Below are 42,670 nucleotides of genomic sequence, written 5' to 3'. Positions count from 1 at the left end.
TCTATAAACGTATGGTCAGTTCGAGTGAATTTCGAGGCACGAGAAATTAGTATCGAGAACTATTTCGTGTACCAAAGTTCTCGATACAACTTTCTAGTTTCCGCTATGCTTCAACTCCAAAGCCACTCGAAATGACAGCGGTTTTAATCTGCAATACCAATCTATAAACGTATGGTCAGTTCGAGTGAATTTCGAGGCACGAGAAATTAGTATCGAGAACTATTTCGTGTACCAAAGGTTCTCGATACCTGCCCGCCGGCAGGCAGGCACCTTTCTAGTTTCCACTATGCTTTAACTAAAAAGCCACTCGAACTGACAATAGTACTTTATTGATAATCCGTTGCATTCATTCAACAGATTGCCACGTCGCGAAAAGCTCCTCGCAATGACGTAATAAACTTGCCAACCAACAACCATTTCCCGTACTTTGTACTTAATACTTCGGACTTTGTACGTACAAAAACATCCCAAAACCCTTCTCGTAATCGCATTGGTATGGCCAGAACCTGCTTCTACTGCGGCCGGCGTTCGTATGATGCAACTGCTACAGGTTTTTAAAAACCAAGGGTACCGAATTACGATTGCTTCTGCGGCTTCAAAATCAGCGTATTCAGCGGATATGGCAGCGCTTGGATATGAAACTGCAGAGATCAAGATGAACGATAGTTCTTTTGATGTTTTTATAAAAGAGTTAAATCCTGATGTAGTGCTGTTTGATCGTTTTTTGACCGAAGAGCAATTTGGGTGGCGTGTTGCTGAAAACTGTCCGCAAGCACTTCGTATTTTGGATACCGAAGATTTGCATTCGCTACGTCATGTACGGGAGCATTGTTTTAAAAAAGAAATTCCATTTACTACAGAAGCTTGGTTAGCCGATGATAAGACCAAACGGGAAATTGCCAGTATATATCGATGCGATTTGTCCCTGATCATTTCTAGTTATGAAATGGATCTATTGACGGAAGTACTCAAAATAGATAAAAATCTATTGTTGTTACTTCCTTTTATGGTCGATGAAATTGGTAATGATAACGCTTGGAAAACATTTGAACAGCGACAAGATTTTATATTTATAGGCGGAGGCAAACATGCCCCTAATATAGATGCCGTAAAATGTCTAAAATCTATGATCTGGCCATTGGTGCACAAACAATTGCCCGAGGCAACTATGCATATTTACGGTGCTTATTTGCCTCAGCAGCTAATGGAAATGCACAACCCAAAACAGAAGTTTCTGGTACATGGTAGAGCGGATAATGTAGATGCTATCATGCAAAATGCCAGAGTATGCTTGGCTCCGCTACGTTTTGGTGCGGGTATTAAGGGGAAATTACTCTCGGCCATGCAAAACGGCACACCCAGCGTAACCACCACTTTGGGCGCAGAAGGTATGCATGGTATTCTGGATTGGAACGGTTATATAGAAAATGACCACAGTGCTTTTGTAGCAGCTGCAGTTCGCTTATACACTAAAAAAGAAGCATGGCAAACCGCACAAGATCAAGCCAAAACTTTGATCAATACCTTATACAATAAAACAAGTCTAGAAAACATACTTGCAAACAGCATAGCACAGCTTCAACAGCATATAACTACACACCGCAAACAGAACTTTATAGGTGCCTTACTACAGCATCAAACCATGAGTGCCACCAAGTTTATGAGCAAATGGATTGAGGAGAAGAATAGGGCGTAAATTGATTAATTACCATATTGTTTTATATATGTAAAATAGTCTTAAAAAGAACAAACATCTTTTCTGATAAAACATATGCTATATTTTTGAGTTTTTCCAATTACTTATTTTCTCGAATCTGTTATTTTAAAATTTTGCGACTTTCTGAAAATCCATAGTTTAACATGTTAATAAAGACTTAGGCTATTTTACATATAAATGGTTTTGGTAATTTTTATTTCAGGCTATCTTCAATACTTTTTTTGTTATTAGCACTTTTCAAAATTCCATCAATTTGTATTTCAATTTGTTCTTTTAGTTTTGGAATGAACCTCATTTCAGAATCACCAAGGTTTAGATCTTCAAATTCTTGATTTTCACTTCCTTCTAAGTAATCGATAAATTCCCTTGTTCTATCTATTCTTTTTTTAATTCTCGCCATATACTTATGACTGTAATATAACTTCAATTCACTATTGGCACTTTCTACCATTGAATTGTTTAAAGACTCATCAAACAAGCCACAATCCAAGGAAATAAGGTCCAAATATGCAAAATTAAACGCTAGATAATCGTAGATGTAATTACCAAATGCAGTAAGCTTAATTTGGTCAACATTATCTGTAAATGTTTCAAGCCTATTATTTGATTCGATTAAACCCTTTTCTAAGTAGAGAGATAGGTGTTTGATGCAATCCATTTTTGAATCATATTTTATATCAAATTGGTGAATTAAATATTTTATATCAATAAACCCTTTCGAACCTTTATCTCCATTTTTATTATGAAGGTAATGTAGAATTCTTAAACCAGTGAAATGAGAACTCAATGTGTCATTTCTTAATTGATAAATATTTGGAATTTTACTATTACTCTCATTATAAAAAATTCTTTCAGGTATCATCATCGGTTTGATAACTTGATGTACTTGAAATTTCCAATTAGAATGAGGTGCCATCTCATTAATATTGGTATAGCCAGACGTCAAAAAACCTTTAAAAAACTCTAATGATTTTCTAACATCTCCGTGCGTTGCTATTCTTAAGAAATAGCTTAATGGTGATGTTTTTCTACATAGTTCTTTTCTACAAATCTCTAAAAAAGAAACAATTGTATTTAAATCAGTTGTATTCTTTATTCCAAATTCAGACTCTATATCAACTGTGAATTTTAAATTTTCAAGGATATAATCAATTCTTTTTATGATTACCTCAGGTATTACAGGTGAACTCAAATGAAAGCCAGAGTTTTGATATGCATCTAATACACCACGCGAGTTTGCATCAAAATATCTTTCCTCTCGCATAGATACTATTACTAGGCAATCTAATTTTTCAGAGATTTCTGAAGCAGTTAAAAAACAAGTGTCTTGTAGTTCATTTGGCAACTGATCCATATTGTCGATAAAAACTACAAGCTTTTTCTTTTTGCTCATCCAATATGCAGCAATTTTTTCTGAGAAAACCTTTATATTTTTAAGTTTATTACTAATAAATTCTGTTGTTAATTTTTTATATTCACTGGATTCAACTTTATAATCAGATAAAATTTGTCTTTTAAATATCTCAAATTCTTCTTTAAATATTTCTAGTAGTGTTTCTTTTGATTCAAACCTAAGATTTTCTGTATCAATACTTTCAAAAGTATTTTGCCATATTTCATTTGTTAATTGTTCTTTAGTTTGAGATGAAAATAATAGTGGAACAAGTGCAACTTTGGAATGCATGGCGATTTCTATTGGTTGCTCGTGAAACAGAAAACGTTTAATAAATGTTGATTTTCCTGCACCACGACCACCAAACAATATCATTACCTTGTTAATATGCTCATTTTTGACAATATTAGAAATGCGAGTACCAAATGCACCACCTTCTTTATTGTCTGTAAAATCTCTAAAACCAAGATTCTTAAAGTATGGGGTTATTGAATCGTGAAGAAAACCTTGGACATCTTTTTGAAGTGAATCATTTTTACCTTTATTATGTACATAACAAGCTTTCATAAATGAAGAATCTTTTTCTGGTATTGGTCCAAGAAACTCTCTTGATAAAGTTTTTAGTGAGCCAGCATAATGATTGTTATTTACAGGTGTATCATAAGTTGTTATATTATTTTTAGGATAAAAAATTTCCTTATATGTTTTCTTACTAACTCCAATATTTAAAGTTAGTGATGAATCTTTGATGACTGAATGATAACCTAAAATATTAATAGACTTCGTTAAATCTTTTAAGAAGAAATCTATATTCTTAATTACAAATGCGGGTAGTTTTTTCCAAGGTTTTGTATTAGAACTAATTTTAAAGATTATCCAACTTTTGCCATTACAAATACATGCATAATTACACACTAAATCTTCTGCATATTCTTTTACTTGAAACATTGCTGTTTTTATATTATCATCAGTCAATAATTTCTCTACAGAAATTTTTTCAAAAGTTTTATCTGAATTAGCAGTTTGAGGAAGCTCGAAAAATACGTTTTCTCTTTTGCTCTCAACAATTAAAATTGGAGCTTCCAATTCATTTTTTAAAACATAATCAGCTCTGTTTCCGTTGATGTATTTCTCTGTAGTAATTGTAGATTTGGGCCACTTTAAAACATCTACCAAAATAGTATCGATAATTTTTAATCTTGTATCTGATTCATTTAAACTATCGTCCGTATAATTTCTCTTTATTTCCTCTAAATGTTCTATTTCTGTCATATAAATTATAATAGGTCTAATGTTTTGCCAAATGAAGATTTAATATCTTTAGCATGTTTATATCATGTTTTCGGGGAGAGAAAGCTAAGTTCTAACTTTCAATAGACGTACGCAAGTACTTACAAAATGAGTTATGCAGAGTTATCAACGAACATGTGGAGCTATAACTGCATACTGATACTGCCAACTGAACACCAAACACTACCAATTATTACGTAATTTCGAGCTTTAAATAAATTGCTAAGAATGGAAGTGAATAAAATGCTAGCATATATTACAAAGGTCATTGAACATATGCCACAAGATTGGTTGAACTTAACCACGCATCGGTTGGATATCTACAATGAAGAACTGGCTAAAGTCCAGTTTTTAGACCAGTTTATTCACCTAGCAAAAGAGGAGAATTCCAGTACTGAGGCATTGAGTAATTTACCTACGGCGTATGACTACATTCGTCTCGGTCATCCATTGTCCTGTGTTTTAGAATGGGCCATTGGGAATATCAACGGGTTGCCGGCCGAACAGGTAATCAGTTTTCAGTCCAAGACGGCACCTATTTTAGCCATTTTAAGAACAAACCTTTTAGCGCACAGAAATACGCTTATCACATACACCAAAGAGCTCCCAAGTGCATTTGATATTGATGTGCTAAAAAACATCTACGGTTTTTCTTTTGAGCTGAAAAAAGTAGCTAGTCCCGCTGATGTGGAATCGTTCAATGGCAGTACCATTTTCATCTCACAGCAACATGAAAATTCAGCAATAAGCGTATCATCACATATTGATTTTTACGTTAATATGTATGAAGAATTGGTAAGTGTTTTGCTTATCAACGGTGCAGACAACATACATTATGTTTCAGATATTCAGCATTTTAGACGTAGGGAAACCGTTGCCATGACACCTCATAATTGTTTGAACGCTTTACGATCTTTGGTGCAACTACCGGATGAAAATTCGGTAACCACCAACACAACGGAGCAAAAAGCTGCCGTGTTGGATCTGATACAAGAGGTGAGTGGCAGCCAGACCACACCATTGGTAGCATCGAGCGGATTATCCGTTCAATATGCGATTCTAATGGGCTTGATGCATGACGCTTTGGAAAACCATAAGGGCAAAGCCATTAAAATTGTGGTTCCACCAAATTGCTACGGTGGTACCAATGATCAAGCAAGGCGCGTTGCCGCTTGTAGCGATGCCATAGAAATTGTGGATTTACTGGTAGATGGTAATAATGATATGGTGCAAAGCATTGATCATGTTTTGGAACAAATAGCTGCCCAAGATGCCATTCCTTATATTATTGCGGAAATACCAACGAATCCGAGAGTTGAAGTTCCCGACCTTCAAAAACTAAGGGCTGTATTAAGTGCGAAACGAAAAACCGATACTGGGAGCGAGGCTATTGATCCCGTGTTTATTTTGGACCAAACGTTTTGCCCAAATGTCCATTTTTTAGGTAATGATAATATTTTGTCAACCGTTAGAACCATTTCCTTTGCCAGTGGTTCTAAATTTCCAAGTGGTGGTAAGTGTACCGCCGGATATTGTATAGCGAATAAAAAAGCGGAGGCTTTGATCGAAAAAATACACTTGCACTTAGCCCTTTGTGATAATGAGGCTACGGATTTGCAATATGAAATTTTAGCAAAACAAATGCCGTCTATGATGCAGCGAATTCATGATGCCTATATCAATACACGAGACTTTGTTTCCTTTATAGAAAAAACATTGCCTACGGCGAAAATCAATTTTGTTTCAGAGGCATTGGCAAAGGAAGGTTTTACGCCATCGGTCTTTTCTTTGGACCTACCTACAAAAGGGAATACTCCAGAAGAAAAGGAGGCGTACAAAAGAAAGATGAACGCCCTGTTGATCGATTTAATGATTACCGAAATACCTGATGAAAGTAAGTATTGCGTAAGCTACGGACAATTGAAAGGGTGTTATTGGACCATACCGGCAACGTCAACACAGGGTACCACCAAAGAGGACGATAAGGATTATATCGCCCGTGTGTCGCTTTCCCCCAATATGGACTTAGAACGCCATAAAGAGGTCTTCTTGAAGTTCGTGGAACAAATGTAAAAATGGCTAGGGTAGGGCTATTCTATGTAGCCCTGCTTGCGCATCCAATCATCATTGAACATTTTGCCAACATATCTGCTACCGTGGTCATGAAATAAAACCACCACGACATCATCTTTGGTAAAGTGTTCCTTTAACTGCAAAACGCCTTTAATGGCAGAACCTGCAGAATTGCCCAAGAACATACCTTCTTCCTTTGCCAAACGCTGGGTGTATACCGCACCGTCTTTATCGCTTACTTTGGTAAATCCGTCAATAATATCAAAGTTTACGTTTTTGGGTAGAATATCTTCGCCAATACCTTCGGTTACGTAAGGGTAGATTTCTTTCTCATCAAAAATTCCCGTTTCGTGGTATTTTTTAAAAACGCTACCATAGGTATCTATACCCCAAACTTTTATATTGGGATTCTGTTCTTTTAAATACTTGCCCACACCGGAAATTGTGCCTCCGGTACCCACACCAACTACAAAATGGGTAATCTTACCATCGGTCTGTTTCCAAATTTCAGGTCCGGTGCTTTCGTAGTGGGCTTTTGCATTACTTGGGTTGTCATACTGATTTACATACCAACTATTAGGCGTCTCTTTCGCCAATCTTTTGGAAACCGAATAATAGGAACGTGGGTCATCTGGCTCAACAGCAGTAGGGCACACGACCACTTCTGCACCTACGGCACGTAAAATGTCGCACTTTTCTTTGGACTGTTTATCCGCCAATACAAAAATACATTTGTAGCCTTTTACAATGGCAGCCAATGCCAAACCCATACCTGTATTGCCAGATGTACCTTCAATAATGGTGCCTCCAGGTTGCAATCTTCCATCTGCTTCAGCATCTTCGATCATCTTTAAGGCCATACGATCCTTAACCGAGTTACCAGGGTTAAAGGTCTCATATTTTGCCAATACTAGGCAAGGCAATTCTGCCGTAAGCTTATTCATCTTTACAAGAGGGGTATTACCAATTGTTCCCAATATATTTTCTGCGTATTCCATAGCTGCTATTAAAGTCAATCAAAAGTATAAAACGAGAATGACGAAAGCAATTTAGTTGCAGATACATCAAAAATTAAATGAAGCTTTTGTTTTGGTTTGATAACGATAATTACCGCACCACAGTAACCTCTAACTCAACTTTTAAGGTTTCAAATAGGCTTTTAACTTCCAAAACGGTACTGGTCTGTTTTATCCCATGCTTTTTTATCCAGTCTTGAAAAATATCGAAAGAGGCAAAAAAATCATCTGATGACGTGGTGTAGATATTTAATCGCACAATATTCTTACATGCATACCCAGCTTCATCAATGACCTTTTCTAAATTGCTTATGGTGTCCGTAAGTTGGCTTCTCATATTGCCAGTACTTGATATACCGGCATCATTAATGGCTGTTTGACCGGAGATGTACAACGTTGCTTCGGGCTTTACGACTTCAACCGCTTGAACATAACTTCTTTCATTCTGCCATTCCCAGGGATTAATTATTCTTCGTTCCATGCTATTTTATATTTGGTGTTCATTTTTACACTACAAATATTTGAATTAAAGCACCGTTCAAGTGTGACATACATCACAATTATAAAAACTAGGAAAGGCTAAGAGGATAATCTGCTAAGTGTTTCTCGTGATACACCCAAATAAGAAGCTAACAAGGTTTTTGGTACGCGTTGAAATAACGCCGGATGTGTTTTGAGCAATTGTTCATACCTACCTTTGGCGTCTGATGTTAGAAAAGATACAATCCTATTTTGCGAGGCGATATGACCTAAATTTGATTTCATTAAAAAGAAACACTGCATTTTTGGAAATGCCGATGACAAGGCATGATAATTTTCAAGGGGTAAAGCGTATACACTGGTGGGTTCAATTGTCTGTAATGCCATGGAAGCATTGGTTTGCATGAAATAGGCGGAAAAATCACTTTCCCACCAATCTTCCATAGCAAATGAAATAATATGTTCTTTACCATCTTGGTCTACCAACACCAATTTTAGGAGTCCGGAGACAATAAAATAACAGTGATTTACTTTTTCTCCCTGCCGGATAAGAAAATCCTTTTTACCATAATTTTCGAATGAGAAGTATGAAAGCACCTTTACAAATTCATGATCTGTAAGAGGCACTAATTTTTGAATATGTTGTTTTAACTTCTCTTCCATAGATTAAGAACTACATATTTCATTCAAAATTGCTTTCCAAATAGTCGTTTTAAACTTGTCCCTAAAGACACCAAAATGACCAATTTTATTTGCCTGATAGTCGCTTGGTCTTAAATGGTATGATTTGCTCTTTGCGTTCTTGTATTGTGCTGTCATCCATTGAACGGCCTCTTTTGGCGCAAAGGCGTCATCAGCTATACTATACGCAGCAATATTGGCAGTTATTGTATGGTAATGGGTTTCATTGATGGATGGATCACTAAAAATATAATTGCTATGCTTGCCCCAGTTCCGCCATTGATCGGCAACATTTTTTGGCAAATTCTCCATACCGCTTAGTTTCTTGGCGTTTAGATAACCAAAAGTGGTGATAAGAAATGGAAAAAGAACATACCAGTTTAACCACATTTTTACCTTTCCCATGCCTTTCCAGTATTTCCAATATCCTGATTGTGCAGCAACTAAAATTATTTTGTCCAATGTGTTGGAAGATTTGGCCAGCCCTATCAGTTGACCGCCAATACTATGTCCAAGAATTACTTTTCTAGAATTTGGGTAGTGATTTATAACGTATTGTAGTATACTTTCTATGTCATTTCCTCCCCAATCCGCAGCATTGGTTTTAATGGTTTTTATAGGTTTATTCAATGAACTACCTATGCCTATATAATCAAATGTGATTACCGTAACGCCATTGTTTTGGGCATATGTAGCAAACTTGCTGTAATACTGCCGTTTTACTCCGGTAGCCGAGGCAATGATCAACACAGTATCTTCCTTAGTATTATCATACAAGGAAGCGGATAGTATTCCTAAAGAAGATGGTATCTCAATTACTTTCATTTATTAAAGTACCTGCCTGTGCTAAATCAATGGAAATTTAAATTCCATGTAGCGATTAAGAACTAAAGGTCGATATAATTAAAAAACAAAGCAATTACATGTCACCGTACTTATAATCAAGTTATTCACGGTGTTTTTGATGTTGGACTATTCCTCTGTCCAATAATCCATTACCAAAACATCGGCAATGATAGGTCCTACTTTGGCTACCAAATCTAAGTGAGCTTTATGAAAAAGGTATATTTCCCTACCGTGTTCATCGTTAAATGTCAGCGTGAAGGTATGTGTAAAACCTTTGCTGGCGCCTTCTTCACTATCATTTATACCCCATTCCAATGCCGTAATCTGTGGAATTTGGTCTTTAAGGGCTACAAAAGCTTGTTCCGCTTCTTTTATCTGCGTATTGGTGGCATCAGATTTATATTTTAAATGAACCACGTGCCTCAATTTTTTATGATCTCTATTTATTTTAGGCAGTACATTGTAGGTCACTAATTTATGTAAATCGAACCGAAACGAACCTGCAATGAGAAAATTCTTTTCGCCAATGGAGTGCGACCTTAAACCGTAATAAATGGAATACCCCGTTTCCAAATAGTTCATAGGGCTAAGAATCCCTTCCTTATTCAACTTTAGCAATTGTACAGCCTCATCATCTCTAGTGCCTACCGCCAATACCGCTTCATCAGTATTGACCGAAGTGACTTCTATTCTTGTTTGTCCGGATAGTTTGGTGCTCTCGTCATCCTTCAGAACAAAATGTGGTACTAATGCACCCTTCTTATCGACCTTGAAAACACTTACACCATCTCCATGGTACACAAAATCTTTTCTTTTTATAAAATTGCCCCTTTTGTAGTACTTATGATGTCTGTGACCTACAATTACATAATGCTGATCTTCTAAGGTAACACCGGTAACGGGGTAAGTGCCCGTAAGGTAACGATCTGTTTTGTTGTCACTTATATTATTTATATTCTTGAACGTTCCATCTTCATACACCCTAAAGCTGCTAACGCCATTGTCCTGAAAACCACCGGTATATAAATAGGTTTTACCTTTTATTTGATGCACATACATGCCAATAATACCATCTGTATGTACCGTTTCATCATCTTTCATTGACTGTACGTGGGTAAGCGCTCCATTTTCCTGAATTTGAAAACAGCTTAGACCGGGGTTTTCCTCTAGTCCGCCAACAAACAAATAAGAAGCATTTTTCATATGTACTACCTGTAAGGTAATGGCGGTGCCCAAATAGGTATCTTCCGTATCTTCGGTCAATGCCGTACGTTCTAATGATCCAGAATCCAATATTTTAAAGCTTTCAATTACATTACCATGCTTGTTAGCTACAAATAAAAAGTCATTGTTTTTAATACGGGTGGCTACCATACCCCGTGCCGGACCTTTTTTCATATGCAGTTCATGGTCGCTTATGGGAGAAAGAATTCCGTCTTCATTTAATCCATACACATCTATATTGCCCACACCGCCAGCAAATACATAATGTTTACCGCCTTTTTCATAACTGGTAACAGAAACAGTGTTTTCACCAGTAATGGCTTTAAAATCCTTTCTGTACAGCATTAAATCATCCGTAGACTGTGCATTGCCTATCTGCGCTATCGCGAAAATTGCAGCAAGCAGATATTTAAATGTATTCATGATTTTTTTGTTGTTCATCGTCATTATGTATGCTTAATTTAAAACGTATTTGGCACCTGCAATGGCAATTTCCCTGTCTTGATCTATAGTACCGCCACTAACACCAATTGCCCCAATGATTTCTCCTTGCTTGTTTTTAATGGGATAGCCACCGGGAAAAGTCATGAGTCCGTCATTAGAATGTTCAATATTATAAATAATACCGCCAGGTTGTGTCAGTTCGCCCAGTTCACCGGTATCCATATTAAAATACCTCGCCGTTTTTGCCTTTTTGATCGCTACATCAATACTTCCTAAAAAAGATTGGTCCATTCTTATAAACGCTTTTAGGCTAGCACCGGCATCTACCACGGCTATATTTACAAGTACGCCATCGGCTTCCGCTTTTGATTTTGCTCCAAGTAACACTTCTAAAGCTTCATCATGGGTAATGTTGTAGGTTACTTGCGCATAAGCGTCATCCATTAATATTAAAAATAATAATGTAAGTATCAGTCGGTTTACTTTTAGTAATTGTTTCATACCTCTCTATGCTGTTTTGCTTTACAAAAATTGAAAACAGTACCGAGAATAAAGTTGAACTTGTTCAACTATGGTTAATTTAATGAAATTTAAAGCTGTTTTTTTATTTTACTTAGAAATTCATGTGTGATGCCGAGATAGCTAGAAGTTTGCCGATCCGTTAATTTAGAAGCAATTTCCGGGTAGGTAGATGTGAAGAGAAGATATCTTTCTTTTGCCGTTAAGCTATGGTTTTGCACCAACCTGCGCTGCCATGCCACGACGGACTTCTGAAACATGATGCGAAATAATTTTTCTGCAGACGGTATTGCCGCGTATAGTTGCTCCTTGTTCTTTCTGTTAATAATTAGCACTTGACTATCCTCTAAAGCCTGAATGTTCAATTCTGAGGGGTTGTTGTTCATGAAACTGTCTATGTCCATAAGCCACCAATCTTTTGCGGCGAAGAACAAGGTGTTTTCATTCCCTTTTTTGTCCAGGGTAAAGGTTCTAAAGCAACCCTCTAGCACAAAACCTTCAAACTTGCAGATTTCACCTTGTTGTAAAATAAAATCTTTTTTATCAATAGTCTTTAGATGAAAATAGCTGCAAAATTCTTCTTCTTCATCTTTTGATAAATGAACAATTTTATTGACGTGCGCTATTAAAGGATCAAAAATCATTGCTGTTCTTATAGCTATATTATATCCCAAAGTGATTAATAGGACCATTGCCATGACCCAAGATTTTATCTTTACCCGCTGCAATAGCTTGGTTTACGTAATTACACCCTTTTGTAATTGCTTCATCCATAGAAAACCCTAAACTTAAATAAGCTGCAATGCTTGAAGAAAGACTACAACCGGTACCATGTATATTAGTAGTATTTACCCTTGGGTTGGTGATGATTTTTACTGTTTTGGTCTCATGAACATAAAAAACATCGGTCATAATAAAAGAATCATTATCCACATGACCACCTTTCAACAAAACGGAGACTTGAAACTGTTCACCAATTTTTTGTGCCATAGCCTTCATGTTATCCACATTGATTTTTTCATTGATCAATAATTCCGCTTCGGGTATGTTAGGCGTAATCAAGCTTACCTTTGGCAGAAAATCCTTTAAACATTCAATAGCATCGTCCGTAATTAATTTATGACCGGATGTACTTACCATAACAGGGTCCAATACAATATTAGTTGCTTTATACTCGGTCAACTTAGCCGCTACCATATTGATTACCTCGCAAGAATGGAGCATACCAATTTTAATGGCGCCAAAATAAATATCACTCAATACGGCATCCAGTTGTTTTTCCAAATGTGCAATGGGTATAGCGTGTATATCTGTTACACCTTGCGTATTCTGAGCCGTGGTGGCCGTTATTACCGTTGCCGCAAATGCTCCGCAGGCGCTAATACTTTTAATATCCGCTTGTATACCGGCACAACCGCCAGAATCACTCCCAGCAATACTTAACACACTATTATAGGTTCTATTTAAATCTTCCATGCTTCTTTATTATAGGCGCTATCCCAAAACATCCATTCCAATTTAGATGCTTTTATAAAAGCTGTTTTCATTTTTTGTAAAACTTCTTCCGGAGCATTTTCCGCATACTTATTAGTAATGGCTACCGCATTATTGACCGAAGCAGCAAATTCTTCCCCACCATAGGTATCTATCCAATCTTGATATGGATTATCTGCTTTATTGGTTTGGTTTTCTTGAATGTAATCCCCAATTTCTTTGTAAATGGTAAAGCAGGGGAGCACGGCTGCCAATGATTCTTCTAATGAATGGTTTGCTACCATTCGTGTTAAATAACTAGTGTACAGTTCACAAGTAGGCGAGGGCTCGTGTGTTAAGCGATGATCTTTCAAGAAAATTTGATGTAGCGCATTTTCAACATGAATAATGCCGGTTGCCGAATCCAGAAAAAACTGTGTGTCGTTTTCATGCTGACACTTAACACCCACTGTAGCAAGTACTTTTTTATACTCCGCCAAATACATGGCATCTTGATTGATATAAAATTGAAATACATCTGATGATAGCGTGCCGTTCATCAGTTCTTTGATAAAGGGCTGTTGTTTTATTGCTTCTAGAATAAAATCTGTTTCTTGTCTTACTAGTGTGTACCAGTCTTGCATACTATTTGTTTTAATTCTTTTGTTGCCGTTAGAGGTTCAACTGCTTTTGAAATTGCGGAAACTACGGCAATACCGTCGGCTCCATTGCTTATAATTTCTTCCGTATTATTTTTGTTGATACCACCAATACAGACCATAGGTTTGTTATATACTTTTCGTATTGATCTAAGACCCGAAATCCCTAAAGGTTTTGCTAAATCTGTAGTCTTCGTATCCGTTGAAAAAATAGGGGAGATGCCAATATAATCTGCGGCTTGGGCATTATCCTTTATAGCTTGTTCCAAAGTACTTACCGATAGTCCGATAATGGAACTTTTTCCTAGTAGACGTCTGGCAACGATAAATGGCATATCGGTTTGTCCAATGTGAACTCCGTCTGCATTCACTGCTAGTGCAATGTCTATACGGTCATTAATGATCAATGGAATGTTATAAACAACACACAACTCTTTTGCATGAACGGCACGTTTGTAAAATGTAGCCGTGTCACAGGTCTTCTCACGTAATTGTACAAATGTTACACCGCCCTTTAAAGCAGCTTCTAGAATAGTAAAAAAGGTATTATCGTCCCTAATACTATCATCGGTAACATACATTAAAGTATAATCTGTTTTAGGCATTCGTCTTAACTTTTACCGCTAAGACTTCAGGGGAAAGCTCGTGTAGACTATCATAAAAATTCATTTGAAAACTGCCCGGACCGGCACTCTTATCATTTGCCATATCACCTGCAACACCCATTATGGCCATTGCCGCAACTGCAGCTAAATGTGTATTTTCCTCAACACCCAAACAAGCACCTACCATAGCGGTTGCCGTACAGCCCATACCGGTAATTTTTGCCATAAGCGGGCTTCCATTTCCTATTTTATTAACAGTATCTGCAGTGATGATGTAATCTATAGCACCACTGATCACTACGGTGTTTTTGAGTTGTTTGGCAAGTAGGGTAGCACCTTCAATGGCATCTTGGGTATCCATAGTACTATCAACACCCTTAGTGGAATTGGTCAATTTAGCCAAGGCCATTATCTCCGAGGCATTTCCACGAATTACATTGGGTATTGCTGTCTCTATGATCTTCTGTGCCACTTCCGTTCTGTATGCAGATGCACCAACGCCAACCGGATCGAAAACAAAAGGGGTATTGGTCGCCTTGGCTTGTGCTGCTGCCATTAGCATACTTTCTACCCATTTTTTGCTCAGTGTTCCCATATTGATAACCAGTGAAGAAGAAATAGCAACAATATCTTTGACTTCTTCTTTAGCATGTGCCATTACAGGAGATGCACCGACAGCCAATAAAGCATTGGCGGTATTGTTCATGACTACATAATTGGTAATGTTATGAACTAAAGGACTTTTACTTCTTATTTCTTGTAATATCTCGGAAATACTGCTCATGGAATAATTGTAAACCGTTGGTGAGCAACTAAGTTCGCTAAATTCAAAAAAATAGAAAACAATAATGTATTAGTATTGTGTAAAGTTATTAACGACATCTTTAAGTGCCTTGAAATAATTACAATTTTACTTCGTTAAAAAATAGTTATTGTTAACCGCGAACAATTTTTATCATTTATAAATGAAGTAACTATGAATAAGATTATTAAAAGTACCTTTTTGCTTTTGACATTTTTGATATTTTCCTGTTCTTCCGATACAGAAGACGATGTTCTAATTTTAGATGAAACTAAGGAAGAAAAAGAAGTTGTTGAGGGTATTGATTTTGTAGGAGCAACATTGGTAGATGATACGTTTGGTAAAAGTATTGGTGATTGTTTTGTGCATGGGGACAAAATGTATACCACCGTGGAAGACGAAACGTATATGTTTGATTTTGCAACGAATTCATGGATTTTAATTGCAACGGATGATGACACACCGGATGCTGATTATGAATTAGGAATTAATTTTATTCGTAATGATAAATGGTATAGGCTTGTTAGAAAAGGATTATATACTTACGATTTTGAGATGGCAAACTGGGATAGAGTACAAGTACTTACCAATACTTTAGGCATCTTTTCCAAGGAAGGTTTTTATGTTGAAGAGGATAATGCGGTTTATTTCGTAGATCAAACAAACGGTAAAGAAAATATCTTTGTTTATGATTTATTGACCAATGAGCTGAACATACATAGCACCTATTCTAATGATGGTGGTTGGTATCCTATTTCATCCAACGCTTTTACAAAGAACAATACCAATTATATAGTTAGTCTAAGTGGTTGGGAAAGTATGAAAATTTCTAATTTCAATGAAGATTTTACAGCTTTTGAAACAATAAATAGTTTAGAAACCGAAAATTTTTTAGATGATGGTGTTGCTTGTCAATTTGGAGATTATTTCATTTTTGGATTAGGTGGTGTTCCTACGGTTGATAGTGAAGGAAATATCATCTCTGATCCGTCTACTTTAAATTTTTATTACTATAACGTTCTTACCGATACTTTTGGCACTATGGATACTCCTTTTTATGAAAGTCGTAGAAGTGCTAAATTAGTTAACTACAACAATGAACATTATCTAGTAGGTGGTTTTACCATAAAAAATGGTAGATCAGAAATTTCCACAAAAGTTGAAAAACTTGAATTTAAAATTGTAACGAAATAAGTATTAAAGGTTTACTTTGATTTGTAATCATCGTTTTTAGAGAAATACCCTTCATTTGATACTGCAGCATCGCTAACTTCTATACTAGCGGTTTTGAACCAAACTTCTGCATAATTGCCATCGGCATATTGCTTTTGAATATCGCCACCATGGGTTTCTGCACCTGAACACCAGTTCATGTTTTCATCTGGAGATTTTCCATTGGTTTGATTATAAGCGCCCAATTTAAAAAAGCAGCCTTCACCAGCGTATGCCTCTTTGCGTTCCATACCATCTTGACCAATAGGGAAAAACAATTTCTTGGTTTGCTCAGGTATATCCGCCTGCGTTGGGTATTCCGATTCCAGTAAATTTTTGGTAAACGTTTTGGTTTCATGTCCGTCACTCATAAACTTTAAGCTCATAATGCCGTCTTTTACAACAACTTCATAGCTGAATTCTTCACCTAGCGCTATGCCATCTTCAGGTTCCGCAGGATAGGTATCCACAGTTTCACCAACTACCGAAAAATCATTGCCCCAAACAGCAGTAGAGTAGTCCCATCTCTTAGAATTATCATCGCCCGCGGTATTGATCTCATAATGCCAAAATACAGATCCTTTGGTATGACCTGGGTATTTTTTGTAAAAGATTTTCAATGGCTCGTTTTCAAAGGCATCTGCGCTATGAATGTGACCCACAACTACCGAGTGGGTTGCTGCCACACGGGCATCACCAGTTGAAGAAACATTCATTACTTTCAAAGTTGCCGTTAGTTTATCATTTGCCGTTTTAGGATACCACTTTTTAATTTGCGCCAGTTCGGTTCTGGTATTATTTGAAGAACCATGGGTATTGCCACCATTGGGTGCTTTAAAAACTACCCAATCATCCTTGCCGTCATTGGCAACGTAAAAGAAATCCTTATTTTCAAAGTTATTGGCTATTCCCGCATTTGAACCATCGCCCAAAATTAATTTCCAATCATCAAAGAACGGTATTACCTCACTTGCGTAAACAATTTCTTTTGCATCATTTTCGATAGGAGCATCATTCGCTTTTTTTGTTGCGTTTTTACAATTCGTAAAACAAATAATTGTTACTAACGATGCTAGGGCAATTGTATATTTTTTCATGTTCATAAGGTATAAAGCTATAAGATAGGAATAGTTTAAACAATTAATAAATTATAGGACAATTTCTATTGCGATAATGGAGAATAACCTTCTATTCATGAATATCTTTCCAAACCATTACCACTTTACCTCGTGTACGCATTTTTTCAATATGTGCTATTGCTTCAGGTATCTGGGTATACGGATATGACTTTTCTATGTGGACCTTGATGCGCTCTTCATTAATAAGTGAGGCCAAAACTTTCAAATCTTTAGTATTCGCTTCAGCCGTAAATTGGGTTAATGGGAACTTACTGAAAGCTTTTTTCAATAAAACGGCAAACATATGTCCTATAGTAGTAAAACCGACCATAACACCTCTTTTGCCCATTCGTGTGTAATCGGAATGTGTTAGATTGCCATGAACATCAATGACTACATCATAATCTCCTTTATGCTGGTGAATATCTTCCTTATCATACCCGATGATATTATCTGCGCCCATTGATTTTACAAAGTCCGAATTTCTGGAAGAACATACAGCCGTAACATGTGCTCCGTATGCCTTGGCAATTTGGACCGCAAAATGACCCACACCACCAGATGCCCCATTAATCAATACAGATTCTCCATTTTTTATGTTACCATGCGTAATTATGGCCTGATAAGCTGTTAGACCGGCAATGGGAACACCCGCCATGGTATTAAATTTTACATGTTCTGGCATTTTGGCACAGACATTGACCGGAACACAAGCAAATTCTGCAAAAGCACCACCACCTAACATTTCACCAAATACATGTTCTCCAATTTTAAAATGCTGCACGCCAGAACCAATTTCTTCTATAATTCCTGCAAAATCAGCACCTAATATAGCATCCTTGGGTTTAAAAAGTCCGAACGAAAATCTAGCAAAAAAGGGCTTTCCCCGTAGAATATGCCAATCCGCCGGGTTAGCGGAATTTGCCATTACCTTTACCAAAATATGATTGGTTTTAACTACCGGTTTAGCAACTTCTTCCATTTGAAGAATCTCCGGACCGCCATATTTATACTTGGTAAATGCCTTCATGTCCTCCAAAATTGAAATTCGTTACTTTACCTCGTTTTCTAACTCGCTACCTGTCTCAAATGATTTAATATTGTTTAAAGTGATCGTAGTTATTTGATCCATTGCTTCTTTTGTAAAATATGCCTGATGCGATGTAATCAACACATTAGGGAAACTTAATAGTCTCAATATCATATCATCTTGAATGATATGTTCTGAATGATCCTCAAAAAACAGATTTTCTTCCTGCTCATAAACATCGATTCCCAAATATCCTATTTTTCTATCTTTAAGTCCGGCAATGGCATCTTCCGTTTTGATCAGGGCACCTCTACTGGTGTTGATGATCATAACACCATCTTTCATTTTAGCAATAGATGCTTTATTGATGATATGCTTGGTATGTTTGTTTAAAGGACAGTGCAACGATATAATATCCGACTGTTGAAATACTTCTTCAAGCGGTAAAAATTCTACTCCTGCAGCTACCAATTCTTCATTTTCAGCAATGTCATATGCAATGAGCTTACTACCAAAACCTTTTAATAATTTACCGAATGTTGCTCCAATTTTTCCTGTTCCAATAATACCTATGGTTTTATTGCTCAGGTTGAAACCAATAAGGTTCTTTAATGAAAAGTTGCCTTCCCTGACCCGGTTGTAAGCTTTGTGTGTTTTACGGTTAAGGGTCAATATTAAAGCCAAGGCATGCTCTGCAACCGCTTCTGGTGAGTAGGCAGGTACTCTTACTACCTTTATGCCTTCTTTCTCCGCAGCTTCTAAATCTACATTGTTGTAGCCAGCGCAGCGTAGTGCTATTAGTTCTATACCGTTGGCGGATAATATTTTAATAGTTTCTTCATTGACTACATCGTTTACAAAAACACATACCACATTGCAATCTGCCGAAAGTTTGGCAGTATCTGGATTTAAAGCGGTTTCATAAAATGAAAAATTATAGTCATAATCGGCATTATACTTTTCAAAATACTCTTGGTCATAAGATTTGGTACTGAATACAGCAATGTTCATTAAGATAGTTTTGATGATGAATAGTATCTTAAAGTTAACTATACTAGTTTAGTATTCCTATCCCTTTTTTGTGAACTGGTAGAATTAAAATAATGTATACATTTTTTAATAGTTTATTAGATTGCACTATGCGTATGGCAAAATAGATTATTAGCCGTTACTGATCATTCTTGAATTCTGTAATCATATCAATAAGTGTTTTATGCTCTCTGTCTGCAGCCTTTTCATAATCTGAGTGTACATCATTGGCACCGTTTTTAATTCCCTCGTAAATGCCTGCAATTACCGTACCCATAAAATCACCTAATGCGGCTTTTCTATCTGCTGCATAACTATCAATTGTTACTGAATTATAGATCAAGTTAGTACCATACACCTTATTGATGTTTTCTGCCAACTCACTTTGTGTAACGGGTTCGCCGACTAAATTATAAATATTGCCATTATGTTTGTTTTCTACGAGTAATTTTGCATAGGCAAAACCTAGTTCTTCTCGGCTGGTATAGGTACATTTTCCTTGACCGGCACAGTTTTCTATTCTTCCTTCTTTTACATAGGTATCTATATATTCCAAATCTGGTTCTATGTAAATTCCGTTTCTTCCAATAACCCAGTTGAGTCCGGAATTCTGTACGTCTTTTTCTGTTTGGCGGTTGCTTTCTACAATAGGGCTGAAGGCGTTATTAATTTCATCTCCCACAATACTGGTGTACACTATTTTTTGTACTCCATTTTGTTTGGCAGCTTCAATCACATTTCTGTGTTGCTGAATTCGTTTTTGAGGTTCATCCATACCTGACACCAAAAGAACGGCATCTACACCTTGTAATGCTTCATTAAAATCCTCGCGGTTATTGTAGTCTCCCTTTCTGATTTCTACATTTAAATATGTAGCTTTTTCAGGTGTTCTGGCAATGCCGATTACATTTTCTTTTCCTATTAAATAGATAAGATGCTTTACAATTGATGCACCTAATTTTCCACTTGCCGATGTTACTGCTATTTTCATAGTATTAGTATTTTTATTCATTTACAGCTTTACTTGTTTTGTTCTTAATGCGATTATTTTCTCTTTTATTATCGGTATTCTAATGAAAAAGCCAATACCAACAATTATGGCATAAACCATCCATGTTTTCTCTAAAATAGCTACGTGTTAAAGGCTAAGTATAATAGCCAAATATGCCAAACTTTGAAGCTTTTTCCATGTTCGTTTTAATTTTTTCATCCACTTTCTGCTTGAAGTGAACAACAACGGAATCAATATTAAAACGGCTATGAATCCGGCTATATAATTGAATTGGGTAAAGGTTTCTGAAAAACCTTCTGCCCAAATAAATATGACAAAATGCAACAGACTCCATATAGCCGTAGCTATACCCATAGCTTGTCTTACAAATAGATTATGGATACCAAACAGGATAAAAAACGGAGTACAGGTCAACACGGAGGTCATCCATCTTATTGAAAATTCACCTGTGATATGATATAACATTTCTAAAGTTGACATGCCTTCTTTACCTCCATTTTCAACTAAAGTGAAAACAAACCCATTAGAAGTATCAATTTTAAACATAGTACTTAAAATGAACATAGGTATTATGGCAAGAATGGTTACTATGATCCAACCATAATTCTTTTTTATAAATGGCATATTATAAAGAGGCTTTTAGTTCGTTCAATTCTTTTTCCAAAGCTTCTGCTTTGTCCTTAAACTTTTGCATTGCCTTTTTCATTTGACCAATTTTTTTGAATGCCTCATCATCTTGCACTGCGGTGTACGTGGTTACACCATCTTTTTCTTTGAATTTTGACTTACTGCCACATGTTGGGCAAATTTTTATATCACTCATGTTATTTAGAATTAATGATAACCACTTTACCGTCATGTTTTGGTGTTAAATGGTATTTGTTGATTTGTTGCATTTCTTTTAAAAATCGTTTTGTATCGTGCATTTCCGCATTATCCACGTATACTATTGTTATACTATGGAAATTGGGTTCTAGCATTTGAAAAAGGGATAGGTATAAATCTTTCCATCCATCAAGAAATAATAAATCTATAGGTTCCGCATATCCTTTAAGTGTTTCCATAGCATCGCCAATTCTCATTTCTATTAGGTGATCAACACCAGCATTTTTAAAATTCTCAATGGCTTTTTTTGCTTTAGAATCTATAAGTTCGGTGGTAACAATACTGCCATTTGTTTCTAGAATACCCTCGGCTAAATACAAAGTAGATATACCGAATGAAGAACCGAATTCAACCATATTTTTAATTCCATTTTCTTTAATAAGATGTACTATATCTTCTCCTTGCTTTTTTGAGATGGCCAGGTAGGTATCCTTAAAATGTATGGGTCGTATAGGTCCTAGAGTGCTTTTCGTCAAAGCCTTCATTATTCTTATATCATCGTATTTGGCATCTTCATACAAATTTGCCAATGTAGCTGCTATTTTTTGCTGTGCTGCAATTATCATATTTTGAACCTTTTAAAAGGAACAACCGTGTTAACGGCTATTCCTTTGCTAAGAATTTTATTGTCACCGCCAAAGGGTATAATACCCTGAGGCCTGCCTTTAATTTAGAAGTTTGTTTCTTTTGAATGCCTCATGGCTTGCCCTGAGTTGTTTTACTCTCTAGAGGGAATTAAAATTTTCCGTTCTCGTTTTTCCATTCAGATTTTGCAGGTATTGTAGCAATAACATCCCAGTGTTCTACAATTAAACCATTTTCCAATCTGAATAAATCATAATAAGCGGTATGGTCGCCTTTACCGAATTTACCTTCGCTAACGCTAAGCACATAGTTGCCCTGACCCAAAACCATATGTAGTTTATCATACTGCATTACCAGATCGTTATCCGCAAAATATTTCATTGCTGCCCCAAAACCATCTAAACCATCTGCCACAGCGGGATTATGTTGAATGTAGGTTGCTGGGTTGATGTAGTTGGTTACCTTATCCATTTCATGATTTAAAAGCACATTTTCTATAAAACCTCTAACTACAGCTTTATTTGCTTCTGTCTTATCTGGATCGGTCAAAGTAGTGGCGCCGTCAAATTGAGTTCTTCCACTTGGGTTTGGCTTTTGAACAGGTAATAAGTTGTCCCAATGCTCAACGATCATTCCATCTTCAAATCGAAAAATATCAAATCCTGCTTTTGGTCCGAAGAAATCATATTCAGTATGCGTAAACACATAATCCCCATCTTGAAACGCACGTAGTACATTTGCTTTAAATCCGCCTTCCGGGGCATGTTGCATTACTTCACCAAAACCTTGTAAGCCATCTGCTACATCTAAATTGTGCTGAATGTACGTATTAGGATTAATGTAAGAAATAGGTGTTTGGTCACCTGTATTAAAGCTGTTCAATAATGCAACTACTTTGTCTTTATTAGATAATTTTACGTTCTTTAAAGAGGTTAGTGATTGAAATCTGATCATATCTATGGTAGACTGATCCATCATCCCCATGAATTCTTTAGCAACCGCGGCATTCATAAAATCATTGATTACTGCATCTGAATGCGCTTTTGTATCCCAATACGCAATAGCAACTTGTTCTCCTTTTTTATTAAACCCAGTAATTCGTTGTAAAAATCCGGTTTGTTTTTCACTGAATTCTGGTCCAACCCGGTCGTTTATCGTATTAAAAGCTTCAACATTGGCACCTTCCTTTAATTTAAAGGTCATTACTTCTGTAAATGTGCTATTCGTAGCTATAAATTCATCGGTTATTGTAAAACGGGACATCTTCATTGAAGAACCATCGATCATACCTGCATAGCTGGCAACAGACCCATCTGACATAAATTTATTCATTGAAGCTTCTGCATCGGCAAGTGATTTCCAATATACCAATACCACATATCTTCCCTGTTTGTCAACACCGCTTTGGCGTCTAATAAAACCAGGCTGCTTACTTGTAAAAGTTTCTTCTATTTCAGCATCAAGTTTATTAAATTCCAATTCACTTACGGTGGTCTTGATATTGAAACTGGTTACTTCTAAAACAGTCTCCACTTTTTTTTCTGGGCTGTTACAGCTGGCTATTGCCATAGTAAACAGACTAATTGCGAATAATTTTGATTTCATAGTTTTCATTTTAGTTAATTTTAAGTGTAATTCTACACTGCAAAACTAAAATGGCAATAGTGGTATTCTGTTATCAATATGAAGCTAAGAATGGTAAATATGAGTAATTATATTAAGCTGTTTCTGAATGTTTTAGGAGAAACACCAGTATTTTTTTTAAAGAATTTAGTGAAATTTGTTAGCTCATTAAAGCCAATTTCGTACGCTATTTCTTTAAAGCCATTATCTGTACTGACAATTGATCTTTTTGCTTCAAGAATTACGTAACCGTCAATAAAGGTTTTAGCCGTGTCCAAGGTAAACTCCTTAACTATTTCATTTAGGTGTTTGGTAGTAATGTTAAGCATTTCGGCATAGTCTTTCACATTTCTTGTAGTAGCATAATTTTGTTCTACTAAGTTTTTAAATTTGATGAAAATGGTGTAATTCTTTGCATTACTATGGGGCAATTGCTGATCAAATTCCCGTTCAAGTCTCAATAAATAAAGATTGATCAAAGAGGCTACTATATTATTTCTAGCATAATCATTTGAATTCCTAAGCTCTTCATTTAATTCCTGTAAAAAGCTATGGTTTAACTCTTCATTTTCTGAAATAGGGGATGTAACGTGGTAATTATAGAGATGTGAGATCATATTGATTGAGGATTTTGAGAAGTGGTTCATCACAAAATCTTCTGTAAACAATACTAAAAATCCTTTGTATGTGGCATTCTTTTGAAAAGCATGAACTTGACCTTTTGCCAATTTCAGTACCGATCCTTTTTGTACGGTATAATCTTCTAAATCTACTTGATGTGTGCCATTGCCATCTGTAACGATCAATAACGCAAAAAAATGAATTTTGTGTGGTAGGGTAGGGTTGTGGTCTGTTATTTCAGGGATTCTAGCAAAGAACTTGGTCAGATTTAAACACTCAAAACTGTGCTTATTATCGGCATCTTGAAATGATATATCCGGTATATTTTTCAAATTTGACTATATAGTTTTAATAACTTATAGGAATCTCTACCCTGTTCATATCCCAAGCAATATACATTACGGCAACACCTTGTTCAGAATCTTCAAATTGAATGGTAAATTCTTCTATTGGTCGATCGTTTTGTAAAACATGGGCTTCAACTCTTAGAACATCATTATTATCGTCATAGCTATAATGTCCCCATTGATCAATATCCCTATTGAATATTATGGTCCAAATCTTTTTAGTAGGTAAAGCGTACATGGTGTAGGTACCTTCCCTAAGTAATTTGCCATCTATTTTAACATCTTGGTATACTTTGATCTCCGTTGCCTCATTGGCTCCAAGTCGCCATATTTCATTGTATTTGACCATACCGTCAAAAACTGGGCGACCTTTTTTTTGAGGTCTGCTATAATCAATCCTTAAAATAGGGAAATCTGGTAGATTTCTTTCTGGAGCAAATTTTATGTCGTGAGCAAAGTGGTCCGGTAAATACACCCTATCCAACGGACTTTTATCCAAGCCTCTGAAATTTTGGGCAAGTCCAACGGAAATAAATAAGTTAAAGCAAGCTATTAGTAGTATAGTTTTTTTCATAATAAATACATGAATAACAAAATTGATCAGGTTTTAAAATTAATGATAATTAAAATGAGAAGTTAACTATTCTTTAGCTATCTGCTTGTAAATCAATATTTTTATAGCATCAATCCTCCAGTTGCTTCTATACGCTGCCCATTTATCCAAGCTGCATCTTCCGTACATAAAAAAGCTACAATACCGCCAATATCCTCTGGCTCACCAACGCGACCTAAAGCTGTATTACTGCTAATTTTTTCACGCCTTTCTTCATTATCCTTATTTGCACCACCACCAAAGTCCGTACCTACGGCACCGGGAGCCACTACATTTACTCTAATTTTTTTGTCGCTTAACTCCTTTGCCAGAAATCGTGTCAACACATCAATACCGCCTTTCATACTTGCGTAAGCAGAAGAACCAGGTATGGTTACACGTACCAAACCTGATGATATATTTATGATTCCGCCACCATCATTCATTTGTTCAACGGCATGTTGGGTAAGAAAATAAACACCTTTTAAATGAATGTTCATCATGTCATCAAAATCAGTTTCTGTAGTTTCTAGAAATGGTTTGTAAATTCCTGTTCCGGCATTGTTTACCAAATAGTCAAATTTAGCTGTGCGGTAATTTTCATTTAAATACATGGAAACCGTTTTAAAGAAACTAGAAAAATTTGAAGTGTCACTTGTATCTAATTGAAACGCGACTGCCTTTTGACCTATTTTTTCTATTTCTTTGACCACTTCTGCTGCAGCCTCTTTTTTTGAGTGATAAGTTAAAATTACATCCAATCCTTTTTCTGCGATTTTTAATGCTATATTTTTTCCTATTCCGCGGCTACCACCGGTTACCAATGCTATTTTTGTTCTAGACATAGTATTCTTTTCTCTAAAATTGGTATTAGTTCTTTTTTAATCTAAAATATTGAAATCTCTATTTTATACCTGTAAGGTCACGCTATATTTATATTAAAATTAATTCTCAGGTCTCTGGATCTCGTCTAAATAATTCTATTAAATCAAAAACCAGTACACAGAAAACTACCCAAATGAATCCGGCAATAAATCCGCCTGCGATATCCGAGGGAAAATGAACGCCTAAGTATATTCTACTGATACCTATGCTTAAAATGATTGTTATTAAAACAATGACCAGTGCATATTTCATCACCCTCTGAATTTTGAATTTAGTGACCAGAAATATAAGAAATCCGTAGAATGCCATTGCACTCATTGCATGACCACTGGGGTAACTTAGGGTTTCTACCGATACCAGATGTTCTATTCCCGGTCTGGCCCGATCAATAAACCGTTTTAGCATCATATTTGAAATGGTGGCCAAAGCAAGAATCAAAGTGGCCTGTACTACATATTTCCAACGTTTAAAGACTATAAGGGATACTAAAAGGAAAATAGTTAGTACGATCAAATACCCATAGGTGTCGCCAACATTGGTCATGAATTTAAAATATGAGGTTAGTGTTGGCGTTCGGTAAGAAATCACGTAATCTGTAATGGCAGTATCATAGGCAGCCAGGGTTTCTGTTTTTAATGTATCCGTCAATTCAACGAAGAGGTTTATACCGCCTACAACCAAAATCAAAGCTATTAAAACTGTAATTACATAAGGCAATGTTGTATTATATTGGTTTAATTTATTCGCTAAAAATTCTCGCAGCGATTTTATGAACGTGAAAAGGGATTGTTTCATGAAACGATCTATTTGATTAGGCGTAAACTTAGCTGATATAGGTCAATTTCAGTGTTTCAAACAAATTGATAAATAACTCGTTTGAGTTAAACTATATTTTCAAAGCTTTATGAGGCCCTACAGATTTGGACGAGTATATCCCGAAACCTTATCTTTATGCCATAATAGAATTATTAGAAATTATGAAATCACCCGATTGGAAAACCGCAATAGAATTTGATGATATTACCTATAAAAAATGTGACGGTGTAGCGCGTATTGCTTTCAACAGGCCTAATGTGCGCAATGCTTTTAGACCACATACCACAAGTGAACTTATAAAAGCCTTTTATGATGCACAGGAAGATACTTCTATAGGAGTGGTTTTACTTTCTGCGGAAGGTCCTTCAACTAAAGACGGAATATGGTCTTTCTGTTCTGGTGGTGACCAAAAGGCTAGGGGAGAGAAAGGATATGTTGGGCAAGATGGACAACACCGTTTGAACATTCTTGAAGTACAACGAATGATTCGTTTTATGCCCAAAGTAGTTATTTGCGTAGTCCCAGGTTGGGCCGTTGGAGGTGGTCATAGTCTTCACGTAGTTTGTGATATGACATTGGCCAGTAAAGAACATGCAATATTTAAACAAACGGATGCGGATGTAACCAGCTTTGATGGTGGATACGGTTCTGCATATTTGGCTAAAATGGTGGGACAGAAAAAAGCACGTGAAATTTTCTTTTTAGGAAGAAACTATTCTGCACAAGATGCATTTGATATGGGGATGGCCAACGCCGTAATACCACATGACGAGTTAGAAGACACCGCCTTTCAATGGGCACAAGAGGTATTGGAAAAATCTCCTACGTCTATTAAAATGCTAAAATTCTCCATGAATTTAACCGATGATGGTATGGTGGGGCAACAAGTTTTTGCAGGTGAAGCAACTAGATTGGCTTATATGACTGAAGAAGCAAAAGAAGGCAGAAACGCATTTCTTGAAAAACGTAAGCCTAATTTTGGTAAGGATAATTGGCTGCCGTAAGTCCGTTTTCCGTTGATGGTTGTCCGTTGATGGTTGTCCGTTGATGGTTGTCCGTTGATGGTGACCTTAAAAAAGTTCATTTTTTCTAAAGAAAAAATGAACTTTTTTAGTTTTCGGAAACTGGAAACTGGAAACTGGAAACTGGAAACTGGAAACTGGAAACTGGAAACTGGAAACTGGAAACACCCTAAACTAAAAAGAGTCTGATCAGTGAAGATCAGACTCTTTTACGAGAACGCTATATGAAAATGAAAAATTTTTATTTCGTTTTTAATAACACTGTAAATGTATATATCATTTAGGGTTCTCTGAAACTATTGTTGCCAGACAAGGGAATTCTGTGGTGAATGGACTATAAATTGTGGTATTGTATTGAAAAGGTTAAAATTTTGAACCTTTTATCGAATAGACGCTATAATTTCTTTCAACAGGGTGTTAAATTGTTCATCGGTCTGTTCTTTTAGACCGGTTCTTACTACAACCAAATCTTTTGATGGTATTATAAATATTCGTTGTCCCTGAAATCCGTTTACGGAATATAGGTCTGTAGGGATATCTGCATACTTTGCTTCCGCATTTAACCAAAAATGGGCGCCATAAGTACCATTAGAGTTGATGGTTGGCTTGGAAACGTAGTCTGACCATGACTCGGAAAAAATACGTTCACCATTCCATTCACCTCTATTCAGGTATAATAATCCAAATTTGGCCCAGTCTCTGGTAGTTGCCCAAGCATAAGAGGATAATATATAATTACCGCTTAGATCGGTCTCCAAAAGCATAGAGTTCATTCCAATTCTATCGATCAGTTCCCTATATGGAAAGTCAAGATATTCTTGATGCGACTTAAATTGGTCCCTTAGTATGCCCGAAAGTAAATTGGTGGTGCCAGATGAATAATTCCATATTTCAGTAGGTGGTGCTACCACTTTTTTATTTCGTTGAGCCAATGTCATGTCCGAGTCTAGGAACAACATTCGCGTAACATCGGATATTTTAAAATAGTTCTCGTCCCATTCTAAACCGCTTTGCATACGTAAGAGATGATCAAGCGTAATGTTCGTTTTCGGATTCTTTATGCGTATTTCATCTGAAAACGGTTTGTAATCCATATCAATTTTATCTTGATATTCTAAAATACCGTATAGCGTAGCCAAAATACTTTTGGTCATGGACCAACCCAGAATTTTGGTTTCTTTCGTGAACCCATCAATGTACCGTTCCCCAATAATTTGGTTTTTATGTATTACTAAAAGAGATCTTGTTTTTTGTTCGGCATCTTTAAAAGCATTTTCAAAAGCAACTTCTAATTTATCGTAAGCTACATTGTCTAAAATAGTATCTATTACTCCGTTATTACCGTAGAGGAAAGGCAATGTGTCTTTTTTTGTAAACCTATTAGGTACAATATCAAAATTATGCTTAGAAAACTCTTTGTTGGTTAGCACTGCACCAAGTCCTTCTTTATAAACGGCCGTTCTTGGCATTAGTCCGTATACCGTAGCTGTAGCAGATTTGTTTTTATTGGACACTTTAGTATCTGCCAATTTTATTAATGGCATATTATTGTCATTTAAGGTAATACCGTCAATGTCTCTATCTGCTATAAAAACACTTGATGCCATGTTTTTAGAAGCATAGCCAGATATTAAATTTAATTTGGGATAGTTGAAATATACTGCGGCAATTAGGCAAATTAAGGCGATACCAAAAATCCATTTAAGCTTTTTCATTTTCACTTTATTCTTTAAACTTTTTATAAAAGTCACTATTGAACTATTGGTATATCTTTTTGGTCACTACATTTTTTCCCATGTCTTATCAGGTCCTAGCTTAAAACTTCCCAAATAATCAAAGTTGCATTCTTCTGGTAAAATCAGTGATAAGAATGTACTTTCATCTTTTGCTCTGTACAAATGGTATTCTTTGCCTACAATGGGTTCAAAACTAAACTTTGCACTATATACAAGGTTATTGTATTCAAAATTGTCCATAAGTTTTTTATATGACGCCTGTAGTGCCTCATATTCTGCCTTAAATTGGTTATTGGCGCTTACAATATGTGTATTCTTCCAAGAAGTAATGTCCGGCGGCGTAATTTTAGGAGCGGATACACCCGTGGCAAAAGGTGATAATTTGCCGTGATATTCTTGAGTGTCCTCATTGAACACTACATTATCTGGTTTTTTTTCTTTTTTCATAGCCTTACAAATTTAAAGAAAAGCAAGCACTTATATCTTGCTAGATTATTTAAGTATAGGTATCTTCAATTATTCCAATTCTAGCTATATAAAACCATCAAATTTAAATGCATTTAAAATTTTTCATATATACTGTTTTACTATGTTCAGTTTTATCTTGCAATACTGAAAACCGTTCTAAAGAGGTGGTTCTTTATAAAACTTATTGTGCAAGCTGCCATTTAGCACCTAACATTAACGATTTACCTAAGCATATCTGGAAAGATAATGTACTGCCAGAAATGGGCGCGCGACTAGGAATCATTACTGCGGAACATCATCCATATTACCAACATTCCTTTGATGAACAGATTGCTATTATTAAAACAGGTATTTATCCTTCTAGACCAATTATAAAACAAGAAGATTGGAATTTATTGGTAGAGTACATAGTTAGCATGGCGCCGGATAGTGTTATAAATAATCCTGTTACTATAGAAAATGCAACACTTTCTCAATTCATTGCAAAACCTGTTGCTTTGGATAGCGTAAAGGGTAATCTATATACTTTTTTAAAGATAGATACGCTACACCATAAAATATTGACAGGTAATAGGAGAGGAGCCTTATCCGCATACAACTTGGAAACAGGAAAGAATGAATTATTGGGCAATTTTAATTTAGCTATAACCGATGCGCGAATTATTGGTGATAGTATTTTTGTAACCAATATGGGCGTAATGGATCCTAATGAGATACCAAGGGGAAAAACAGTAGTTAGAAGCGGTAGCGCTACCAAAGTATTACAAGATTCGCTGCACAGACCGGTACATACATTATATATTGATTTAAATGATAATGGCAACGAAGAAATAATTATTAGCGAATTTGGCAACCTACAAGGAAAACTAACGCTGCTGGAAAAGGATACCTTTGGATTTTACAATAATAAAACGCTGCTTAATGTTCCAGGGTCAATTCGTGTTATCGCTAAAGATATGGACCATGATGGAAAAAAAGACCTGGTAGTTATGGCCGCACAAGGTGATGAAGCAATATACATATTATATCAAAAGGAAAACTTGAACTTTAAAATGGACAAAGTGATTCGTTTTAACCCTGTTTATGGTTCTAGTTGGTTTGAACTGATAGATTACAATGGCGATGGCTTTGATGATATAATTACGGTTAATGGTGATAATGCCGATAAATCCATTATCCATAAGCCATACCATGGTTTACGTATCCATTTAAACGATGGTCATAATAATTTTGAGGAAACCTTTTTTTATCCCCTTAATGGTGCAACGAGGGTTATTGCCAATGATTTTGATAAAGATGGAGATGTAGATTTTGTAGTATTGGCTACGTTCCCAGATTATGAAAAGCACCCGGATTATAACGTGGTATATTTAAAAAATGAGCAAAGCTCCCGCTATATCTTTTCTACCGAGCATTTTGCAGATACCAAATTGGGCAGATGGTTTTTAATGGATGCTGCAGATATTGATAATGATGGCGATGATGATTTGGTATTAAGTGCCTTAAATTATTCATTTACTCCCGTGCCGGCATATTTAAACGAAGCATGGAAGGAAAGTTATACAGACCTTTTAATTTTAGAAAATAAGCTACATTAGTAGGTATGGTACAAAAAAAATCCATTTTATTAATCTTGATACTAGCTATTAGCTGTTCTGAGAAATCTATGGATGATAAATATAACTGGGTTGAGCTGGAAGTTACGGCAACTGCATATAATTCTTTACCATACCAAACATCTTATGAGCATCCTGCAATTACGGCATGGGGAGATTCTATAAAACCTGGTCAAAAATGGATTGCGGTATCTAGAGATTTGCTAAGAAAAGGCTTAAGCTATAATACTATGGTAAAGATAGATACCTTTGAGGGTATTTATTTGGTGAAAGATAAAATGCATTCTCGTTGGCGCAACCGTATTGATATTTATATGGGTGAAAATGTAACTAAGGCCAAAGAATGGGGGAGAAGAAAAATTAAGATATCCTATGCTGCAAAAAAAGACAGTATAGAAACTGTTGAAAAATGAAACAACACATTTTATATCTCATATTAATAGGTACTCTAAGTGCTTGCTCTTCTAGCAAAATCATTGTTGAGCACCCTATAACTTTTAACGAAGAGCGTAAATTGTTGACTTTGGCATATCTTCAAAACAGGTATGGTCTAGAACAGGATTCTCCTAAAATTATACCTAAGATGATTGTGCTGCATTGGACGGTCATACCAACGTTCAAAAAATCTTTTGAGGCTTTTGATCCCGCAACCTTACCTAATTGGAGGCCGGATATTAAAAATGTTAGTGGCCTAAACGTATCTTCCCATTTTATGGTAGATAGAGACGGTACTATATATCAATTATTACCGGAAACTACCATGGCACGCCATGTCATTGGTCTTAACCATTGTGCTATTGGTGTAGAGAATGTGGGCGGAACAGAAGAGTTGCCGTTAACTAAAGCGCAATTGAAATCTAATATATGGTTGGTAAAGTATTTAAAAGATAAGTACGATATTGACTATTTAATAGGTCATTATGAATATACCCTTTTTGAAAGTCATCCGCTTTGGTTAGAAAAGGATGATGGTTATCGTACTGTAAAAACAGATCCAGGAACTGAGTTTATGGCTGACGTTAGAAAGGCCGTGAAAAATTTAGATTTTAAAGAGTTACCCAAAATTTAATAGAATTAAAATAGATATAAATGAAAAGAATATTACTCTCTATACTTAGCTTTTGCGCATTTTCTGCTATAGGGCAATCAGATAATATAACAACCCAATTATACGACACTTATGAGAACTATAAAGAAAGTTCTATAGGTAAACGACGTATTAAAAGAACCGATATTCAACCGCTTATAGATAAGCTTTCTACTAATGATAAGTTTAAGGTAAATACGGTAGGTACATCTATTGGTGGTAAAGATCTAAGCTTGATCAGTATAGGTACTGGAGAAACGAATGTTTTTTTATGGTCTCAAATGCATGGTGACGAACCTACGGCAACTCAAGCAATTTTTGATATTTTAAATTTCTTTGATAGTCCAGATTTTAAAAAAGAGAAAGAGGCTATTCTAGCTAGCTTAACAGTACATTTTTTACCCATGTTAAATCCTGATGGGGCGGAATTATATCAGCGTAGAAATTTATTGGGTATTGATATAAATAGAGATGCACTACGTTTACAGTCCCCGGAATCTCAAACCTTGAAAAGAGTACGCGATAGTCTCAATGCCGATTTTGGGTTCAACTTACATGATCAAAGCACCTATTATAATGCTGAACGTACAGAAAAGCCTGCCACCATTTCATATTTAGCTCCTGCATATAATTATGAGAAAGATATAAATGAAACACGTGGTAATGCCATGAAAATTATAGTCTTTATGAATGAAATTCTACAAAAATACGCACCGGGGCAAGTAGGTAGATATAATGACGATTTTGAGCCTAGAGCTTTTGGTGATAATATTCAGAAGTGGGGTACAAGTACTATTTTAATAGAATCTGGCGGTTTTCCAGAAGATGTTGAAAAGCAAGAAATAAGAAAGTTAAATTATACGTCTATTTTATCCGCCATTTATACTATTGCTAAAAAATCATATGAATCAATAAGTATTGAGGACTATGAAAAAATACCGGAGAACGATAGAAAACTGTTCGATTTGAAAATTGTTGGTGCAAAATACGAGCTAATGGGCAATACGTATACCATTGACCTGGGTATGAACCAAATAGAAGTAGATTACCCAGACCATAATTCTTTTTGGTATAGTAGTAGAATTTTAGATCAAGGAGATCTTTCTACATATTACGGTTATGAAACTTTAGATGCCAGTGGTTATACCATTAGGCAGGCAAAGGTATATCCAGAAACGCTTAATGATTTTAACACTGTAGGGCGCTTAAACTTTAATGATCTATTGAAAAAAGGTTATGGTTATTTGCGTGTAACTAACTTTCCTTCTAAAAAAATCAATTCACCTTATCCTATGCATTTGATCGGAACAAAGTATGAAGTCCCTGATTTGAATTTAATGCCAGGAATCAATCCAACTTTCTTTTTGGAAAAAGACGGTGTGTTTGATTACGCCATTATAAACGGTTTTTTAGTAGACCTGAAAAAAAATGATATTCAGGTACCCAACGCCATGATATTTAGATAATGGGTTTAAATGTATAATATAAAAAAAGGCAAGCGATCGCTTGCCTTTTTAATACGTATAGAATTATAATTCTTACATAGTATCCTCTGCATCTAAAAGCGCAAAGAACTTATCTAAGTTTGGTAAAATAATAATTTTTGTTCTTCTGTTCTTGGCCATGTTTTCTTTAGTATCATTTTCAACTAAAGGCAAGTAGCTACTTCTACCCGAAGCAATTAATTGAGAAGGATCTACACCGTATTCTTTCTGTAATTTACGTACTATAGATGTTGCACGTTTTACACTTAAATCCCAGTTATCCGTAACCATTGGTGTGTTTATGGTTCTAGAGTCTGTATGCCCTTCTACCATAACTTCCATACTTGGCTCAGACTTGATTACGTCAGCCAATTTTTGCAAAATTTTGTTTGCTTTGCTACTTACATTGTAACTAGCGGTGTTGAACAATAACTCATCAGAGATATTGATCATTACTACAGTCTTATCAATGTTTACATCTATATCTTCACCTTCTTCAGAAATCGATTGTTTCAATTTATAAGAAACTGCCAAGTTCATTGAATCTTGTAATGTTTGTGCTCCTGCTAATTTGGCCGGATCTACATTTTTCAATGTATTTCTCATCTTAGCTTTTGTATTGTTACTCATAACGGCAACATCATCTACACTTGTGAACTGGCTATCGTTCATCTCTTTCAGTGAGTTGATTTTTGAATTGTACTCTTCAACACGAGCTTCGATCTTTGTCATTTGAGCTTGTAGCTCTTCTTTCTCAACTTGTGTCTTTTGTAAAGTACTTTGGGTTTGAGATAGGTTATCTTCTAAAGCAACATATTTCTTTTTAGAAACACAAGACGATAAAAGTGCTACCGATACTATAGTAACTAAGGATAATCTTTTCATTTTGTTCTTTTTAATTATTATTAGTGTAATCGGTCTTATATACGGCACAAATCGATAAACGGATGTTTAAATGTTAAAAGCGAATAATCGTATTTGTATATAAATCTATTCAACAAAATGATTATCAGTACGTTGTTCATTATATTTTAGAGCAAAAAAAAGAAGCATTTTCATGCTTCTTCTTGAATTTTGTCGATATTTTACTTATTCACACCCACCGGTAAATCCGTTTGCACTAAACTTGGTCTGTACTGCGCCTTGTCTAGAACCAGTGTTAATTTCTATGGCTAAATTGTTTTCGCCGCTACCATCTCTTTTAGGACTACAGTATTCAAAAAGATAAAAGCTATTGGCCCTTTCAGAAACTTTTTCCGATATATCTCTAAAGGTATTTTCTAATTCATCTTTATTCGTGGCAAAAACACTTGCTGTTTTACCAACTGCGGTCAAAACATCGGTATCTATTTCCGCTCCCAATCCAATACTAAAGAAAGATATATTGGAATTTGCATCATTTACTTTCTTCAATGCCGCATCTTCGGTATAACGAGAAGCCTGATCGGTACCATCCGTGAACAAAACAACTGATGCTGCACCTATTTTACCACCTTCTGTCGTTACCTTGATCAAATCCGATGCAATATCGGTCGATTTTATTACGGCACCGTACAAATCTGTAGAAGGGTCATTGCTGATGTCATCGGTAATGCCGTTGACCGCATCTGTAAGTTCTTCTCTTGAAGATGTCAATTCGTTTAACAGGTGTAATTCATCTTCACCATCAAACCAATAAATTGCCATTTTTACAGACTCTGTAGCAGTTTCTGGCATAACGGCCTCAATAAAACTTGAAGAAGCCAATTTCAATTCCTCCAGACTGCTGCTCAACACACTGTTGCTTAAGTCCAACACTAATAAAGTATTATTTGAGAAGATTTGTGAGTTGGGTGATATACGTGCCGATGATTCTGAAGTTGATATGGTATTAAAACAGTCATCGTTTCTACCTTGTTCATATATCGTAAATTGATTTGCAGTTAAACCGGGAACGGGGTTTCCTCCGGTATCCGATACCCTGAAAAATACCGATACCTTACCAGGCAGGGTGGTGTACTGATCTTGTATGGACAAAACAAGTTCTCCTTCATCTAGGCCTAGACAATCATCTACCACGGTACCTTTCCCTAGTCCGTCGCCTGAATTAAGGTTAAAATTTACATCATCATCTGCATTACCACAAGATACGATTAGGGCAAGTATAAAAAACACACTGAATGCTTTTAAAAAATTCTTCATATTCAATTATTACGGGTTCAACTAGCAGAACGGACAAAGTTTATTTAAATTATAAAGAATAAAAAAATAAATGTTAAAGATTGTTAAAGCCTACAATTACACATGATTAAAGATATGGAAACACCTTTATTCATTTGGGTTTAAGAGAAGTAGACTTTAAGAATATTAGCTTTAATTTTACTACTTTAGAAGGTGTAAAAATTAAGATTGATGACGCACGAATTTAAAAAGATAATTAAGGAATACGGGAATGCTAAAGTAGCTCATTTAAAATGTGTTTTGGCAACTGTAGTCGATTTGGATGGCTCTTCTTATCGCAAACCTGGAGTTCGTATGCTCATTAGGGAAGACGGTGTTATGATCGGGGCTGTAAGTGGTGGTTGTGTAGAGAAGGAAGTGTTATTTCAGGCCCAATCTGTTTTTGAAAATAAAACGACTAAATTAATGACCTATGATGGTAGATTTAGGTTAGGCTGTGAAGGTGTATTATATATAGTATTAGAATATTTTTCTCCAAATGAAACATTGGTAAATACTTTCAACTCCGTCATTGAAAAACGCCGATCATTTAAACTTTGTACCTCTTATAAAAAGGAATATGGCGTTTTAAATAATTATGGCACGCATATAACACTTAACTCAAAGCGCTATGTATTCAATGAAAATACTACCGAGCATGAAGATGCTTTGCATTTTGATCAAACAATGCAACCTTGCCAAAGACTTTTGTTAATAGGAGGGGAGCACGATGCTAAACAACTGGCTCATTTTGGCATAGGTATGGGATGGGAAGTTAACATAGCCGTGACTCCAAAAGAAAATAAAACTATTTCGGATTTTCCTGGAATTGATGCATTATTGAACCAAGAACCGGAAGATTTTGATATTGATATTGTAGATAATAATACTGCTGTAATTTTAATGACCCATAGTTATGTAAAGGACTTAAAATATTTAATGCGGTTAAAAAATAGCCATCCTATGTATTTAGGTATTTTAGGACCAATAAAAAGAAGGGAGAAATTATTGTCCGAATTGCTGGAACATGATATGGACATTGATTTAGATTTTATAGAAAATATTCATGGTCCTGCAGGATTGAACATTGGTGCAGAAACTCCGCAAGAAATAGCTATATCTATTTTGTCAGAAATCCTGACCGTTATTCGCAAGACACAGCCTGTTAAGTTGAGAGATAAACTAAGTACAATTTAGGGTTGAAAAAAGAACTACATATAGCGGTATTAGTAATGGCTGCCGGGGCTTCTAGGCGCATGAACGGTATAAAGCAATTAATGCCTTGGAAGGATTCAAACTTTTTGTTGGAAACAATTAAAACCGTTGAAAAAAGCAATGCTGCATCCGTGCACGTTGTATTAGGTTCAAATGCTAAACTTATAAGTAAAGAATGTAATTTGATCGAAAAAAAAATAAATGTAATTGTAAATCCGAACTGGTCTAACGGACTTGGCAATAGTATTGCCTATGGTGTAAAGGCCTTGTTAAAGAAATTACCCAGTGTAGATGCAATTCTAATCTGTCTTGCGGATCAACCGCTACTTGACCATAATTATTTGAATTCCTTGATCAACGTATTTGAAAATAATTCGTGTAAAATCGCAGCTACAAACTACGATAAGAAAATAGGTGTGCCCGCCTTGTTTTCAAATATATATTTTCAACATTTATCTCAATTAGAAGGTGATTTTGGCGCAAAAGAACTTTTGAACAATGATGAATTATCAATAATTTCTTTGGAAACATTGGATGGGATAATAGACATAGACACTAAATTAGAATACAACGAATTAATAAACAGAACAAATGCAGAGAATAAACCCTAGTAATAACCTAATATTCACCACATTTTCATTTTTAATATTCCTAGTAACTTCATTGTTATCTGCACAAGAAATGGGATTTGAAGAATACAATCCTAAATCTACCTTAGTAGTACCTGCATCTGAAATTGTTAAAGCAAAATTTCCTTTTATAGATATACATAGCCATCAAAGAGACATGTCAGTAGAAGCACTAGATGGTTTAATTGCTCATATGGATGCCATGAACGAAGCCATAATGGTAAACTTAAGTGGTAGATCTGGGGCAAGCCTAAAAGAAAAGATAAATAATATCAATAAAAGTTACCCTAATAGGTTTGTTGTTTTTGCAAATGTTGATTTTGAAGGAGCTAAAGATATGGCATGGGGAGAACAAGCCGCCGCTCAATTAGAGCAGGATATTAAGAATGGTGCTAAGGGTTTAAAGATTTTTAAAAGCCTTGGTTTAAGAAATAAGGATGCCAACGGGAATCGTTTGGCTATAGATGACCCTCGTTTAGATGCAATTTGGGCCAAATGTGCAGAAATGGGAGTGCCTGTATTAATACATGCTGCAGACCCAAAACCTTTCTGGGATGATATGGATGCCAACAATGAAAGATGGTTAGAATTGAAAACACATCCTAGAAGAAAACGCACTGCTACGGATCCAGCCCCATTTGAGCAGATCATTCAAGAACAACATAACGTATTTAGAAAACATCCGAACACTAAATTTATCAATGCCCACATGGGCTGGCATGCCAATAATCTTGATAAACTTGGGGAACTACTAGATGAAATGCCGAATATGAGTGTAGGTATATCTGCCGTAATTGCCGAATTAGGTAGACAACCACAGCATGCAAGAGCTTTCTTTATAAAATACCAAGACCGGGTCCTTTTTGGTAAGGATAGTTGGAAACCAGAAGAGTTTCCTACTTATTTTAGGGTGCTAGAGAGTAACGACGAATATTTTCCGTACTACAAAAAATATCATGCGTTTTGGTCTATGTACGGTCTAAACCTACCGGATGATGTACTTAAAAAACTATATTATAAAAATGCGCTGAACCTAGTGCCAGGTTTAGATACATCGTTATTTAAATAGTAATTACTTTTCTTTAAGTACTTCTGCTTCGTCAACTACGGGTACATCTTTTACATCTTGAAAAATACCACATGAAATCTCTTTTTTAACTAAACTTCGTGTGGTTTTTCTCTTTGTTAACGCCTCAATTTCACGATTTAAAAACTGCATACCTATATTTATTTTTTTAGTAAAACGCACATATATACCTCATGTTGTATGAGTTAGCTTGTTTTTGTTTTAATTTAAAAAAGAATTCATTAGAAAGTGTGACAAAAAAGATAATAGGCATACTAATGGGGAAATACGTTTTTATATATGCAGAAAGAAGAAGTCTTTACTGAATTAATACGTGAACACCAGGCACTATTATATAAGGCAACCTCTATTTACACGGATAATAAGGAAGACCAAGAAGACTTGTTCCAAGAAGTAGTCTTTCAACTTTGGAAATATTTTGATTCTTTTCGCAATGATGCCAAAATTACCACATGGATGTATCGTGTAGCAATGAACACGGCAATAACATTTATTAAAAAGAAAAAAAGAAGACCAAAATCGGTTTCTGTTGCCGATGTTTTCAGCACTCAATCTGATGATAAAGACGATGTTTTAGAAGAGCGATTAAAGCTACTATATCAGCATTTACAACACTTGAACACCTTAGAAAGAGGACTCATTTTTCTTTTGCTTGAAGGAAAAAGTTATAAAGAGATCGCAACAATAACGGGATTAAGCGATACCAATGTGGGCACTAAAATTTCTCGCATTAAGAAAAAATTAAAAACTAACATGACAAAATAATAATTATGGAACTAGAAGAACTACAGTCTGCATGGACACAAATGAGCAACGAAATAAATCATCAAAAGAAATTGACGAACCAAATAATATTAGACATGACAAAGCAAAAATATCAGAATAAATTTACGACCATAACCAAGTATGAAACTTTAGGAGCCATTATCTGTTTTACTATTGCCTTAGTTATACTCATAAATTTTCAAGAATTAGATACCTGGTATTTACAGGTGTGCGGTATACTCACGCTGTCATTTTTAATTGTATTACCTGCTATGGTAATTTCTACGTTAAAAAGAATAAAAAACATCGATATTTTAAATGGTTCGTATAAAGAAAACTTAAAACTTTACGTAAAGACCAAGAATAGACTTTTAAGGTTGCAACAAATTGGCATAGCCGTTGGTCTTATTGGGTTGGTTTTTATAGTGCCGGTGACCTCAAAAATAATATCAAACAAAAACGTCTTCCTAACCAGTTTAAAAACAGAGCAATATATCATATTTACTATTACTATGGTTATCATGGTGTTTTTCTGTAAATGGGCGTATAATGGTTATCTTAAAGTAACACGGTCTGCGCAAGAACTATTGCAAGATTTAGAATAATTTTATTCGGTAAGTTTCTTTTGAACATAATTTAAAATTAGCATCCAATTCATTTTTAATAGGAGTGAAGCGGTAGGTACATTATCATCTGCAATTGCAGAAATAATGGATTCATGCTGGTTGTCAGATTTGTTATAGAAAAAATCATCGTCCGTAAAGGCACGTTCATAAAAGAAAATGCGGGTCTTTAAGTCATTAAGAATCTTTAATGCAAGTTCGTTATTGTAATTTTTGGTCAACAATCTGTGAAATTCTAAATCTGCCCGTATCCTAGAAAGTGCATCCTTGGCGTTTTCAAAAACTTCTTGTTGTTTCTTAAGCTCAATAATATGCTGTTCTGTAAACTCCGAATTTTCAATGGCCATGACCTCTAAATTTGCAACCAACTCATACAAATCTTCGGCTTCTTTAACATCTAATTCTGCAATTATGAATCCTCTGTTGGGTACCGCCTTTATAATGTGAGATTGTTGTAATTGGGTCAATGCCTCCCTAATAGGAGTAACACTGACCTTTAAGTGTCGTGCCAAGGCAGCCAAATTAATGGTTTTACCTGTTTTAAGGTTACCAGTGGTCATCTCTGACAGTAGATAATCTCGCACTTGATCCCTTAAGTTCATTTTAATTAACATACACCAAATATAATATATCGTATACGATTATAACCGTTCTTGAATATCGTTTATTGTAATGCAATTAAATACAGCACTTGTTAATATAGAAATTTTCAATACTAGGGTTTAGTTATCAACGTTTTAATAAAACAACCCTACAAATAATTCAACATGAAAAATCTAACATTTAAATTTGTAAAAGGATTATTCCTTTCAAGCGTATTACTAATAGCATACAGCTGTAGTGAAGATGATAGCACTATTGAAGAAGTTGACTTTTCCCAAGCAGAGCTCAAAGCAGTTCTAGAGACAGACGACATCACGGGTGGTATTGATCTGGCGTTATTTGAGTTATCTTCCAATAATAGTTCAACAGGTAAAACTTTAAGTTATGAGTGTTATAGCGCCGTTTACACTGACACCGGTTATATTGCCACATTTAATAATTGTGTGTTAAATGGAACAGATAATGTAAATGGTACTTTAGCCGTAACCTATAATCTGCAAGGAGAAACAAGTTCTTTTACCGCTAGCTATGTTGACTTTTACGTGGGAGAAACCAAAATTAATGGTACCAGAGCATTTTCGTTCAATACCAGCTCAAGTGATAACGCAATAACTTTTGAGGTTACCAGTGAAATGACAGTTGAAATGGAAGATGGTGCTATTATTTCTGACAGCGGTACAAAATTTACAACTATTTCTTTTAATGAAACTGCAACGTATAGTGTAGAAGGCAGCTGGACCGTTATTTTTGAAGGAAATACGTATAACGTTACCGTCAAAGATCCGTTAACAAGTGAAATAACCTGTACCTATGTATCAAGTGGAGATATGGATGTTTCTAAAAACGGACTCTCAGTAAATGTAAATTTTGGTGATGGCACTTGTGATGATACTGCAACACTTACATACCCTAATGGAGTAGCGGAAGAAATTTCATTAGAGGATTAAATAAAACATGAAAATAAATTGAAAAGGGATAAGACTTTTAGGTCTTATCCCTTTTTTAGCTAACTCAAATAATTTTTTAAAATTTCTAATGTGTAAACTGTCTACTTGCTACCCATTGCACTCTTTTACTGGCTTTAAAGCTTGAAAAGAATGTGTTTCTCCTTGTTTCCGTTGGTGTATTTCTGATAAAAGTTCTCATGATGTTCGTTTTT

44 protein-coding genes are annotated in these 42,670 nt (G+C 35.6%); 14 read left to right on the top strand and 30 right to left on the bottom strand.

What is annotated here, in order from left to right; genetic code table 11:
* Positions 1–448 precede the first annotated feature (448 nt).
* The gene (locus tag PXC01_RS12150; protein ID WP_276472559.1) at positions 449–1,696 is read left to right on the top strand and encodes a glycosyltransferase; all 1,248 of its coding nucleotides are present in this window, start codon (positions 449–451) and stop codon (positions 1,694–1,696) included.
* Positions 1,697–1,910: 214 nt separating this feature from the next.
* Here PXC01_RS12150 and PXC01_RS12145 read toward each other — a convergent pair whose 3' ends face one another.
* Positions 1,911–4,382 (bottom strand): hypothetical protein, encoded by a 2,472-nt coding sequence (locus PXC01_RS12145; protein ID WP_276472558.1) that lies wholly within the window; start codon positions 4,380–4,382, stop codon positions 1,911–1,913.
* A 246-nt stretch (positions 4,383–4,628) separates the two neighbouring features.
* Between PXC01_RS12145 and PXC01_RS12140 the strand changes: the two genes are divergently transcribed.
* Entirely contained in the window at positions 4,629–6,473 is a 1,845-nt protein-coding gene (locus PXC01_RS12140; RefSeq protein WP_276472557.1) for a PLP-dependent aminotransferase family protein, read from the top strand.
* 17 nt (positions 6,474–6,490) lie between these two features.
* On the opposite strand, the gene PXC01_RS12135 is transcribed toward PXC01_RS12140, so the two are convergent.
* From PXC01_RS12135 to thiM, 11 genes are all read right to left on the bottom strand, one after another.
* The gene (locus tag PXC01_RS12135) at positions 6,491–7,471 is read right to left on the bottom strand and encodes a PLP-dependent cysteine synthase family protein (protein ID WP_276472556.1); all 981 of its coding nucleotides are present in this window, start codon (positions 7,469–7,471) and stop codon (positions 6,491–6,493) included.
* Between the two features lie 109 nt (positions 7,472–7,580).
* On the bottom strand, positions 7,581–7,970 hold the full coding sequence (locus tag PXC01_RS12130) for a RidA family protein (RefSeq protein WP_276472555.1): 390 nt from the start codon (positions 7,968–7,970) through the stop codon (positions 7,581–7,583).
* Between the two features lie 98 nt (positions 7,971–8,068).
* A complete protein-coding gene (locus PXC01_RS12125; protein ID WP_276472554.1) occupies positions 8,069–8,632 on the bottom strand; it encodes a Crp/Fnr family transcriptional regulator in 564 nt (187 codons plus the stop codon).
* A gap of 3 nt (positions 8,633–8,635) precedes the next feature.
* Entirely contained in the window at positions 8,636–9,475 is an 840-nt protein-coding gene (locus tag PXC01_RS12120; protein ID WP_276472553.1) for an alpha/beta hydrolase family protein, read from the bottom strand.
* A gap of 147 nt (positions 9,476–9,622) precedes the next feature.
* Positions 9,623–11,143 (bottom strand): Dabb family protein, encoded by a 1,521-nt coding sequence (locus PXC01_RS12115; RefSeq protein ID WP_276472552.1) that lies wholly within the window; start codon positions 11,141–11,143, stop codon positions 9,623–9,625.
* Positions 11,144–11,176: 33 nt separating this feature from the next.
* A complete protein-coding gene (locus tag PXC01_RS12110; RefSeq protein ID WP_276472599.1) occupies positions 11,177–11,608 on the bottom strand; it encodes a GlcG/HbpS family heme-binding protein in 432 nt (143 codons plus the stop codon).
* Positions 11,609–11,754: 146 nt separating this feature from the next.
* Positions 11,755–12,381 carry a Crp/Fnr family transcriptional regulator gene (locus PXC01_RS12105; RefSeq protein ID WP_338089468.1) on the bottom strand — a complete coding sequence of 209 codons (627 nt, stop codon included), beginning with the start codon at positions 12,379–12,381 and terminating at the stop codon, positions 11,755–11,757.
* Positions 12,347–13,159: a bifunctional hydroxymethylpyrimidine kinase/phosphomethylpyrimidine kinase gene (gene thiD, locus PXC01_RS12100; protein WP_276472551.1), complete on the bottom strand. Its 813-nt coding sequence runs from the start codon at positions 13,157–13,159 to the stop codon at positions 12,347–12,349. The genes PXC01_RS12105 and thiD overlap by 35 nt, the downstream gene beginning before the upstream one ends.
* Positions 13,147–13,800 (bottom strand): thiaminase II, encoded by a 654-nt coding sequence (tenA, locus tag PXC01_RS12095; protein WP_276472550.1) that lies wholly within the window; start codon positions 13,798–13,800, stop codon positions 13,147–13,149. Before tenA ends, thiD begins: the two co-directional genes overlap by 13 nt.
* Positions 13,779–14,420 (bottom strand): thiamine phosphate synthase, encoded by a 642-nt coding sequence (gene thiE, locus PXC01_RS12090; RefSeq protein ID WP_276472549.1) that lies wholly within the window; start codon positions 14,418–14,420, stop codon positions 13,779–13,781. Before thiE ends, tenA begins: the two co-directional genes overlap by 22 nt.
* Positions 14,413–15,204: a hydroxyethylthiazole kinase gene (gene thiM, locus PXC01_RS12085; RefSeq protein ID WP_276472548.1), complete on the bottom strand. Its 792-nt coding sequence runs from the start codon at positions 15,202–15,204 to the stop codon at positions 14,413–14,415. The genes thiE and thiM overlap by 8 nt, the downstream gene beginning before the upstream one ends.
* A 192-nt stretch (positions 15,205–15,396) precedes the next feature.
* Here thiM and PXC01_RS12080 point away from each other — a divergent pair, with 192 nt between their 5' ends.
* Positions 15,397–16,416 (top strand): hypothetical protein, encoded by a 1,020-nt coding sequence (locus PXC01_RS12080; RefSeq protein ID WP_276472547.1) that lies wholly within the window; start codon positions 15,397–15,399, stop codon positions 16,414–16,416.
* Between the two features lie 11 nt (positions 16,417–16,427).
* Here PXC01_RS12080 and PXC01_RS12075 read toward each other — a convergent pair whose 3' ends face one another.
* The 12 genes from PXC01_RS12075 to PXC01_RS12020 form a co-directional block, all read right to left on the bottom strand.
* On the bottom strand, positions 16,428–17,531 hold the full coding sequence (locus PXC01_RS12075) for a polysaccharide lyase family 7 protein (protein ID WP_276472546.1): 1,104 nt from the start codon (positions 17,529–17,531) through the stop codon (positions 16,428–16,430).
* A gap of 91 nt (positions 17,532–17,622) precedes the next feature.
* Positions 17,623–18,582 carry an NAD(P)-dependent alcohol dehydrogenase gene (locus PXC01_RS12070; RefSeq protein ID WP_276472545.1) on the bottom strand — a complete coding sequence of 320 codons (960 nt, stop codon included), beginning with the start codon at positions 18,580–18,582 and terminating at the stop codon, positions 17,623–17,625.
* A gap of 21 nt (positions 18,583–18,603) precedes the next feature.
* Positions 18,604–19,593 carry a 2-hydroxyacid dehydrogenase gene (locus PXC01_RS12065; protein ID WP_276472544.1) on the bottom strand — a complete coding sequence of 330 codons (990 nt, stop codon included), beginning with the start codon at positions 19,591–19,593 and terminating at the stop codon, positions 18,604–18,606.
* A gap of 157 nt (positions 19,594–19,750) precedes the next feature.
* Complete coding sequence (locus PXC01_RS12060) at positions 19,751–20,602, bottom strand: SDR family oxidoreductase (protein ID WP_276472543.1); 852 nt, start codon at positions 20,600–20,602, stop codon at positions 19,751–19,753.
* A gap of 147 nt (positions 20,603–20,749) precedes the next feature.
* On the bottom strand, positions 20,750–21,247 hold the full coding sequence (locus PXC01_RS12055) for a ferric reductase-like transmembrane domain-containing protein (RefSeq protein ID WP_276472542.1): 498 nt from the start codon (positions 21,245–21,247) through the stop codon (positions 20,750–20,752).
* Position 21,248: 1 nt separating this feature from the next.
* Positions 21,249–21,446 (bottom strand): hypothetical protein, encoded by a 198-nt coding sequence (locus PXC01_RS12050; protein WP_215997759.1) that lies wholly within the window; start codon positions 21,444–21,446, stop codon positions 21,249–21,251.
* Position 21,447: 1 nt separating this feature from the next.
* Complete coding sequence (locus tag PXC01_RS12045; protein ID WP_276472541.1) at positions 21,448–22,074, bottom strand: O-methyltransferase; 627 nt, start codon at positions 22,072–22,074, stop codon at positions 21,448–21,450.
* 169 nt (positions 22,075–22,243) lie between these two features.
* Positions 22,244–23,698 carry a nuclear transport factor 2 family protein gene (locus tag PXC01_RS12040; RefSeq protein ID WP_276472540.1) on the bottom strand — a complete coding sequence of 485 codons (1,455 nt, stop codon included), beginning with the start codon at positions 23,696–23,698 and terminating at the stop codon, positions 22,244–22,246.
* 107 nt (positions 23,699–23,805) lie between these two features.
* A complete protein-coding gene (locus tag PXC01_RS12035; RefSeq protein ID WP_276472539.1) occupies positions 23,806–24,669 on the bottom strand; it encodes a helix-turn-helix domain-containing protein in 864 nt (287 codons plus the stop codon).
* Between the two features lie 16 nt (positions 24,670–24,685).
* Entirely contained in the window at positions 24,686–25,258 is a 573-nt protein-coding gene (locus PXC01_RS12030; protein ID WP_276472538.1) for a DUF2911 domain-containing protein, read from the bottom strand.
* 101 nt (positions 25,259–25,359) lie between these two features.
* A complete protein-coding gene (locus PXC01_RS12025; RefSeq protein ID WP_276472537.1) occupies positions 25,360–26,121 on the bottom strand; it encodes an SDR family NAD(P)-dependent oxidoreductase in 762 nt (253 codons plus the stop codon).
* 106 nt (positions 26,122–26,227) lie between these two features.
* A complete protein-coding gene (locus tag PXC01_RS12020; protein ID WP_276472536.1) occupies positions 26,228–26,956 on the bottom strand; it encodes a phosphatase PAP2 family protein in 729 nt (242 codons plus the stop codon).
* Positions 26,957–27,138: 182 nt separating this feature from the next.
* Here PXC01_RS12020 and PXC01_RS12015 point away from each other — a divergent pair, with 182 nt between their 5' ends.
* The gene (locus PXC01_RS12015; RefSeq protein ID WP_276472535.1) at positions 27,139–27,981 is read left to right on the top strand and encodes a 1,4-dihydroxy-2-naphthoyl-CoA synthase; all 843 of its coding nucleotides are present in this window, start codon (positions 27,139–27,141) and stop codon (positions 27,979–27,981) included.
* 398 nt (positions 27,982–28,379) lie between these two features.
* On the opposite strand, the gene PXC01_RS12010 is transcribed toward PXC01_RS12015, so the two are convergent.
* Together PXC01_RS12010 and PXC01_RS12005 are read right to left on the bottom strand one after the other, a co-directional pair.
* The gene (locus PXC01_RS12010) at positions 28,380–29,714 is read right to left on the bottom strand and encodes a serine hydrolase domain-containing protein (protein WP_276472534.1); all 1,335 of its coding nucleotides are present in this window, start codon (positions 29,712–29,714) and stop codon (positions 28,380–28,382) included.
* A gap of 66 nt (positions 29,715–29,780) precedes the next feature.
* Entirely contained in the window at positions 29,781–30,182 is a 402-nt protein-coding gene (locus PXC01_RS12005) for a DUF2452 domain-containing protein (protein ID WP_276472533.1), read from the bottom strand.
* Positions 30,183–30,289: 107 nt separating this feature from the next.
* Between PXC01_RS12005 and PXC01_RS12000 the strand changes: the two genes are divergently transcribed.
* The 4 genes from PXC01_RS12000 to PXC01_RS11985 are packed head-to-tail and all read left to right on the top strand — an operon-like array spanning position 30,290 to position 34,372.
* On the top strand, positions 30,290–31,801 hold the full coding sequence (locus PXC01_RS12000) for an FG-GAP-like repeat-containing protein (RefSeq protein ID WP_276472532.1): 1,512 nt from the start codon (positions 30,290–30,292) through the stop codon (positions 31,799–31,801).
* A gap of 5 nt (positions 31,802–31,806) precedes the next feature.
* Positions 31,807–32,232 (top strand): 3D domain-containing protein, encoded by a 426-nt coding sequence (locus tag PXC01_RS11995; RefSeq protein ID WP_276472531.1) that lies wholly within the window; start codon positions 31,807–31,809, stop codon positions 32,230–32,232.
* Complete coding sequence (locus tag PXC01_RS11990) at positions 32,229–32,888, top strand: N-acetylmuramoyl-L-alanine amidase (RefSeq protein ID WP_276472530.1); 660 nt, start codon at positions 32,229–32,231, stop codon at positions 32,886–32,888. Before PXC01_RS11995 ends, PXC01_RS11990 begins: the two co-directional genes overlap by 4 nt.
* A 20-nt stretch (positions 32,889–32,908) precedes the next feature.
* Positions 32,909–34,372 (top strand): M14 family metallopeptidase, encoded by a 1,464-nt coding sequence (locus tag PXC01_RS11985; protein ID WP_276472529.1) that lies wholly within the window; start codon positions 32,909–32,911, stop codon positions 34,370–34,372.
* A 72-nt stretch (positions 34,373–34,444) separates the two neighbouring features.
* On the opposite strand, the gene PXC01_RS11980 is transcribed toward PXC01_RS11985, so the two are convergent.
* Both PXC01_RS11980 and PXC01_RS11975 read right to left on the bottom strand, forming a co-directional pair.
* The gene (locus PXC01_RS11980; protein ID WP_276472528.1) at positions 34,445–35,275 is read right to left on the bottom strand and encodes an OmpA/MotB family protein; all 831 of its coding nucleotides are present in this window, start codon (positions 35,273–35,275) and stop codon (positions 34,445–34,447) included.
* Between the two features lie 204 nt (positions 35,276–35,479).
* On the bottom strand, positions 35,480–36,571 hold the full coding sequence (locus PXC01_RS11975; RefSeq protein WP_276472527.1) for a vWA domain-containing protein: 1,092 nt from the start codon (positions 36,569–36,571) through the stop codon (positions 35,480–35,482).
* 210 nt (positions 36,572–36,781) lie between these two features.
* Between PXC01_RS11975 and PXC01_RS11970 the strand changes: the two genes are divergently transcribed.
* The 3 genes from PXC01_RS11970 to PXC01_RS11960 are packed head-to-tail and all read left to right on the top strand — an operon-like array spanning position 36,782 to position 39,502.
* The gene (locus tag PXC01_RS11970; protein WP_276472526.1) at positions 36,782–37,786 is read left to right on the top strand and encodes an XdhC family protein; all 1,005 of its coding nucleotides are present in this window, start codon (positions 36,782–36,784) and stop codon (positions 37,784–37,786) included.
* A 2-nt stretch (positions 37,787–37,788) separates the two neighbouring features.
* On the top strand, positions 37,789–38,415 hold the full coding sequence (locus tag PXC01_RS11965; RefSeq protein WP_276472525.1) for a nucleotidyltransferase family protein: 627 nt from the start codon (positions 37,789–37,791) through the stop codon (positions 38,413–38,415).
* Positions 38,396–39,502 (top strand): amidohydrolase family protein, encoded by a 1,107-nt coding sequence (locus PXC01_RS11960; protein ID WP_276472524.1) that lies wholly within the window; start codon positions 38,396–38,398, stop codon positions 39,500–39,502. Before PXC01_RS11965 ends, PXC01_RS11960 begins: the two co-directional genes overlap by 20 nt.
* Before the next feature lie 3 nt (positions 39,503–39,505).
* Here PXC01_RS11960 and PXC01_RS11955 read toward each other — a convergent pair whose 3' ends face one another.
* The gene (locus tag PXC01_RS11955) at positions 39,506–39,652 is read right to left on the bottom strand and encodes a hypothetical protein (RefSeq protein ID WP_276472523.1); all 147 of its coding nucleotides are present in this window, start codon (positions 39,650–39,652) and stop codon (positions 39,506–39,508) included.
* A 147-nt stretch (positions 39,653–39,799) separates the two neighbouring features.
* On the opposite strand from PXC01_RS11955, the gene PXC01_RS11950 reads away from it, so the two are divergent.
* Both PXC01_RS11950 and PXC01_RS11945 read left to right on the top strand, forming a co-directional pair.
* Complete coding sequence (locus PXC01_RS11950; RefSeq protein WP_276472522.1) at positions 39,800–40,285, top strand: RNA polymerase sigma factor; 486 nt, start codon at positions 39,800–39,802, stop codon at positions 40,283–40,285.
* Between the two features lie 5 nt (positions 40,286–40,290).
* The gene (locus PXC01_RS11945) at positions 40,291–40,890 is read left to right on the top strand and encodes a hypothetical protein (RefSeq protein ID WP_276472521.1); all 600 of its coding nucleotides are present in this window, start codon (positions 40,291–40,293) and stop codon (positions 40,888–40,890) included.
* Positions 40,891–40,892: 2 nt separating this feature from the next.
* Here PXC01_RS11945 and PXC01_RS11940 read toward each other — a convergent pair whose 3' ends face one another.
* Entirely contained in the window at positions 40,893–41,522 is a 630-nt protein-coding gene (locus PXC01_RS11940; RefSeq protein ID WP_276472520.1) for a GntR family transcriptional regulator, read from the bottom strand.
* 153 nt (positions 41,523–41,675) lie between these two features.
* Between PXC01_RS11940 and PXC01_RS11935 the strand changes: the two genes are divergently transcribed.
* A complete protein-coding gene (locus PXC01_RS11935) occupies positions 41,676–42,458 on the top strand; it encodes a hypothetical protein (RefSeq protein WP_276472519.1) in 783 nt (260 codons plus the stop codon).
* The last annotated feature ends 212 nt before the right edge of the window (positions 42,459–42,670 follow it).

Origin of the sequence: Maribacter huludaoensis (assembly GCF_029350945.1) — a bacterium.
GTDB classification, from domain to species: Bacteria; Bacteroidota; Bacteroidia; order Flavobacteriales; family Flavobacteriaceae; genus Maribacter; species Maribacter huludaoensis.
The sequence above is the reverse complement of the archived record's forward strand: the minus strand, read 5'-3'. Positions and strand labels throughout refer to the sequence as shown.

Bases quoted from the DNA above. Each gene is read 5' to 3' on its own strand.
- PXC01_RS12145 (WP_276472558.1), bottom strand. From the start codon at position 4,382: ATGACAGAAATAGAACATTTAGAGGAAATAAAGAGAAATTATACGGAC.
- PXC01_RS12140 (WP_276472557.1), top strand. From the start codon at position 4,629: ATGGAAGTGAATAAAATGCTAGCATATATTACAAAGGTCATTGAACAT.
- PXC01_RS12135 (WP_276472556.1), bottom strand. From the start codon at position 7,471: ATGGAATACGCAGAAAATATATTGGGAACAATTGGTAATACCCCTCTT.
- PXC01_RS12130 (WP_276472555.1), bottom strand. From the start codon at position 7,970: ATGGAACGAAGAATAATTAATCCCTGGGAATGGCAGAATGAAAGAAGT.
- PXC01_RS12125 (WP_276472554.1), bottom strand. From the start codon at position 8,632: ATGGAAGAGAAGTTAAAACAACATATTCAAAAATTAGTGCCTCTTACA.
- PXC01_RS12120 (WP_276472553.1), bottom strand. From the start codon at position 9,475: ATGAAAGTAATTGAGATACCATCTTCTTTAGGAATACTATCCGCTTCC.
- PXC01_RS12115 (WP_276472552.1), bottom strand. From the start codon at position 11,143: ATGAATACATTTAAATATCTGCTTGCTGCAATTTTCGCGATAGCGCAG.
- PXC01_RS12110 (WP_276472599.1), bottom strand. From the start codon at position 11,608: ATGGATGACGCTTATGCGCAAGTAACCTACAACATTACCCATGATGAA.
- PXC01_RS12105 (WP_338089468.1), bottom strand. From the start codon at position 12,381: ATGGCAATGGTCCTATTAATCACTTTGGGATATAATATAGCTATAAGA.
- thiD (WP_276472551.1), bottom strand. From the start codon at position 13,159: ATGGAAGATTTAAATAGAACCTATAATAGTGTGTTAAGTATTGCTGGG.
- tenA (WP_276472550.1), bottom strand. From the start codon at position 13,800: ATGCAAGACTGGTACACACTAGTAAGACAAGAAACAGATTTTATTCTA.
- thiE (WP_276472549.1), bottom strand. From the start codon at position 14,420: ATGCCTAAAACAGATTATACTTTAATGTATGTTACCGATGATAGTATT.
- thiM (WP_276472548.1), bottom strand. From the start codon at position 15,204: ATGAGCAGTATTTCCGAGATATTACAAGAAATAAGAAGTAAAAGTCCT.
- PXC01_RS12080 (WP_276472547.1), top strand. From the start codon at position 15,397: ATGAATAAGATTATTAAAAGTACCTTTTTGCTTTTGACATTTTTGATA.
- PXC01_RS12075 (WP_276472546.1), bottom strand. From the start codon at position 17,531: ATGAAAAAATATACAATTGCCCTAGCATCGTTAGTAACAATTATTTGT.
- PXC01_RS12070 (WP_276472545.1), bottom strand. From the start codon at position 18,582: ATGAAGGCATTTACCAAGTATAAATATGGCGGTCCGGAGATTCTTCAA.
- PXC01_RS12065 (WP_276472544.1), bottom strand. From the start codon at position 19,593: ATGAACATTGCTGTATTCAGTACCAAATCTTATGACCAAGAGTATTTT.
- PXC01_RS12060 (WP_276472543.1), bottom strand. From the start codon at position 20,602: ATGAAAATAGCAGTAACATCGGCAAGTGGAAAATTAGGTGCATCAATT.
- PXC01_RS12055 (WP_276472542.1), bottom strand. From the start codon at position 21,247: ATGCCATTTATAAAAAAGAATTATGGTTGGATCATAGTAACCATTCTT.
- PXC01_RS12050 (WP_215997759.1), bottom strand. From the start codon at position 21,446: ATGAGTGATATAAAAATTTGCCCAACATGTGGCAGTAAGTCAAAATTC.
- PXC01_RS12045 (WP_276472541.1), bottom strand. From the start codon at position 22,074: ATGATAATTGCAGCACAGCAAAAAATAGCAGCTACATTGGCAAATTTG.
- PXC01_RS12040 (WP_276472540.1), bottom strand. From the start codon at position 23,698: ATGAAATCAAAATTATTCGCAATTAGTCTGTTTACTATGGCAATAGCC.
- PXC01_RS12030 (WP_276472538.1), bottom strand. From the start codon at position 25,258: ATGAAAAAAACTATACTACTAATAGCTTGCTTTAACTTATTTATTTCC.
- PXC01_RS12025 (WP_276472537.1), bottom strand. From the start codon at position 26,121: ATGTCTAGAACAAAAATAGCATTGGTAACCGGTGGTAGCCGCGGAATA.
- PXC01_RS12020 (WP_276472536.1), bottom strand. From the start codon at position 26,956: ATGAAACAATCCCTTTTCACGTTCATAAAATCGCTGCGAGAATTTTTA.
- PXC01_RS12015 (WP_276472535.1), top strand. From the start codon at position 27,139: ATGAAATCACCCGATTGGAAAACCGCAATAGAATTTGATGATATTACC.
- PXC01_RS12010 (WP_276472534.1), bottom strand. From the start codon at position 29,714: ATGAAAAAGCTTAAATGGATTTTTGGTATCGCCTTAATTTGCCTAATT.
- PXC01_RS12005 (WP_276472533.1), bottom strand. From the start codon at position 30,182: ATGAAAAAAGAAAAAAAACCAGATAATGTAGTGTTCAATGAGGACACT.
- PXC01_RS12000 (WP_276472532.1), top strand. From the start codon at position 30,290: ATGCATTTAAAATTTTTCATATATACTGTTTTACTATGTTCAGTTTTA.
- PXC01_RS11995 (WP_276472531.1), top strand. From the start codon at position 31,807: ATGGTACAAAAAAAATCCATTTTATTAATCTTGATACTAGCTATTAGC.
- PXC01_RS11990 (WP_276472530.1), top strand. From the start codon at position 32,229: ATGAAACAACACATTTTATATCTCATATTAATAGGTACTCTAAGTGCT.
- PXC01_RS11985 (WP_276472529.1), top strand. From the start codon at position 32,909: ATGAAAAGAATATTACTCTCTATACTTAGCTTTTGCGCATTTTCTGCT.
- PXC01_RS11980 (WP_276472528.1), bottom strand. From the start codon at position 35,275: ATGAAAAGATTATCCTTAGTTACTATAGTATCGGTAGCACTTTTATCG.
- PXC01_RS11975 (WP_276472527.1), bottom strand. From the start codon at position 36,571: ATGAAGAATTTTTTAAAAGCATTCAGTGTGTTTTTTATACTTGCCCTA.
- PXC01_RS11970 (WP_276472526.1), top strand. From the start codon at position 36,782: ATGACGCACGAATTTAAAAAGATAATTAAGGAATACGGGAATGCTAAA.
- PXC01_RS11960 (WP_276472524.1), top strand. From the start codon at position 38,396: ATGCAGAGAATAAACCCTAGTAATAACCTAATATTCACCACATTTTCA.
- PXC01_RS11955 (WP_276472523.1), bottom strand. From the start codon at position 39,652: ATGCAGTTTTTAAATCGTGAAATTGAGGCGTTAACAAAGAGAAAAACC.
- PXC01_RS11950 (WP_276472522.1), top strand. From the start codon at position 39,800: ATGCAGAAAGAAGAAGTCTTTACTGAATTAATACGTGAACACCAGGCA.
- PXC01_RS11945 (WP_276472521.1), top strand. From the start codon at position 40,291: ATGGAACTAGAAGAACTACAGTCTGCATGGACACAAATGAGCAACGAA.
- PXC01_RS11940 (WP_276472520.1), bottom strand. From the start codon at position 41,522: ATGTTAATTAAAATGAACTTAAGGGATCAAGTGCGAGATTATCTACTG.
- PXC01_RS11935 (WP_276472519.1), top strand. From the start codon at position 41,676: ATGAAAAATCTAACATTTAAATTTGTAAAAGGATTATTCCTTTCAAGC.